This is a genomic window from Mycoplasma sp. 1573, assembly GCF_053851775.1.
On the sequence record NZ_JBSQBG010000001.1, the window covers coordinates 115,344 to 173,014 of the forward strand.

Consider the following 57,671-nt stretch of genomic DNA (forward strand, 5'->3'; position numbering starts at 1 on the left):
CTTAAATCTTAATACTGCTTTTTTAACGGTTTCTGTGTCTTGAGAAGGGACAATTTTGTACCATGAACCATCATTTCATTTTAGTATTTTTACTTTTACATTTGTTTCATCGAAAATATATACAGGAATAAATTCATAAAACAAGTCTAAGAACGACTTGGCGTTTGTTATGTCTATCTCATCTGAATTTTCTTTTGCTAAACTAGATAAAACCGATCCAAACTTTCTTCTCGTTATTGACGGTTTAAGTCTTATATTTTTGTAATTTTGAATTTTTATTGCAGCAGAAGGAGTGGTACTCGAGCCATATAGGTATAACCCAGCAAACACACTTGTTATAAATTTAGAAGGCAAAGTTGTAAACTCATAAACGTGTTTTATTAGTTTAATCAAATGGGAATCTTCATATGTTTGTGATTTAAGGTGTTCATTAACCGCAAACAAAGTATGCTCGCTTGAAACGTCACTTATAGACAAACCAAGTTTATTTCTTCACATTTGTATGTTACCGTCAAGTATATTTCTTACGGTTACATTATTACCACCATAAACCTCTTTAATTAAATTGTTAATTGGTAGATTAGCACTTTCTTGAGTATTACTATATATTTTATTGGCTCTTGATTTAATTGATGAAACAAATGAATAATATGAATTTAGTATGTCGTTCATTGCACTTGCTTCTTGTGCAAAAGTACTGTTATAATCAAATTTCGACAAGTCTGGAGTAAAAGCATAAGTTGATCTTAGTTCAGAATATTTTGGTAAGAATTCGCTAACAAAAATATTTTTAGCGTCAGTCATTTCTGATTTAGTAAAAATGTCGTTTGCTCCTGCTTCCAAAATATATTTAATTCCTAATTGGTTTTCTGCATCAATAAGGAATGCTTTTAATTTATCAAATAGCCCAGTTGAATTGTTGTTAGCAAGTGTGTGTAATTTTTGATTTACATTGTTTGCTAATTGAGCAGGAAGATCTCCCAGTTGTCATCAATAATCTCTACTTTGTTTAAATCAAGTACTGAAATCATGATTTTCTGATAGACCTAATGTTAAGTAATTATCAATATTAAATGCCTTGTTAGAATGTTGAGAAGCTTGTGATACTAATGAAATCATTTGAGTATAAATATCATTTCCCGCATAGCTTCTAATTATTGTATCTAAGAAATCGTTCTTAGCTTCGTTGGCGTTCTTTATTACATTATCTAAACAACTCTTTATAAAGTCATAAGCATTAACAATAGCTACCGAATAAGTTTCGAGTGCTGTATGAATTCTCTTATTAACTTCATCAATAGGGTTTGAGTCGGCTGGTATTTCCTGATTTAACAAATCTAAAGTTTTAGCGTCAAAATCAGAATATAAAATCTGTGAAAAATCAGCATATTTTGTTTGCTCGCTATTGTCAATTTGTTCTTGAATTTTATTTTTTAATAAAGTGATTTTTTCTTTAACTTTATCAATATCAGATTTTCTTTGTTCAATAAGCTCACTTATTGCTGTATTTAGTGCTTCAACTGATTCCTTTTTCTGTTGTGTTGTTCCAGATTGTAAGTTTTGATTTGCATTTTGAACAACAGCACGCAATGCACTATATTTCGCTTTTGTATCAGAACTATCTTCATATGATTTGATACCAATATTTTCATATGATAGATACTCGTTTGCTTTGTTGATTGCTAATTTTAAAGCAACTGTGTTTTCAAACACAAAAGGAATCGATTTTTCTGTTTCTGTTGCATTGTTCAAGTATGTATTGTAAAGATCGTCATAATCAGCAGCACTACTATTATTTGTATCTATTGAATCTAATTTGCTTCTAAATTCAGTGAATAGAGACTCTAAATATGCTTTTTCTGATTGACTTAACACTCTATCAGCATCAACTTGCGCCCTAATGATTTGGTATTTATTTAAAAGATTTAATTTAGCGCTTTCACTTGCAAGCTCTTTTGTTTTTTGATTGATAGAAGCAACGTCTGTTGAAACATATAAATCAATAGCATCTTCTAATAGATTACTTAGTTTTGTTTTACTACTCATTACCTCTGGATAGTTAGCTTGTACACTATAGTAGATGGTATTTGAGGCCTTAACTTGTTTTGCTAGTTTTAATAAACTTTCGAATGCATCTTCCAATTCTTGTAGTTTTTTATTGACTGCAATGTTACCACTTTCAGCCTTCAATTGACTTAATTCTGTTGATTCAATATTTTGCTTATTAATTGCACTTAAAGAACGTGAGATGTATTTATAAAGTGTTGCAAAATCAGTCTTGAATGAATTTTGCTCTACTTTAGATGTTTTAAATGACTCAATATTTTTATTATTTGCCATTCTCGCACTGTGTAAGTCTTGAATAGCTTGTAGACTTGTTTTTAAATTATTGATTTGAGTAACAATTTTTTGTGAGTCTTTGTCATCTTCGTACCGCTCGCTAGCCTTAGGTGAATTTGTTCACAATTTTGAAAGCAATAATTCAATATCAGTTGCATACCCACTATACGTGTTTTCAGGTGCTTTTCAATCAGTAATTTGGTCTGAAACTATCTTAAGCTGTTGCATTAACTCCAAGGCTTTTTGAGCTCTTGCCTTTATTGCTGGTAAAAGCACCGAATTTTGTGTTCCGTCTGTTGCAAGTGAGTCGTTTTGAATATTATCTAATCATTTGTTAACTTGTGAAAGTTTTGTAGTTCCTGGTGTACCTGAGAATTCATAATATTTGACTCCGTTATCTTCGTTTGGTTGACCGTTAAGAACTAATTTTGCTTGTTTGATTAAATCTTCAATTTCTAAAGCTAATTCTAAATTATTTCTTGTTTCAATAATTTGTTGTTTTAGGGAATTTAACGTGTCAATGTTCATATCTTGTGGCACGTAATTATTTTGTGCTTTTTCAACAAGACTTTCCAATTCTCTTTTTAGATTTAGTGCACTCAATTGTGTTGTATCTTTAGCATTTTCTAGTGTATTTTTAGCTTTTTGTACTTCTTTTGATAAATCAATAACTTTGTCTTGATTGTCTTTTAATTCTTCAATAAAATCTTGTAATTTCTTTAGCTCATCAATAGATTTTGCGTCATTGTTTTTTTGTAACAAATTGTCTAGTTGTTCTTCTAATTTTTGCTTTGTGTCAGGATCTACTTCTGTTGCATTTGAGCTTAAATCATCGTTAAGTTGTTTTTTGATTCCACTAGTTTGATCTTGAATAGCATTGAAGTTATCAGTTTTTCACTTATCAGCTTCTTTTGAAAAATCATATGCTTTTTTCAATTCTTCATATTTTTCTGGACTATCGTTGTAATCTAAGTCTCTAGTTGGATAAGACTTGGTTAAAGCAGTAGCAAGACTTGACAATGATTGTTGTTTGCTTTCTTTTTCACTTGCATCCTGAATAGCATCTCATTCTTTTAATTGTTGAGCAACATTTGATTGCAATGAAGAAAGCTTTTCGCTGTCCGAAATCTGTTGTTTATATTGATTTATTTGTTCTTCAGTCAAGTTAGCGTTTGTTAATTTATTTTTAAGATCTTCTGTAAAGGCAAGAATTTTTGCCTTTGTTGTGTCTATAGCATTTTTGGCTGGATTTTCGACATTATCTGTATTGAAGTTGTCTGAATTCGCTAAAGCTTCTAGTTTTGTTAGACGGTTATTTAGCTTATCTCTTTCAAAAGCATTCAACATTTCAGTTTTTAAGTTTGCTAAAGTTTCTAAATCTGTATTTGGGTCTAGTTTAGCTGCTTCATATTTAGCTTTTGCCGCATCATAAAGTGGGAAAGTATCATTTTCATTTCCGCTCACTTGTTTTAAGGCTTCAATTGCAGCATCTGTTTTGTTAACAACATTTGTGTCAATATCATCAACAGCTTGTTGTCAGTTTGTATCTATTTTATTTTTAGCAGCTAGAATTTCAGCAATTTTGGCATCCAGTTCTTTTTTCTTGTTGTCTAATTCAGTGCTTGACAGGAAGTTAGAATCAACATAACTAGAATATTCAGCTGATAACGATTCAACCTCTGCTACTAAGTCTTCGTAAATTACTTTCTTTTTGTCATCTTTAGTAAAGATGCTATTTAAATTATCAAGTGACTCACTTAGACTTAATTTAGACTTTGCTACCTCGAAAGCAGTTTTAATATTTTTTTCTTTTTCTTGTGAGCTTTCCACTGTGTCATTTGCTAATAGAAGATTATCACTAACCACATTTTCTAACTCACTAAAAATGTTGTCATATTTACTATTTTTGTTTGAAGCAACTCAGTCTAAAGCATCTGCTGTGGTTTTGTTTAATGAGTCTATTGCTTTTATTTTGTCTAAAGCATCTTCAAGAGAAGTTGTTGAATTTGAGTTAACTAGGCTTCCATATCAAGTATTGGTAATATTATTTTTAGCATTTTCATATTGTTTTGCAACTTCAGAATCAGAGTCAGTAGTTTTATTTGCAATCCCTTGATTATATTTAGTAATTTTATCTTTTAATAAAGCGTTGTTTGTTTCGGTCTCACGATTTTTCAATGCATCGATTTCACTCTGTAAAACACGAAGATCAGGAACTAAATCAGAGTTGATTTTGCTTACCAATGAACGAGCTTCTTCGATTTGTGCGCTATTTAGTTGTTTTGCACCATTAACGAAATCTTTAGCATCGGCATCTGATGTTACTTTTTGTTCTTCAGTCTGCAGCTTCTTAATTTCTTCTTCAATTGAATAAGTTAGAGACACAGCATCTTTTACTTTGTATATTTCTTGTAATAGACTTGCTTTATCTTCATCTGACAATTGTTTTTGTTCACTTAGTTTCTTTAAGTCAGCAGCTTTTTGAACTATTGTTTGGTATCCTGGTTGAGATTTTAATTCATCAGTGTTGTAATATTTGTCCAACTCTTGTTGAATCAAGTCTAGACCGTTTGTCAAGTCAGCACTTTGACCTGAGTCTTTTAGTGAGTTTAAAGCTGATTGTAATTGTTTTTTGAGTGATTCAATATCTTCTTTTTTAGCATTTTCATCAGCAAACAATTGTTCAGATTGTTCTTGTAATTTTTTGATGTTAGCTATTTGGTCTTTTAATTGCTCTTTTTTAAGTGGGTCTTTAGAAATGTTTTCAATTAAATCATTAATTTCTTTATTTGTAGCGTCAATGTCGTTCAAAGAATCAATGTTTTGACGATAGTTTTGAATTGATTTATTTAGCTCATCAAGTTTTTTAGTTAGATCGTCAGAAGGTTCTTGGTATCAAGATTGATAATTTAATTTGTTATATTCGTCAAGATACTTATCCAACATATCTAATTGTTTTTTAACTGCATTAGATGGTTTTCAAATTAAATCATTAGCACGGTTATATGTGATACGAGCATATTTATCCGCATCATCATATGTTTCTTTTAGTTCAATAGTTTTGTAGATAACTGAAGCTTGAGCGAGCTCTTTCAATCTTCTTATTAATGCATCTTTATAAATTTGAGCAGTATCAGTTGTGTCGTCTGCAATTGATTTTGTATATTCCTCTTCGATGAAATCTTCGATTTGTTTTGCTAATTCATCAGTATTTGGTTTGTTGTAAATCAATGCCAAGAATTGTGCAATTTTTGCATCAATACCGTTTAGCGATTCAATTAAAGTTTGGCGATATTTTTCTTCTAAAGAAGCACTTAATGTCTTAGCATCTCCAGAGCTTAAATTTTTGTTATTGAAAACTGAATCAATTTGTAAATAAATTTCTTTTAGTTTAGCTTTCAAAACATCTTTGTCATCATTAAATCAAGAAACGTTCGAATATTGTGAAATTTTGTTGTTTAAGTCTTCAATACTTTCTTTGGTATTTTTAGCAAAAAGTTGTGCTGAAACAACAGCCGCCACATCGCTGGCAACTTTACTTATTTTTTTATCAAGACTTTCAACAGTTAGATTTGCATTAACCGACTGTGTTAATTCTTGTTTTAGTAAGTTGTATTTTGCACTATCAATCAAATCTTCGTTAAAACTATCACTTAGTGATTTGTGAATGTTAGCTATTTTTTGTTCTAATAGTACTAAGTTTGAAAACTGACTTGTGTAATTTGCTTTTGACTCTATAACTTCATTGTAATTGTTGTTTTCAATAAAGTTTTTGTAGCTATCAGAATTTTTGATGTTTTCTGCGTAAGGTTTCAAGACTGAAATTTTGCTTTCTTGCGATGAAAGGTAAGAATTTCAGTTATTTTTAATTTCTTCAATGCTTTTTGTTCTATCAATGGCGTGAGTTGCTGCATTTGAAGTTTCAGCAGATAACTTTTCAAAATCATCCACACTTACACAGTTATTTAATTTATCAAGATAATTATTTGCTAAGTCAATTAATTTTTGACTTACTACAGAATTTTCAGTATTCTGAGTAGCAAAAGTCTTTAAAACATTGATGTTTTCATTGATGTTCTCTACGAAATTATCAATTTTGTCTTTGTTACTTGTGTAAAGATTTAAAACATCTTGTACTTTATTTTTTAAGATTGTTAATTCATTGTAACTATATTTTGATTCTAACAATTTAAATTCAATTTGATTAATTAAATCATTAGCTTGATTTTTAAGAACTTTGCTTGGTAATGAATCAATTTCTTGTTTGTATAGCACTAGATAATTAGTGTCATTTGCTCCTAAAACATTATCCAAAAGTTGTGACTGACGGCTGTTTGCGTCAGTTAACATTTCACTAAAATTGTCTAGTAATTTTAGCTTATCTTCTTTTGAAATATTGTTATACTCCGAAACAAATATGTCAATATCAGTACTAAATTGTGGATTGTTAGCATAGTAGTAAGAATAAACGCTTTGTTCTTGGATACGGTTTCTTTGTGAATAAAGAAAACTTTGTAGCTCTATTTGATTGCTTGAACTAAGGCTGTAGTCAATATTGTTTTTTAGTCAATTAATTACATTATTTAAGAAAGTATTTTGGAAATCATTGATTGCTTGAATTTTTTCTTTACGTGTTTTAGTTTCATCTGCTCAACTACTTTCAGCTGTTGTTAATTTTTTATTTAAATCATTTTGTGATTCTTGACTAAAATTTCAAAAATCTTTGTAAGTTTGGAATTGCTCTTTTGAACGAGTGAAAGTTTTATATAAATCGCTTTGATTTTTATCAAAGTCTTGTTTGGTTAGAGCAAGTCCTACAGTTGATGCAGTTATAACAATACCCAAAACAGAACTTAATGCAAGTAGTACTTTGCTTGATTTAGTCATAATATCTCCTTATTTCCTAATTAGTGTAATTTCATTTTTATGTTTATTGTTTCTACGGCCTCAACAAATTTCGGATCCCCTGGATAGTAATCACCATTTAAATAAATAGCTCCGTCTCATCAGGTACCTTTATCTCAGCTACTATCTCAAATAGAACGTAGACGGTCGGCACGTCCAGTAATTGTTTCTGCAGCTCGACGAGCATAAATTTCTGGAATGTATTTAATTAAGCCATTCTCTTTTCCTTCATTTAGCGCTAGTGTTAACGAATTTGCATCAATATTAGTGTTGATTGTTTTTTGTGTCCCATCACTCAATGTAATTGTTTTTTGAGAACGAGTAGAACTTTGCTTAGGTCAAAATGCTCTTCATTCATTTCCCTCTGAACCAAAACCACTACTTTGTTTCGAATATCCTAATTTGAAACTGAAGTTTTCATTTGATGACGTGTCAATGCTTCCACCAACAAATGTATGCAAGTTGTAAATTGCTACTCTTGGTACTTCTGTTTCTGAAACAGTTTGATTTTCTTCTACCATTGGAACCATAATATCGATGTAATATGAGTATTTATATATGCTTCCTTCAACTTCAAATTTAGTTTCCATTGGAGCTCAGTAAATTATTGCATCTCCATTTGGACGCACATATTGTTTGTATTTATATCCTTCTATATTTAATCTAAAGTCATCTTTGAATTTGAACTTAACTTCAAAGTTTTCATTTTGCTTATTGTTAACATCATCTCTGCCTTCTGAAGAACCTAATTTTGAGTATGAAGCGAATGACTTAATTTTTCTCTTTAGTAGATCATAATAAGAATATTTCAAGTAAGCTGCTAAGTAGTTAGATACCGCAGTATATTTGTTTCATCCTGCTTCGTTCATTGTGAATAATGATGCATTTCTCATAGCATCAGGACTTAGAAAGTTTTCTTTAGTTAATGTTGAAACATCGAGTGTTTTAAACGTTGCCATTAGATTTTCAATATCAATTCAGAAAGGTGGCACATCTTTAAATATAGAGTTTTGCTCATAATCGGCTGGTGTATATGAAATTCTTATGTTAAAACTTACTTTCTTTACACTAGTGTCTGATTGTAAAATAACCTTAGCAAAATCTTCCTCACTTTGTTCTTTATAAATTCAAACTTTCACATTTTGTTGATTATATGACTCCATAATTCTATATTCACTCTCATCAAAGAGTTTTAAAACTGGAAAAAAACCAAACAAGTTTGTAAATTCAGTATGTCCGTTGATTTCCTTGTACTGATACACTTTTCCATCTTTTGTAAAGGTATCACTTGCTACAGGAATTTCATTTAGTTTTTGAATAACAGTTTCAGCAAGAGTGTTAGATTGGGCAGGATACAACGAAACTTGTTTACTGATAAAATTTTCTCTTATTGTTTGAAAGAATAAATCCAAATTCGATTTGTCATGCATTCATTTTCACAAGTTGTTTGTCATTTTATAAGCCTTTTCAACGTTATTGACAACACTTGAAATGTTAGTTTGATTTTTGTTTCATGATTGCAACAATGAGTTTTTAATATTAAGCGAAGAAAATGCAATTCCCTTGTACAAAGTTGTAGCATCTAGGAAAAGAGCATTACTTGGAGCATTATCTTCCAAACTATAAAACTTAGCAGTGAATTCTCTTCCTGCAATGTTCTCTAAAAATACACGTAAATCAACCCGGGCATCTATATAGTTTGCAAAAATATTCTTCAATGACACATCTTCGTTTGAAGAAGTTCCATAAACCATGTCGTTGAATTTTTCATGTCTTTTTCAAATATTAGCCACTGTTGTAATTCAACCATTCATTGATTCATTTACTTTATTGCTTGCATCACTTTGATCTTCTTTGACAGTTGCTTTATCAAAAGTAAATTTGTATTTCGAAAATGCAAATGGAGAGTTTTGATAGTTAGCCCATGCAGTTTCTGACGAACTTGTGTCTGAATTTGCAAAAGCAGTAATAAGATTTTCGATTTCTGAATATCTATCGATATTTTTTAGAACTTGAGTAAAGTATGTTGAGTTTGAATCATCTGACAAGTGTGACTTAATTTCATTAGCAAAGTCATTATATTGAGCTAATAAAGGCGGGGTGGTTATAACAAACTTAGATCATAAGTTTTTGATTTGTGCTTCTAGTGCTTTTTGAACAGGCACATAGTTGTTAATAATATTTGAACGGTAATTGGTAAATAAGTCTGTTCCTTTTGCTGTGTGAGTTTCATCCGGTTTTTGTTCTAAATCAAAGCTAAAGCTGTTTAGATATGTGTTGAAACTTTCTAAATCTTGTTCAGTCATATTCATTGATTCCAGAACTTGTGATTTTTGCAAGTTTTGTCAATCTTGAGCAGTATTTGCTGTTCCTGCATTATTAATACTGTCAATGAATTGTTTTAGTCATTTGTGTTCTCAATAGATTCTAGATCATGAACTTTCATACAGTCATGAAAGATTTTGTTGATATTTTGTAGTTTCTTCATTAAAGTTTTCAGAAATAGCATTAAATTTGTCAGTGTCTTGAATTTGAACATTATTCATTGAACTGAATGGATCATTTGAAATGCTATCAAGTGTTTCTATTCCCTGAAGTGTCATAAAGCTGAATAATGATTTTGATTCATCATACAAATTACGTGCTTCTGATTCTTTTGTTTTCTTTAATTTAGCAATTAATCCATCAAATGGATCACTTATTTTATTAATGCTTTCTTCTTTGTTTGAATTTAATAAAGTAATTGCTTGATCAGTTGTCATATTTTGAGTGTTTTCACTCTTAGCAGTAGCAATTGTTTTGGTTGTGTTTGCTTTTGCTTTTTCAATAGCAGTTCCTAATTCTGTAAATAAACCTTGAATTGCTGGAGTTTGTGCATTTACATCTTTTTGGTTGTATCAATTTTGAGCATCAGCAATAATACTTTTTAGTTGGGTTGTAGCATTGATTGCTGTTGTATATGAATAAGGTCCTGAACTCTCAATGTATTTTTGTCTTAGAGAGTTGTAACCTTCTTTATTTTCTAAAGTGCTATCGTTAGCTAACAATGTAAAAATGTTCTCTAGAATGTCTCTAATTGGTGTCTTTTCTTCTTCTGATAATGAATTATTGGTATTTAGCTGATTTAATGCAGTTGCATACGCTGCGATAAGTTTTAATTTTGCAATAGCATTTAAAATTTCAGTGTTTCTTGTTCTTAGGTTTAGATCGACAAAATCTTTAGCATATGTTTCTTTACCTTTTTCGATTAGACCTTTTACAGCAGGATTTACACTAGCATCTCCTTTTAGTACTTTCAATTGTTCAACAATTTTTGGATTGTTTTTAATATCATCATTCGACTCTACACTTGTTATTTCTTCTTGTGCTTTAGCAATGCTGTCAGCAATATCTTTGTATAAACTTAGTACACTAAAAGCATTGTTAGAAGATTTTTTAACATCTAACAATTTATTAATAACATTGTCAAAGTTGTTTTGTTGTGGGACAACAGCAGGATTTACAAAGTTGATTGATTTTGTTTGTTCTAATTGACTGGTGAAGTAATTTACCATAGCAGTTTGCAAGTCTTGATATTTTGCTTCAACATCTTCTGATGATTCCTGTTTCAATGCTGCTTTGGTTTTATCAATCAAGTTTTCGTTTGGTGTGTTGATGATAACGTTTGCAACTTCTTTTCTTGTTTGATAAATCTCATTTAAAGAAACAAACATATCATCTAAATCACTTGCCAAGTCATTAATATTTGATTCCTGTAATTTTTGTCCTGATAGCGCATATTTAGGAACACTTCTTAAAATGGCATCAGCCATGTTGGTTGCATCAATATCAAATTTGTTTGTTTGGTACAAGATTTCGTCTTTAATACTTGATTGCACTGCAATTTTTTCGATTTGCTTGTCAAATAAATTGCTCAATTTGTTCATTTCAAGGGTTATTCTTGTTACTTCTTCATTTGTTGTGTCAGATGCTTCTGACTGTTTAAACAATTGGTCAATGTAGTTTTGAACTTCTTGTTTTTTGGCATCTGGTGTACCAAAATTATTACTTCCTTGTGGGTAAGTAATTGTCGCTAATTTTTCTTTAACTGAAGCATATTTTTGACGCAAGTTGGTTGAACTACGTAATTTATCTAATAGTTCATTAATTTGTTCTGAAAGTTCAAAAACATCTGCTTCTGTTGCACTATCTGAACCATATTTTGTCTTAACTTCTGCTATTTTTTGTTGTAGCTTTTGAACCGCTTCTTGTTCGGCTTGACTTAGATTTTCAGTTCCTGTGTTGGTGATTAAATCACTAGCCTTTTTAACTACTTTAGCTAGTGAACGGGTTTTTTCTAAACACCCAACAAGATCATTTAATTTTGTGTCAACAACTTTTACATCTGCAGTTGTATTAGCATCTGTATTTTCTTGTGAAAGTTGATCAAATAAGGCATCAATAGCATCCTTGTAGTCCTGATCGGTTTCACTTAAGTTAATTGAGTTATCGAAATCTTTTTTAGCAGTATTGATCTTTTGTGCTTCTTGTCTTTTAGCTTGTTCTAATGACAATGAGTCAATTAAAGCGTTTTCAAGATTTTGTTTTTCAGTTTTTAGTTGCTCAGTTGTTGTATTGTCAACAGCTGAAGGAGTGTTATCACGAATCGATTGTTCTAGATAATCAGGAGTAATAGTTACATCGGTAGGTGGATTATCTTTTAGGTCCTTGATTCTGTCGAAGACTTTCTTTTGCGTATCAACTAAAGAAACTAAGTTTTTTAATCTTTCAGTTTCATTAGCGATTTCTTTTTCATCTCCTACTTGAAGACTTTGTACATGGTTATCAATAGAATTTAAATATTCTTGTAATTTTTGTTTTGTTTCTTGTGCTAAAGGACTTTCTGAGTAAGGGCTTTGGCTTAGTTCATCAAGTTTTTGTTGAGCTAATTGTTTTTGGAAATCAAATAAATCATTTTGATATTGATAATTCATTTGATTATAAATATCATCTAGTTGTTGTTGGGTGGTACTATCAGCATCTTTTAGTTGTTGATATTGCTCATATAAAGCATTTAATTTAGGCACTACTACTTCTGAACCATTGACAACGTCTTTTGCCTTGGCGTCGTTTACTAAATCGTTATATTTAGCTTCAATATCACTTTTAGCTTTAGCAAAATCGCTAGTGATTTGATCTTTTTCGCTATTGCGTTTTCTTAATTCTTTAACTGCTTCAACTTTTAAGTTCTTTAATTCAGAAATTGTAATTGGTTCATTGTTTAAGCTTTCACTCAACTTGTTAATTTTTTGTTCAAGTTCATTAGCAGGAGCTGAATAGATAGCCTTATTTTTCTCTGCATCATTGTAAACACTTTTTAGTTGGTTAATTGCGTTTTCAGCTTCTATGTAACTATTTGATTTTGAAAGCTCTTCATTTAGATTATTAATTTTTTCTTGGATTTGTAACGCATTGACACCATCATTAACAAGTGATTCATTGATGGTGTCAGCAAATTTTTGTCAAGCAACTGGATTAGTTTCTTTATCGATTGCGTCTAAACGACTTAAAGCATCGTTAAGTTTATTAGCAAGTTTTTGTTGTCTTGCTAGTTTTTCAGTCATCTCTTGAATTTGTTCCACAGTAGCATCAGGATTTGCTAAAAGTTGTTCTTTCTGATCTAAAAGAGCTTGGATTGAATTATTTACTGAAGCATAAGGTTCTAAGTTTTTGTTGTCTCCAGTATACAAACTTTTTGCAAGATTTGCTGCTTCATTTTTCAATTCTGCCAAAGCAACTTGAATTTGTAAGTTTTTATTTGCTTCATCAATTTGAGCTTGAATTTGGTTGTATTCGCTAGCTTCATTAATATTGTCTTTATTGAAATCAGCACCATTACTGTATGTTTGCAACAGCTCTTGTGCTTTGTTGTACGCTTGTTTTAACTCTGGATAGTTTTCACCATTTTTATTTACAGAAGAAGCTGAGTTATTGTATGTTGATTGCAAAGCTTGCAAAGCAAGTTCTAAATTTGCTGCTTGTGGAGCAGATTTTTGCATTGTCAACATTTGGTTTTTGATTTCTTCACGTTCATCAGTATCTTCAGTTGCTAAATAAGCTGTTTTTAAAGCTTCCAATTTATCTAAGAAAGTTTTTTCGATTGCAGTTGGTTCACTTGAGTAACGAGTTGGCTCAAAAGCATCTTTAATTGCTTGTAGAGTAGGTTTGTAAATACTATTAACATCAAATTGTTTTTTCTTTTCATTGAAATCTTCGATTGCTCTTTGCAATCTTTCGTATGTATCAACAGGATCTGAATTTTGTGGATTGTCAAAATATTCTTTTGCTCTGCTTAGCAATTTTTCAATGTTTTTAATTTCTTCACCTAGTTCAATCTTTAAACTTTCAGGTAGATTTGAAATTGTGTTTTGTGCTACTGGGTAAATAGTGTCAAGTTTGTGGAAATTCTCAGCATTATCATTGATAGCTTTAATTTCTTGGTAGATTTTTTGTAATTGTTCCTCTTTTTGCTCAACACTTAAAGTTTTATCTGAGTCTACACGATCAGCATCGTTTCTTAAAGTGCTAATTTGAGTAAGTAAGATTTCTTTTCCTTTGCTTCATTTTTCACCAAAAACATCCACAACTTTTTCTTTTGTTACATCAGCATAACTTTGAACATCGTCTTTTTTAATTTTTACTCTTTGGTAAATATAAACGTCCTGAGCTCAAGCAATATCTTGTTGTAATTCTTGACGAGTTGAACCATCGTACAGGGTAGCAACTAAAAAGACATCATTTAGTTGTCATTTATCAAGTCAGTTTTGAACATTTTGTTTTTCGGTTTCATCAGCAATTGAATCTTTTAATTTACTCAAGGTTGTGACTCAGCCTTTAAGTTCTTCTTTGTTAATTTGTCTTTCTTCTTCAGTTAGTTCAGCTAATGCCTTTTCATTTTCACTAATTGTGTGGCTTTGTGCAAGATATTTAGATAATTTATCTTTAAGGTTTTGAATTCTAGTTTGATTTTCTGAATCCAATTTTGTATATTTTAAATTTTGATAAGAAACTTTTACTTGTTTTTCAAGTACTTCTAATTGATTAATTAATTGTTCATTATAAGAAATTGATGTGGCTAATGAATTGTATAAATCTGATAGTTTTTTAACGAATTCACCTAGATTTTCAACATTTTGAGTTAGTAATTCATTGTTAATGTATTTATCAAAATCATCACTACTAATTGAGTGATTGTCTTTTGCATTTGTAAGTAATTGTTTTAATTTTTGGCTGTAACGGTTAGCAGTTGAAATCAAGAAACTATCGTCTAGCATCTTGATATATGTTTCCACATTCACAGAACTTGTGTCAACTGAAGTAATTAATTTTTCAACTTGTGAGCTAAAAATTCCGTAGTTATCTTTGTTTTCTTGATAGCTGTTTTGTAAAGTTTGAGCTGATTTTTTGAGTTCTTCATCTGTTAAGAAGTTGGCACTAATTTTTGAAAATTCCGTATTAATAAAATCACTAACATCGCTTTGAGCACTTAAATTATTTGCTGGAACTAAAGCGTAAGAATTTAGGATTGCTTCTTTGAAATCGGAAACTTCTTTGATAAATTTATCTTTTGAATCTTTTTGTAGTTGTGAAGCATTAATTTCGTCAATTAGAGAGTTTAATTTTGTGTTGATACTTTCTAGATTTGTTGCGCTTAAAGACTGCATTGATTCATCAATGTTAGTTGCTGCTGTATTTAAAACATTAGCAAAAATGCTATTTAAGGTTTGTAAATAATCTTTAGTTAAGTTTTCGGCATTTAAGTTTGTTCTAATTGTGTCGATAGCTGAAAAAACATTTGCTTTGTCAGTTGAATTTTTTAAGAATGAATTGTCATAAATGTTGTTTTCAATTAGGTGATAAAATTCTTTTTCAAGATCTCAAGTTGACTTGTTACTACTATTCACCATTCCATCAAAGTTTGAATAAAATTTAGTGAAATCAAATGAGTCACTATCAGCCTTAACTTTTTCGTAAAGTGGTTTAACAAGTACTTTTAGCTCTTTATCTTTGATTAAGTTACTTAGGTTATTTAGAGCAGCATCAACTTGGTCTGTTGTGGCATTAGTGTCTTTTACCACTGACTCAAATTGAGCTTTTGCAACTTTATCAACTAATTCATTTTTCAACTGATACATTGTGTTTATATCAGAATTCTTTTGCTTAATTAATTCTTCAGCTCTTTTTACAAGATCATTAATGTTGTCAACATTATTTGCATCTAGATTTTTGTTATCTGCTAATTGTTTTTTTGTGTCAACTACTTGTTGTTGTAATGCTTGATAAATATTTTTATCTTTTACGAAGTTTTCATTTTTTGAATCTAACTCATGAACAAGAGCTAAGGCAGTTGCAAGTCCTGCAGCCGCTGCTAGAGTTGTTCCAAGAAAAATTGAAGCATTTAATTTTTTGTTATTTCTTTTAGCCATAAATCTCCTTTGTGTTTTAGTATTTATGATTTCTAGTTATTTTTGAAGAATCCAAAAATTCCATTAACTCTTTGTGCCTTAGTTAAAAGTAAACCATTTGCATCTGTGTTATTGAAACGAATAAAATCTGCTAGATATGCTATTTCTACGCACAAAATTAAAAGTAAAAGTAGTGTTAGTATGATAGCGATTGCTAGTCAAATTTTTTGTCCTTTGGTCATCGCTTTTTTTTCTTTTTTTGCTTTAGCTGGTTTTTGTTCGACAGCTTGCATGTTATCTGTTGAGTTCATATTTACTCCTTGGAAAATAAATGTTTGAAAATCTATTGTTAAAACATTTTGAAAATAAAAATATTTTTAAAAGTATACTACAAATTTATAAAATTTGTTAGAGGACTTAGATAAAAAAAAAAAAAAAAAACATTTTTACTCAAAGAAAGACTGAAAAATTGCTTTTTTTGTTTGCGAAAATGTCAAAAAATTATTGAAAAAACTAGCAGTTGTCATTTTTTTGTGCTGTTGTATAATTTAAATAATTATTTAAGGCGGTAAAAAATGTTAGATTTAAAATGATTATTAAATAATGAAAATATAGCAAAAGAGGGACTGAAAAAGAGAGGTTTCAATGTTGAAGTTGTTGATAATTTGATAACTTTGACAAAACAAAGAAATGCAGCAACACATGTTGTTGAAAATCTTCAGTCTCAACGCAATAATTTGAGTGAAGAAATAGGTATCAAAAAAAGAAATAAACAAGATGCTTCTGAGTTGATTCAAAAAGTAAATGAAATTAAAGAAGAAATTGAAAAACACAACGTTGAACTAGAAAAATTGAACCAAGATGTACTAAACTTAGCAAGTCAAATTCCTAATGTCCCACACGAAAGTGTTCCTGTTGGGGCTGATGAAAATGACAACGTAGTTATCAATGAACATGCGAGCTTAGGAAGAGGTTTGGTTAAAGGTGTAAAACCTCACTACGAAATTGCTAAAGATTTAGATATTGTTGATTTTGAAAGAGCAGTCAAACTGGCAGAATCAAGATTTGTCACATACAAAAAAGATGGGGCAAAATTAGTTCGTGCACTAGCATCGTTCATGCTTGACACACACATTGCGAATGGGTATGAAGAAATTATGCCAGCACACTTGGTTAACTCAAAAATGCTTTTTGGAACCGGACAATTACCTAAATTCAAAGAAGACCTATACAAATTGGAAAATGAGGATTTATGACTTATTCCAACAGCAGAAGTTCCAGTTACAAACTATTACAATAGTGAAATTTTAGATTTAAGCAAAACCAAAAAATTTGTAGCATACACTAAGTGTTTTCGTTCTGAAGCGGGGAGTGGCGGAAAAGATACTCGTGGTTTAATTCGCCAACATGAATTTCACAAGGTTGAACTGGTAAAACTTTCGAACAATGAAAATGTAATGCAAGACTTTTTTGAAACAGTTGAAGATGCAAAAAGAATTTTGGAGCTTTTAGAAATTCCTTATCGTGAATTAAGTTTATGTACAGGAGACATTGGGTTCAGTAGTGCTAAAACTACTGACTTAGAACTTTGAATTCCTAGTGAACAAAGATATCGCGAAACATCATCAATATCTGTTTTCTTTGATTTTCAAGCTCGTAGAGCAATGATGAGATATCGTGACCTGGAAGGCAAAATTCAATATGCCAACACAATTAATGGAAGTGGATTAGCAATCGACAGAGTAGTTGCTGCAATATTAGAAAACTACCAAAATGAAGATGGAAGCATAACAGTTCCTAAAGTATTGGTACCATACATGAAAAAAGAGGTAATTAAATAATGGCTGTAGAATTATTGATTTTAACTTTTGTCATCATTATTTTATTGATGGCAATTGGGGCAGCAATATATGCGTTTATAAAATTAAAAAAATGAAAAGATTCAAATAAGGAAACAAGGGAAATAATTGAAAAAACGAATAAATTAAATGATGAAACAAATAAATTGTTACAAGAATTTAGAAGTGATTTCAAATTACTTGAAAACGATCTTGTCACTCTTAAAGCTGACTTTAAAAACAATGTAGAAAACATTGAAAAAGAAATAAAGAATTTCAAAGAAGAATTAAATCCAAAAATTGAAAACTTTATTAATAATTACGACAAAAAGTTTTCAAGCGCTGTTGAGTCGTGAGAAACAAAAGCACAAGCAAATCATGATGCATTAGATAAGATTTTAAAAGAAGGTGTTAACAACAATACAAATATCACAAATAAGTTTGTATTGGACTTCAGTGAAGCATTAAACATTAAATTTGAAGGTTTAGACGTAAAAATCGACACAAAACTTACTGAAATTGAAGATGCTTTCAAAAAACGTTTTGAAAACGAAATGACTGCTAAATTGAAAGAACATTTTGCAAATGTAACAAACACAATGAGCGAGCTTTCTAAAAACTTAACCAAATTTGAAACAGTGCAAGATTCTGTTAAAAATGTAGAAAAAATATTTAGCAATGTAAAATCGTTTGGGGCATTTGGTGAAAAATTTGCTCAAGATTTAATTGAAGAGTCATTTGGAAAAACTGATTCTTTAGTAGAAATACAAAAACAATTTGTTGTTAGTGATTCAGAAACAAATGAAGAAAAAACTTACAAGCCTGATTTTTCAATCAAAGTTTTTGATGTGAACGGTGAATCAAGAAACTTGTTTTTAGATGCTAAGTTCCCGCTACAAAAATGAAAAGATTTAACAAGTGCTTTGGAAGAAGGGAATAAAAGCAAGGTTGAAACTGCAAGTAAAAATTTAACAAGTGCAATCAAAAACAATATTAAAGACATTAAAAGATATGTTGATCAAATTGAAACATCTATAGATTTTGCTATTATGTTCTTACCTTCTGAAGGTTTATATGCTTGATTTACCACAAATAACATTTTAGTAAGTTTAGCAAGAGAAAATAATATTGTGGTTTGTGGACCAACAACTTTAGTTGCTATCATTAATACAATTAAAACAATTAACGAAGTTGCTGCTTACTCATACAACTCGTTAGAACTTGTAAAGCAAGCTAAAACTTTGAAAAAGAGTGTTACAGCACTTCTAACTGACATCGAAGACGCAAAAAAATGGGGTCAAAGATCAGTAGACACACTTACAAAAGCAGTGGGTAAAAGTTCTACTGTATTTAAAAACATCGAAAATGTTGGTAAATTTGAAAAGTTTTTACCGGGTGTTGAGATACCAAACAGCTCACACGTATTAGTATCTCCCTCTGGAATTGATGAAGTCGGCACAGACGAAGAATAAGTTGTTAAATTTTGATTTTTAAACAAGGCGAAGGTCTTGTTTTTTTTGTTTTTTTTGTTGCTGTTAGTTACAAGTTATAAAAAAAATACCAGTCCGCAGACTGATATTCTCGCTAGCATATATTAATCAATTTTAATTTTAACTGCTGGTCCCATTGTTGCTGAAACTGTTAGGTTTAGCATGTATGTCCCTTTAACTGCAGCTGGTTTTAATCTTTTGATTGTTTGGATTAAAGTTTGAGCATTTTCTACAAGGTGTTCTGTAGACATTGATTTTTTACCGATAAGTGAGTGAATAATTCCACCTTTTTCAGCACGGTAGTTTGCTTTCCCTTTTTTGATTTCTTCAACAGCTTTTCCTGGTGTTACAGTAACTGTTCCTGTTTTAGGGTTAGGCATTAGACCTTTAGGTCCAAGTTTTTTTCCGTATTTTCCTAAAACAACCATCATTTTAGGGTCGGCAACAATGATGTCAAAGTCATATTTGTCTTGATTTAAAACTTCAGCTAATTCTGCTCCTGAATAAACAAAATCTGCTCCCACTTCTTTAGCTTGTTGTTGAGCTGTTGCATCATCTGTAGCAACTAAAACTCTTACAACTTTTCCTGTTCCATGTGGTAACACAACTGCTCCACGTAGTTGTTGATCTGCTTTACGAGTATCAATGTTTAATTTGATTGCTAAATCGATTGAAGCATCAAATTTTGCATATGAAGATTTTTTAGCTAATTCAATAGCTTCTTCTAGTGAATAAACAGCATTTTTATCTACTAATGCACGTGCTTTAGCTAGATTCTTAGAAACTTTTTTCATTAGTTGCATCCTTCACTTTCATCGTATCCTTCAACAACAATACCCATGTTTTTAGCAGTACCAACAATTGTTCTCATTGCTGATTTTAGGCAATCTGTATTTAGGTCAGGAAGTTTGTATTCTGCGATAGCCTTTAGTTGGTCAACTGAAATAGTTGCAACTTTTGTAGTTCTTGAATTTGAAGAACCAGATTTGATTTTTGCAGCTTCTTTTAATTTGTATGATGCAGGTGATGTATATGTTTTAAAGTCAAATGATTTGTCTTTGTAAACTCAAATTTTAACTGGAACTGGCTCACTTCCACGGTCTCTTGTAGCGTCGTTGAATTGTTTTGTAAATTCAGGCATAACAATTCCTAATCCAGCTAAAGCAGGACCTGGTTTAGCTTGACCAGCATTGAATTGCAATTTAGCAATTCTAACTAATTCCTTAGCCATTGTATGTTTCCTTTCGAAATATGTGGTGCAAATGATTTACATAGAAATCTCCCACTTGCTAGAGGCAATTAAAAATTGCATTAATATTTTATCACAAAAAATACTTTAAAATAGGACAATATTTTCTAATCAAAAAACACTCAAAAATAAAGCTTTTTCATTAAAATTGTTTTATTACTAAACTTGGAGTAAATAATGGCTAAAAAACAAAATTCTAAATCTAGAAATACTAAATCAAAAAAACCAAAAACTTTAGTTTCACTACTAACAGCTTTAATCGTGCTAGCAGCTGGTGGTGGGGGAGTGGGATACTACTTTGCAAATCAAAAAGAAAAAGTAGTTTTAAATACATCAGTGAGCTTAGAAAAAACTTCTGACTTGCGTCTTATGAGCTGAAATGTTCTAAATTTCGGTGGTTCTAACACTGCCTATAACTCAAACAAAATGATCAACATAGCAACTACTATTTTGAGTTCGCAGGCTGACGTTGTTGGATTGGAAGAGATTAACTGAGGACAGGAAACAAGTGTTAAAAACTTGGTGAAACTTCTTAACCAAAACAATCAAGAAGAAACTTGACAATATGTTATCAGTCCACTCAATGTAGCTTCATATCGCAAAGAATTCGAAAATTCTAGAGAACAGATTGCTGTTTTATATCGTAAAGATAAAGTTAAGGTTCTTAATTCAGGATTTAAAGGTAAAGAAATTTATGCAAGACCACTTTACTATGTGCAATTTGAATCTGTAACAAAATCAGATTACAAGTTTGTTTCAATTTTTGGTCATTTTGATGCTCCTGATGTTAATACGAAAAACGGCGAGACAAAATCAAATGAATATTCTGGACAAGGTAACCAAGAAATAAAAGAAGCTAAGGCCTTAGCACAAATTCTGGTTGAACTCAAGACACAATACAACTGCGACATTATTTTCGGTGGTGACACAAACATTAAGGCAAAAAACAATTCGGCAATTGAAAGTGAAAAATATGCTCTAGGTTATGTTGATTTTGAAACTAATCTTGAATATTACAAAACATCTCTTTCAAACAAAGTTAAAGCTTATTCTGAGCCTTATGACAAATGAGCGATTATTGACACCGGAACAAAAAATGTTTATTATGGACAAAACTACCCATACAAAATAGATATTATTAGTGCTTTTAAAGAAGATGCAAGCGGGCATAGTTTATGAAATAGACAGGAAAGTGTTCAGAATTATAAAAGATATAAAAACGATAAACCAAATCCAACTGATCTAGAATTAATCCGTGATGTTAGTGACCATGCTCCTATCTTAGTAGATATCAAGTTTAACTAATCCCTTAAAAACAATAGCCAAGCATAGCTTGGTTTTATTTTAAGCAAAAGAAATGGAAACAAAAAGACATAATTTTTGTTTTCTTTTTTTATAAAAGCACAAAAAATTATTACCTTTGAGTTAATTTTTTTTGTAATTATTGAGATTTTTATATATAATTGCCATATATCAAAGGAGAAAAATGTCAGCGAAAATTAAAAAAATCTTGGCTTTTTCATCGTTTGTTTCGGTTGTTTCAATTACACCTTTAATTCCTTTGAGTTGTAATCAGCTCAAAAGTGAAAAAAGTACTCATAATGACACAAAAAATGAAGAAAATAACAATCAGGAAGAGTTCAAAAATGCAAAGATGGATGAACTTCTTTCATTAGTTTATGATCCAATTGAAAATGACAAAACTCAAGATGAAGCCAACTTGCAAAAAGCTTCTTTTCTTGCAAGAATGCAAGAACTAGAAGTGGACAACTTTTATATTAAAAATGTGCGTGAAGCGATGCTTTATTTTAACGGACAAACTTTTTACTATATAAAAGGAGAAGATATTTCTTATCAAAACATTAGCTCCACATTGGTGAGAATTCCTGACATTAAAACAAGTCAAGAATTTTTCTATCAACTTTTACGAGAAAACTGATATTTAGCGCTCAAATGAAGAAGTGATTTCACTTTTGTTGGTGACTTACATCAAGCTCCAAGTTTTGCATACAACAATCCGCAAGATTTTGCTGTGGTTTATCCTAATGAAGCCCTTCAAATTACTGGTGTTTCTAACAAATTGGTAGATTTGAAATACCAATACAACAAAGATAAAAATAGTTATTGAATCATGCTTAAATTCAGTGACGATACGTATCAAGCAATGTATGTCTATCGCAATACTGGAGCAATTATGTTGGAACCAAGAATATACAAATTTAAAAAAGATGATAAAGATGCAGAAATTTCAATGGATGATGCTTTTGATGTTGTTGTAAATTTAACAAAAAACGATTCAATCAAAGACATCGATATAGTTCCTTATGACATTAAGAGGTTAAACAATGTTTAAAAAATGAAAACTATTTTTACCTGTTTCACTGAGTATTTTAACGCCGCTAAGTCTTGTGTCTTGTGTTACAACTGAACAAGAAAATCCAGTTATTAAAAATAATCTTAATCTTGATGTTAAAGCTTTTTTGAATCAAAATGCTGTCCAAAGCGTCTTAGATGAAGTTTATAAAAAAGATTTTTGGGATGAACAAAGTCAGGAAGAATTAGACAAGCAAAAGCAAGAATATATTGATTCACAATTGTTAGAAAAAAATATCAAGAAACTTGATAAAGAAATGGAAAAAATTTATGCTAATTATTCTTTTGCTCGTTTGCAAACAAATGCAGCAATAGTTTCAATTAGAAAAATTGATTTTTGACGACCTAATCGATACAATCCTTTGATATTTACAAAATACAGTGATCAATGAGATGAGTTCAAAAGACAAAACTGACTGTATCTTCTTTATCGTGTAAATTGCTTTACTGCTGTTGGTTATCAGTTTGCTAAAACATCAGACAGCACTAATTTCAGAGCAACTTATCGCAATTCGCTTCCCATCACTTGACAAATGAATTCAAACCAGATAATTGATTATGCTAGTGAAAAGTTTCCGCTTAAAAGTGGACTATGGAGTGACCAACCTACTCCTAAAGAAGGTGATAATTATCAGTTTTCGACGCAACTGTTTTTATTCAAATATCCTAATGACACTTTTTTAAAGTTAAATATTGTTAAAGAGCAAAAATGAACAAATAACACACCTTCAAGACTGAAAACTGTAACTTTTGCTCCCGATAATGCTTTCAGAAGTTTTCAAAGAACATTCAACAAAGAGGTAAAAGACTACTCAGCTTCTGAAGTTTTACCATACATTATTGATATTTCAAGAGACTTGGTAGCAAAAAATGATTTTATTAGCTTAGACATTCCTGATTCAGGATGAAATCCAGATTTTGAGTTAGCAAAAGTAGAAGATAAATTTGGATCATATGTTTCATGAATATTTGCAGATTTTATAGTTCAAGGAGACAAAAATGACTAATATCAATTTAAAAACAAACTTTTTAAAGTTCTTACTTTACTACTTGATAAATAAGAAATCGACATTGTTGATGCCGATTTTGGGTTTTGCATTAACTCTTGGACTAAGTTTTATGTGTCTTGCAGCCAACAATTTGTATCAATTGCAAATGTTTATGATCGCACCGATTGTTTTATCTTTAGTCAACACAGTTGTGTTTTCTAATCTTTTAGCTATTAATATTTTTAAAAGTATTGAAACAGACGGAATGGAATTAATTGTCACTTCGAAACCAGTAAGTAGACATAGTATGGTAAATGTAAAAATTTTAATTTTCTTTGCCTTTAGTTTATTAAACGCCTTGTTAGTGTTACTTGCATTTGTTATAGGATTAAGTCCTGTTGCAAGTCAATACACTACTTACTATAAATACTTAGTGGGTGGTTCATTTGTCACAAGTCTTTTCGGATTTTGCTTCTTTGGTTTAATAACAGCACTGATTTGTACACGTTCTTCAAGAAGACTGGCTTCAACATTGGCTTCTACTGTTTTTGTACCGTTATTTTTACTAGGAACATTCAGTTCTTACTTTGCTGAGCCTGCTATTAAATCAATGGCTAAGCAATTAAATAATAATTACAACGATTTAAATGTATATTCTTTTGCAACTAACAAAAACGATGACAGTTTTTACATTGTTGATAGACAACCAAGAGACATTAAAGGAGGTATAAAACCTTCTAATGAGTCAACTTATTCAACATCTCCAGAACAAAAATTGAATACTTTATTCAATCAAGTGAAAGATAATGCTGCAATCGCTCAAAGTCTTGCCTGATTAAATATTCCTTACCAAATGTCGACGATGATGACACAAAATGGAACGGATTTAATTAATACATTACAAAACAATAAGTCCAAATTTTTAGATAACATCATTAACTATTCAAACAACAATGATTTGAAATATAGTTATCAACTAATTAATAGTCAACAAATGAGTCAAGAGCAAAAAAACATTGTGTCACTAGTTCCTACAGCACCACTAATCAATGACGACATTGACTACGCTCAACAAAAATGACCTACTAATGAAATTATTTACGCTTGAGAAAAAGCTGATACTAATGAAAAATTAGCACAAGATAGTTTTGGATTTTCAAATATCGAAAACTTTGTTGGAAAGCTTAAATGAAACATTATTTCTTCTCTCTTACATAGTTCTATTTATCAAAACGAATTCAAAAACGATTTCAAAAATGATTTCAATAAGCAATTAACCGTTGATGAATTTAATGACAAAATTTATCAATTGATGAATAAATATTTAGAATTAAACCAAATTGCAAAATGATTCGATTCTTCTGTTTTAAATCATGAAAAACAAATTTATCTATATGTGGTAGCATACTATAATCTGTTTTATAACTTCAACCAAAGTTCTTTATACAAATCAGTCGTTTTAAATTACAACACTCAGGATAACGAAACAAAACCACAGCAATATAAATTCAAAGTTTATATGAATGAATACGAGACAAGAAATTATTTTGTTGGAGGATATAGCTCATTTATGCCTATCCTGACTGTCTTACAACCAGAAAATGATAGTGATAAAACCAATCAAAAAGTTGCTCGTTACCAACTAACAAAAGACTCAAATATGAATCTTTTTTCACACATAAATAATGTATATTTAATTCAAAGAAAAGCAAATATAGTTCCTGCGTCCGCAGTAATTCCTGTGTGAGTGATATTAATTGTTTTCTTAACATTAATTACTATTTGAGCGCAACGTAGAAAGGATTTTAGATAATGGAAAAAATTATTGAAGTTAAATCACTTTCAAAAAGTTATGACAAGCAAAATTTCGCTATTAAAGAATTGAACTTTGATATTTTGCCTGGTAAATTTCACGTTTTTATTGGTTCAAACGGTTCTGGAAAAACAACAACTATTAAATCAATTGTTGGCGCTTATGCTAACTATGAAGGACAAATTCTTATTGGCGGACTGAAAAATACACAAGCCGAAGCAAAAGCTAAAATTGCTTACATGCCGGAAAACCCAAACTTCCCTAAGGAATTGAATTTAACAAAATACATTTATTCTTTTGGTTTATTGAGTGGTTTGAGTAAAAATGAAGCAAAAAAACGTACTGAAGAAATTATTGAAAAACTAAACATTAAGTCATTTGCAAACAAAAAACCAATCAATTTTTCGAGTGGCGAAAAAAGAAAAGCACTGCTTGCTCAATGTTTGATTAGTCAACCGCAATTGATGATAATGGATGAACCTGCCGCTAACTTGGATCCAGAATCTCGTCGTGAGTTATTTAATATTCTTAATGGTTTCGTTGCCCAGAATCGTTCAATCTTTATTTCTACACATGAACTTCATGAAGTTAATCGTTTCACTAATTATGTAACCATTATTGACAAGGGAAATATTGTTTACTCAGGCAATTTTAATCCTTTAGACGATTTGGAAAAATTCTATTTCAGTCAAGTGGAAAGCTATTATGCTAAGAAATAAAAAATTCTTTATACTTTCTTTGCTTTCTTTATTGTCTTTAACTACCATTTCGTTTGCTAGTGTGTCTTGTTCAATCAAGTTTGTTGATGAAAATCCTATTCCTGCACCAATCAAAAAAGTTGATGAAAATAGTAACGTTAACATTGATAGTTTCTTGAAAAATTTCGTATTTGCTAATAAGGGTGATGCTGAAATCAACACTTTTAAAGAAAGTCAAAAAGTTAGTCAGGAATGAATTAGTGATTTAAATAAAAAAATTACTGAATATCAGTCTCTTTTCAGTGAAAACACTGAAGCAAATAACTTGAAAATGAGTAATTTGGAAACTGAAATTTCTCAACTTTTAAGTGACAAATGATACTGATACTTAACACATTTAAATCATTTCGATTTTGCATTCTCAGGTGTTGATAGTCAATTTGAGCAAATTCCTAAGTTATATAACTTTAAGCCTTCAGTGGAATATTCAAGCGCACAAAAAGACATCATACAAAATCCTTCTAAATATGTGAGTCTGACTTATCGTTCAAAATGACCTGAAGTGGAAAGTATTGTTCCAATTGAAAATGTTGATTCTGATGCCAGCGGAGTTTTTGCAGCAAAAATTAATCAAAACTTCTTTATAAGACTTTGACTGACCGAAAAAAATGGACAACCTTCAGTCGAAGTTCCATTCTTTATTTATCGTTTTAGTGAAGATAAACAAATCTTGTATACTCAGTTTCAACATTTCTATCACCAGTTTATATACCACACCAACACTTTAGGCGACGTTGCTCCAAAATTATTTGGCCAATGAGAGCAATTTGTAAAACAAAATGGTTTTTGATTGAATTATCATATTTCAAAATGAAATGATAGTGTCGGACCAAATAAAAATGTAACCGACTTACCAGTAGGACAATAACACGGATTTTCCGTGTTTTTTTTCATTCCACACTCACTACAAGAGGCTTTTGTAACTATATTTTGGTAAAATTATAAATATTAATATATTTATTTAATGGTTAAAGGATAAAAGATGACAATAAAAAAATTATATGATTCACTCCAACAACATGATGGTAAACACTTTGCAGTTAAAGCATGGGTGGCAACAAATAGAGGAAATAAAAAAATAAGATTTATCGAAATTAATGATGGAAGCACAGTGCAAAACTTACAAGTTGTACTAAACGAACAAAATGTTAATCTAGATGAAGTTGAATCAACAAGAAGTGGGGCTGCTATTGAGGTAAGTGGAACATTAGTTCTAACACCACAAGCAAAACAACCTGTCGAACTTAAAGCTGATTCTTTTAAATTGCTTGCTAACGTTGATGAAGACTATCCAATTCAAAAGAAAGAAACAACATTAGATTTTTTAAGAGAAGTTCCACACTTAAGACACAGAACAAATCTACTTAAAACTGTTATGTTAATCCGTTCAACACTAGCTCAAGAAGTACACGATTACTTTAGAAATCATGACTTCGTTTATGTAAATAGTCCCATTATCACTTCGAATGATGGAGAAGGTGCTGGGGAACTTTTTGTTGTTGACGACGAGAATGAAGACATGTTTTTCAAGCAAAAAGCAACACTGGGAGTAACTGGACAATTGCATGCTGAATCTTATGCCCTAGGGTATAAGAATGTTTATACGTTCGCTCCTACATTTAGAGCTGAAATGTCGCACACATCACGTCATGCCGCTGAATTCTGAATGATTGAACCTGAATGTGCTTTCTATGATTTAAATAAAATCATTGATCTTGCTGACGATTTATTAAAAACAGTTATCAAAAAAACAATTGCAAAACATCCTGCTGAGTTTGAATTCTTAACTAAAAATGTTAAAGCTGATCTTCTTGACACATTGAATAAATTCATTAATACTAAATTAACAAAACTTGAATATCGTGAAGCTTTAAAAATTCTTGAACAAAACAAAGAAAAATTTGAAGAGCAAAACTTTGCTTTCGGTACTGACTTAGCTTCAGAGCATGAAAAATTTCTTTCTTCAGAAATTATTGGTGGGCCTGTGGCAGTTATAAACTACCCAAAACAAATCAAAGCATTTTACATGTATCAAAACCCAGACAACGAAACAGTGGCTGCTTTTGACTTGCTAGTTCCAGGAATTGGTGAATTAGTTGGTGGATCACAAAGGGAAACAAATTACAACAAATTGTTAAATAGAATGAATGAACTAAATATGAATATTGAACCATTGCAATGATATTTAGATTTGCGTAGATTCGGTGATGCTCAATCTGCAGGTTTTGGAATTGGTTTCGAAAGATTAGTAATGTATGTAACTGGAATGTCTAATATTCGTGATGTTATCCCTTACCCAAGAACAACTGGAAACTTGAAGATGTAGGTTTTATGTTAGAAATAATTATTCCTATTTACAACCCAGACAATTCAGTTCATGAAATCTTGAAACAAGTTTATAAACAAAATTCGCAGAACTTTTCAGTTTCAATCGTTATTGATAAACCAACAGATGAACACTTGGTAGCGATTAATGAAGCTCTAAAAAACTTTGATGCAAACAAAATAAAGTTAGTTATTAACTCAAAGCATCAACCTTTAAATTCAGTCATTTATGAAGCTTTAAAACAAAGTGATAAACCTTATTCTTACATTTTGTTTTCAAACACTGAATTGGATGAAGACTTCGTTACAAGAGTAACAAAGGCAATTAAGAAATCACAACAAGCAGACATCATTGAATTCAAAGCGGTTTATCGAGGTCTAGTACGCCATGATGCGCCCACAAAACCATTTGAAGAAAAAACTATTAATTTAAAGGAGAATTGAGAACCATTGATAGTTACTTCTCCTGTTGTCTTCAATAAAGTTTTTTCTAACAAACTTGCATTAAGTATCTATGAAAACAATAAAACATTAAAATCTACAAACAAACAATACTCAATCGATATTACAGTTAACGCTTTTTTAAAAGCAGCAACATATTTTTACACATCAAGCATTGAAGTTAGAGATTGAAACTACCAACTTGCTAACTTGAATGTTAAATCAATCAATCTTGAATGAAAACAAATTTTGAACCAAACAAAAGAAGCAAGTGATGATTTAAAAGATGCTTTGAACTTGCTATACATTATTCACTATCAACTTTTTTTAGCAGGATACATTGGTTTCATAAAACAATGAAAAATGTTCATCGTTCTAGGAAAAACATTGAAAACACAAAACATTAAAGATGTGCTAGCAAAAGAGTTGGCTGCTATTTATGGTTCAAATCCTGACTTAACACAAAATCGTTACTTTGCTTGATACAAATGATCTGCTTTAATCGATCCTAAACTTGTTGACGAAAAATACTGATCTGATATTTTTCACAAAATTTACTAATGGCACAAAATGAAATAGTAACAACCAATAAAAAAGTTGGTTTTTGAATTAGATTCACCATAACATTCTCAGATCTATTTGTTTTCTTAATCTTCTTATTCGCAATAACTTTCGCAATGATAAGTCCAGACAAAAACAATGTTAGTTTTAGACAAAATTACTTGTATTACGTTTGACTAAGTTTAATAATAATCTTTATTTTTAGCTGATGAATATTAATTCCATTCCTAACTAAAGGTCAAACAGTGATAATGTGAATTTTCAGAGTCAAAATCATTCCAAAAAAGAAAAAACAAAATCTTTTTCTTGCTTTACTGTCAAGACAATCATTCGGAGCAATTTTTTGAATAATCATAATGTTGGCTTGAATGATTTTAATAAGTCCAGAAAGTTTTGAACAAGTAGCATTCCAAAGAAAACATTTAACTGAACTACCACCAATAACTAGAGCCTTCGTCACCTTTCCTTTATCACTAACATCATTAGCATTATTGATTGAAGTTATGTTCATCCTTTCGGTTGCTAAACCTAACAAAATAGGATGAAATGACTCACTATCGCAAACATACACAGTTTACAAAAACAAATACACTACTGAAAGAATTAGTAGTTGAGATCAAAAGTCTGTAAAGCCAAAAAGCAGACCCTTACCTGACATAGACATTCAATTTTAAGACTAGGAGGTTTTGAATGAGTACAGAACATCTCGATTTGACTATGCTTAATGAAAAGCAGCTAGAAGCAGTAAAACACACCCAAGGACCACTGAGATTAATTGCTGGGGCAGGTAGTGGTAAAACTAAAGTTTTAACTACCAAAGTAGCCTACTTAATTAAAGAAAAAGAAATTGTTCCGTCAAAAATTTTGGCCGTTACTTTTACTAAAAAGGCAGCAGATGAAATGCTGGATAGAGTTGTGCGGATTATCGGCTCGAGTGAAGAACATCCACACGTTTCTACTTTCCATAGTTTATGTGCCAAAATTTTAAGAAGTGATATCCATGTAATGGGTATACCGAATGATTTTAAGATAATTGATGACCCTGAGCAAAGGCAAATTTTAAAATTAGTCTATGACAAACTCGATATAACTAATGAAGATTACACTTATGATTCTGTGCTTTCTTATATTTCTAAAGAAAAAGTCTCACTAAGAAAACCAAAACATAGTCTTGAAAATGCAGAAGATAAAAATGATTTAAGACCAACAATTTATAAAGAATACGTTGAATATCTAAAGAGAAGTAAAGCTTTAGATTTTGATGATTTGCTAGTCTATGTACATGATCTATTCCATAATCCTAAATATGAAGCTACTCGTCACAAATGAGAATCTAAATTTGATTATGTCTTAGTTGATGAGTTCCAGGATACAAGTCACGTTCAGTATGGTATTGTAAAAGTTTTAGCTAAAAAAGGTGACATTACAATAGTTGGAGATCCTGACCAAACTATTTATTCTTGAAGAAATGCTGATATTAATATCATTATTAACTTCGAAAAGGATTTTCCAAACGTTACAACTATATTGTTAGAAAAAAATTATCGTTCAACTAAAAAAATTCTTAATGCTGCTAATAACTTAATTTCATACAACTCATTAAGAATTAAGAAAAAACTTTACACCGACAATGAAGAAGGTGAAGGCATTGAATTCAATTGTGGTTTCAGTGATGAAGATGAAGCGCGTTGAATATCAATGAAAATCAATGAACTAAAGAAAAACCGTGTGCAACTTAAGAATATTGCTATCATTTATCGTGCAAATTCTTACTCACGTGCAATTGAAGGTTCTTTAATCAATGACAACACTAATCACTATGTTGTTGGTACACAAAGATTCTATGAACGTGAAGAGGTTAAAGATGCCCTAGCCTACCTTCAACTAATTTATGCTCCTGATGATTTATCTTTACAAAGAGTTATTAACAAGCCTGCTAGAGCGGTTGGTAAGGAAACAGTACGTAAACTTTATGATTTTTCACTGCAAAAAGATGTTTTAATGTTTACGGCTATTGAAGAACATATTAAAGAAATTTACGAAACACTGAAAATTAATATGAAAACAATGAAAGGTCTTGCTGATGTTGTTAATAAAGTTAGATGAGCAAGAACTCAAATTTTTAAACACAAACAAAAACCTACACTAATTCTTAGAAAATTAATGTACGACGAATTAAAATACTTTGAATCGTTAAAGGTACAACCTGAAACACTGGAAGCAAAAGAAGAAAACTTCAATGCTTTAATTAATGCTATTGACGCATGAGAAGAACAAAACAAAAACAAAGAATTAACCGACTACTTACAAGAAGTTGTTATTTTAGGTAATGAAAAGCCTGGTGGAGATCCTTTAAGTTCTGTTGCTTTAATGACAGTACACAATGCTAAAGGATTAGAATTTGACTACGTTTTTGTTGCTGGTTTAGCTGAAGGAGTCTTTCCTAATGCGCGTGCTCTTAATGTTAAAAACAATGACTCCACAAAGAAAAAAGGTTTATTGTTTAATAAACTATCTTCAGAACAGATTGAAGCACTAGAAGAAGAAAGACGTCTGGCTTATGTTGCTTTTACACGAGCTAAAAAGAAATTGTTCTTAAGCTTTTCAGCAGCAAGAAATGGACAAGAAAGTCGTTTTATTAGTGAAGCGGGTGTAAAAGGTGGAAAAAGAGGTATTCATATTGCCTCAATGTTTGCGAAAAGTGAAACCGAAGATACAAATAATCTTATTGAAGGTGACTCAATCATTCACTCTAAATTTGGAGAAGGAAAAGTTCTTCAAGTGCAAGGTGATGTAATACATGTTAAATTCCAAGGTGACGGAATTAAAACACTAAACAAAACTCACCCATCTATCCGCAAAAAAGAAGATTAATCATGAATTTTGGTTATTTAATTGTGGTACTAATTATTTGTTTGGCAGCACTTGAAATTATCATTTACTTTTGTTATTACAAGTTTATTGTCAACAATAATGCCACTGTTTCTTTTACATTTGACTTTGAAGAAAACAGGGTAAAACTTTTAGCTTCAGAAGTTAATAAGAAAAATAAAACTAGAATTTTTCATAATAAAAACTTAACCCGCGGATATTGAATATCATTTGAGGATTTTAGTAAAAGTTTTGTTACAGAGAGTGCTCGCTTATGTGTGAATTCACTTGCAAACTTTTTAGACAACAACAAAAATATTGATATTGTTTTAAATCTTAAAAATGTCACAGACAAAGAAAAATATCAATGTCGTTTAATGATTGAAAAGTTAGCAACAAAATCAAAAACTGTAGGTGTTATTGCTTGAAAAAAAGTTTCTAAAAGCCACAAAACTAATATTTTCTTTTTACGTAAGCCATTTGAGTTTATGGAAATGAACAAATCGCTCAATTTTGTTGTTTTGCTAGGCGAGCACCAGTACTCACAAAGAGCGAATGTACTGAACTCAATATACAAAAGACTGGCTAAATTTCACAACATAAACTATGTTTTTTATAGACAATATAATGCAATTGTACTAAGTGTTGTTCCTAAAAGTCAAGTAGTTAGCAAAAAGGTACACAAGTATTTTGTTGCTAAAATGCAAGATTTAGTAAATCAAAAGAAGTGTCAAACAGTTATTTTTGTTGATGCACACTTTGACTGCAGTCTATTGAGTGGTCAAATTCTATTGGACTACTTAACTCTATTAGGAGCAAAGCACGACAATTTTTATCAAGTAAAAGTGCAAGATTTTGACGAAAATGTTATTTATGAATTTACTTCAGCTTACAAGAAAACGCAAGCCCTTGTTGAAAAGAAACTAATAATAGAAGATCAACATTTAGTTATAGACACACAAAATCAAATTGTTGCAATGAAAATTGATTCTGAGTTGCAAAGTTTAGATAACTACAGTAGTTTAATTCTTAATACATCATCATTAAAGACAAATTACTACAATAATATTTTTCCACTTGATGAGGACAATTTTGACAAAGTTAAGTTCGTTTCCTCCAAAGATAGTGAATATGTTTTTTTAAGGGATAGTACAATTCCTTTAATAGAACCTACAAAACAGAAACTAATTTGCTTTTTAGAAAGTGAAGAATTATCAGAACAAGTCATTAAAAGAATGAATGAATTTAAACAACGTAACATTGAAACGTATTGAGGTTTTGTTGAAATTAACACAACTTTTTACTCAATGATCAGTAACTATCCAACTGAATATGTTTTCATTTCTAAGAAAATGACTAACATGTTTAATGACAATAACATTTTTCTAAAATTCATGAGCTTTTTGGAATATGCTAAGAAACGTAACATTAAGGTTGTAATTGAGGATTTTAATAAAGACAAATTTTTAGCAAAAATACTAAAAGTGAACAAGGACGTTTTGCTAACAGAAAGGATAACTAATGACTAAAATAGGAGTAGTATTAGACTCGTATTCGGGGTACACAAAAGACGAATTAAAAGAATATGGTTTTGAATTTTTACCACTTCAAATAAATATTAACAATAATAATTATTTAGAGGGTATAGAGATTGACAAGGTTGAAGTTCTTTTGAAATTAAGAGAAAAAAAAGAAGCCAAAACTTCACTTCCGCCTTTCTTATATATGGAAAATTTGATGAAAGAATTAGACTCTAAGTATGATAAAGTTGTAATTCTTCCTATTAATAGTAACTTATCAAGTGAATGTGGTTATCTTCAAACGATTGCTGCCGATATTAACAAATCAAAATTTATTATTTTTGACAATAATTTTAATGGCGAGCAATATTTATGAATGGCACAAAGAGCAAAAAGCATGCTTGAAAATGGCAAATCAGATGCTGAAGTTATTAAGTTTTTAAAAGAATATAACGAAAGCTCGTTAAATTTCATTGTTCCTGCTTCATTAGATCCATTTATTAAAGGTGGAAGATTAAAGGGAGCTAAAAAGATTTTAATGACTTCTCTAAAGCTGGTTCCTTTACTTAAAAATCAAGATGGAGTTACTGTTGATGGAGTAAAGAAAACTCACAAATCGGCTGTTGTAAAAGTAGTAGAAAAACTAATTGAATTCATTGGTGGTGAAAAAAATATTCAATTTTATGATTTTTGAATATTGCAAACCGGGGACGGACAATTAATAGATTTTGCTAATGAAACATTAGCTAAGTATTCAATTGTGCCTGTTTTCACTCGTTTAGCTTCTTCTTCAACAATGATTCACGCTGGAATAGACTCAATTTCAATAGGAGTTTCGAAAAAATTATAATGTTTTATGAACACAACGAATTTGAAGAATACCAGCTAGAAATTGATGGACATACAGTTAACTATCAGGTTTCTGGCAAAAAGAATGGTATACCAGTAATTTTTGTTCACGGTGGTCCAGGTGGCGGCACTAGTCGTGATGATTGCAAATATTTTGATCCTAAATATTATCGTGTCATTCTTTTTGATCAGCGTGGTTGTGGTAAAAGTTTACCAGCAGCTAAAATAGAAAACAACACAACTCAAGATTTAATAAATGACATGGAACAAATTAGACAGCATTTGCAAATTGAAAAATGAATTCTGTTTGGTGGTTCTTGAGGTACAACCTTGAGTCTTTTATATGCTCAGACTCATCCTGATAAAGTAATAGAAATGGTGTTAAGGGGAATATTTTTAGGTCGTCAAAGTGATTTAGAGTGATTGTATGGTGCAAATGGAGCAAGTAATTTCTTTCCTCGTGATTATGAAATTTTTACTCGTTTTGCCGAAACAACCGATGTAAAAACTCTAATTAGTTTCTACTATGAAAAAATCAAACTTCCTGACATGCGTAAATCTTTCGTAGCTGCAAAAAAATGAGCAGATTGAGAAAATGGTCTTGTTACTCTAGTTCCAGAAAGAAGAGACATCGCTAGAGTTCGGGATACAATAAATTTTTCACTAATGGAAACTCATTATTTTGCTAACAATTGCTTTATAGAAGAAAACCAAATTTTAAAAAATATGCACCGAATTAGACTGATACCAACAACTATTGTTCATGGAAGATATGATGTTGATTGTCGTCTTTCTGGAGCTTATGAATTAGCAAAACAATTGAAATTTGTAGACCTACAAATAATTGAACAAGCAGGACACTCTTCTGGGGAAAAACCTATTGCTAAAGCACTTTTGGAAATAATGGACAAATTAAAGAAAAAGATAATTTATTAACACTCGTTTTGAGTGTTTTTGTTTTGTTTTTTTAAACAAAAAAAGCACAAAGGGCTTTCTCTGTGCTTTCTATTTTTTGATATCTAGAAAAATATATAAAAGAATTCTTTGAATTCTAGTTTTTGTATAGCGTCTACTTGTGCAAGCATCAACAAAAGCATCGAAATCAGTAATATTTGAGTGTTTTTTGAGTAAATTTTCAATGCCTTCACTTACTAATTTATGTTCAGCAAGTATTTTTGGATCTGTGTCTATTATTTTTTGTCTGATTGAGCTAAAATGATTTTTCAATCTGTCTGGTTCTTCATAAAAAACAACAGGAGTGTATTTTTTATAATCTTCGTTTTTATCAAAAATCATCTCTCTTATTTTTGAAGCACTGGCAAAATTTTCTTTCGTTTCTAAAGAATGAAAACCTATGGTCCTTTTCATACAAAATGCTTCGATTTTATAGTTATTTTCTACTATCTGTTTAACGTACTCTAAACCTAAAATATCGTTGGGTAGCACAAAGTTTTCTCCATTTATTTCTTTTAACGCTTCAGCAGATGCCCTTACAAATGAATAACCTTGTTTGAGTCAAAATTTAACGTTTGTATTATATTGTTCTTTGTTGTTTTTTAAAGTTCTGGCAGCTTTATAAAATGATTCAATATTATCTGTTTCGCTACCAAAAAACAATTTGTCAATGTTATTCTGAGCTATTAATTTTACTGCTCCATGAGCAAAAATGTGTGCTGCTTGGGTTGAAGAATCAAAGTCTAGAGCAATAACTTTACTAGCACCATATTTTAATGCGTATGTCTTTCTTTGTTCAAAATCCATAACATTAAAATCGCCTCTTTGTGTATAGTTGGAACTCAATATTATAACTATTTCATCATTAGGAAATAGTTCTTTAGCTTTTTTTAATTGATAAATGTGGCCATTATGAAAGGGGTTGTATTCTGCAATTATTGCTACTGCCATTAACTAAATTCCTCCACTGAGAATAGGAGAGTGTCTTGATTTACATCACTAAATTTTTTACTATGGTGACTAATTATTTTTTGGTTATTTTTACTTTCAATCGAAAGCAAAATTCTTAAAGATTTGCGAGCAAAAATATTTTTTTCAAAGCTAAATTCAAGAAGTTTGTTTCCTTGATGAACAAAAGAGTTGGGAATTTGTTTAAAAATTGTGTATTTATTCAAATCACCTTTAAACAAAATTTGCATTTTTATTGTGAAATTATCATTTTTTATCGTTATTTCGTTTGTTACATTATTGAACGATTCCACCATTCCTGATATTGGGCTGTTTATTTTGTTGCCAAATTTAGATAAACTAAACTCTCAAGTGTTTGCATTCAATTGAGCAACTTTACCCGCAACTGGAGAAGAAATGAAAAATTCTGTTTTTCTTTCTTTGTTGTCAAAATTTAGCTCAATTACTTCTTTATTTTCAATGTCATAAACTCCAGTCATGACTTGGGTTTCGCTATAGTTGGATTTTTCTAAATTGTATTTTTGTGTGTCTTTTTTAGTGTTAGACGTGTTATTTATTCAAAATTCTTGAGTCGGTATCGAGTCTTCAAGATTAATGGGTTGTTTTTGTTTGGAATTTCTTGATTCGAAGATGATTGATACATCCATTGACTTACAATTACCCATTCCTGGTGTAAAAGGCTTTGTTTTCAAAGCAAAGAAGTAAAATCCTATTGCTATTAATAAACCAATTAGTAACGCAAAGATAAATATAAATGCAATTCCTGTTTGATTCTGTGTTCTAGCTGCTATATTGATATATTCAAAGAAGCCATAATTACTTGTTTCTGCACTCAAGCCAATTCTAGCTATTATTAATTGCATTATTGGTGAAATCAAATAGAAAATAGCAATGTACATTAGTGGGCTTGACATTAAAACAATTAGTGTTATTGTGTATTCTGTACCTATGAAAAATGAACCAAGAACTGAAGCAATTACAACTTGAGTTGTGAAAATTATTTGATCTTTGTCGGCTAATAAAATCATTACGATTCCTAAAAATGGAATAACGAATAATGAATTTAATAAAGTGGCTACATTGAACTTACCGAACATTAAATTGAATGCTTGCTGAGTGCTAGGATCAATAAAATACACTGAATTTGACTGGTTTTTTCATCAGGCAGATGAATTGTGATTGAACTGATTTATATTAAATAAAAATGAATTATCTAAAGTTGTTATTAACTCTTTTTTATTTAAATTGCTATTCAACATATTGAACAATTGTTCTTTTGTTGTTGCAAAATCTAAATTGGAATTAAGTAATGTTTTGTATGTTTCAATGTTTTTAGTAGAGGAATCAATAACTTGTTGTGGCTGATTGTTAATTATTACTCATACTTGTTGATTGAGATCAAAATTAACTGTAGTGAAATCACTCACAAGTGATTTATTCATTCCGAACGGTATCAAAATTTGCTCTAATAATCCCACAACAAAAGAAGCTGATGTTTTTGTGCTAAACCTATTATTCTTTAGCGATGAAAGACTTGTTGCAAAAAAACCCATAAATAATAGGTGAATAAAAATTAGAACAAAAACAAGCATTGGAGCAAAATACATTACAACACGATTGAAATTTATGTACTTAAAGGTTTTGTGCTTTTCGGTTTTGTTTAAACAAAATCCAATTAAGTAACCTGTCAAAATAGCGTCAATAAAATTAAAAGAAAATCCTTTTATTTCACTAATTCCTAAAAAATTATTAATATAAGACGAATTTATGTTTTTGTATCACAATACTTGATAAATTCCGTCTGTTGATGTTTTATGTATAAAAAGCGTTTGACTAAAACAAAATACAACTCATATTATTATTGAGCTAAATGTTGCTAAGACAAACTTTTTGGAATAATACATTGCAATACTGATTGTTATTGTTAAAGGAAACAATTCTAAAAGAAATTTAGATAAAGTTTCCAACACTTTAATTCATTCTGGAACAAACGAATAATTGATTTTAATTAAATAATTTTCTTTTGTAATGACAAAAATGGCATAAAAAATAGAAAACACTGACAAATATGCAAAAGGCAGTAACAAAAGTCTTAAAATGCTACCCATTTTTGTTGAACGAAGGTAAAAGAATTTCTTCCATTTACTACTTTCAATATTTATTAATTGTGTTTTAGAGCTTTTAATTCAATTCATGTCCTAAATTATAAAAAAATAACTATATTTTTACTCAATGTCAATAACTCTTAGTTACAAACATTTTTTTGACAGTATTTTTTTATAAAAAATATCTTTACACAAGATTCTTTTTGAGTTTTGTAAGTTAAAAACAGAGTATATAAATATTATTAAATAAATAAAACAAGAAAACAAATAAGATCAAAAAAAATCAAAAAACTAAACTTAAAATAAACATTAAATAATTTAAAATTTATTTATTATGTGAGATACAATAACGGCAATTAGTTCAGGAAAAATTAATCAAGCTGTTTCTATTATTAGAATTTGCGGTCCTGAAGCAATAAATATTATTAAAAAAATTTTTAGAGGTAAAGAAGGTAAAAATAAGGAAATAACTTTTGGATCAATATTTGATGGCAATCAAAAAATAGATGAAGTTTTAGTAGCATGATTTCCTGGAACACAAAACTATATAGGCGAAGATACTGTGGAAATTAATGCTCATGGTGGAGTTGTGGTTTCAAATATGATTTTGGAATTAATTTTAAGACATGGTGCAAGAATTGCGGATCCTGGTGAATTTAGTAGAAGAGCATATTTAAATGGCAAAATCGACTTAATTAAAGCAGAGGCTATAAATGATTTGATTCATGCAAAAAGCGAAAAACAAGTTAAAATGAGTGTTAATAAGTTTGATAATAGGCTTTCAAACAAAATAACTGCTTTTTTGAATGAAATCGAGTATTTAATTGGAAATTGTGAAGTTAATATTGACTACCCAGAAATAACAGATATTGAAGTTTTAACAAATGAAACTCTTTTACCAAAAATTAAATCTTTAATCAAAGGTATAGACGAATTAATAAAAGTTAGCTCTGATGCACAGAAAGTTTATGAAGGGATAAAAGTTGCTATTGTAGGAAGACCGAATGCCGGGAAATCTTCATTGCTTAATTGTTTATTACAAGAAGAAAAAGCGATAGTAACTGAGATAGCAGGAACTACTCGGGATGCGATTGAGGCACAATTTCAATTAGACGGAGTTTTGTTTAATCTTATTGACACTGCGGGTATTAGAGACACTGAAGACATAGTGGAAAAAATTGGTATTCAAAAAGCAAAGCAAACCATTGAAAAAAGTGATCTTGTTATTCACGTTGTTGACCAAAAAGAAAAATGAAATGAAATTGACGAACAAATTAAACAACTTGCCAAAGAGAAAATTTATTTACAAGCCTTAAATAAAACAGATTTAATAACAACTAATAAAATATCTCACGAACCTAATCAAGCTCTTATTTCGGCTAAAAACAACGAAATAGAGTCGCTTTTGGATTTAATCAAGCAGCAATTTGCGAACATTGATTTCAATAACCCTGATCTAATCTATAATACACGTCAACTTTCGTTGATTAAAAGCGCTAAAAATAATCTTTCTGACGCTTTAGATGCTCTTGAACAAGGTTTTGGTACTGAAGTTATTGTTGTTGATTTGACTGAAGCATGAAAAGCGGTTTCAAGCATTATTGGAAAAGGCAAAGAAAGTGATTTGCTTGACTCAATATTTTCAAACTTTTGCTTAGGTAAATAATGTATAAAATAAACGAAATACTCACAAATATACACACAACAGAGTTCAGTTATGAAGGTTTAGGTGTGTATCGGACAGAAAATTATGCTATTTTTGTTTTCGGGATGCTAGAAGACGAAGTGGCGGACATTCAAATTACTAAAGCTAATTCTCGTTTTGCTTTTGCTTCAGTAGTTAGATTAATAAAAGCTAATCCTAAAAGAATAGAAATTAACAATAAAAATCTAGTTACAAGTGGTGTAGCACCGCTTGCAATTTTAGATTACCAAGATCAATTAAATTTCAAGCAATCAATAGTTGAATATCTATTCAAAAGACAGTTAGATTTTACTGATATCAATAAAATTCAGGCAAGTGATAAAGAGTGAAACTATAGAAATAAAATAGTTGTATTTGTTAAAGATTTTGAGTTAGGTTTTTATAAAAAGAATAGCCATGAATTCATAAAACAAACATCATTTGATTTAGCAAGTGAACCAATAAATAAATTTTTGCAATATTTAAATCCGCTAATTAAAAAATATAAATTAACAAATATTAGTAGAATTGTTGCACGAAGTTCAGATATAGACAATTTTCTACAAATCGTCTTTGTCAATAAAATAAAGAAAGAATTGCCACAAGATTTCATACAAAAAATTACGAATGACTGGCTAAATGTTGTTTCAATCGTTAGCAGCATAGAAGACACAAAAAACAAAGACAATCTTGTTGGAACCGATCTAAAAACACTGATAGGAACTGATTTTTTGACACAAAAGTTAGAAAATTTCGAATTCAATATATACCCACACTCATTCTTTCAAGTAAATACTCAACAAGCTGTTTTGATGTATAAAAAAATGATTGATAAACTCAATCTACAAGAAGGTGACAAAGTTATTGACATGTATTGTGGTGTTGGAACAATAACTTCATTTATATCTAAAAAAGTCAATAGAGTTTATGGTATCGAAAATATTAAACAAGCGATCGTTAATGCTAACGAAGCTATGAAAACAAACAAACTAAACAACATTGAATTTATTCTGGGCGACGCTTCAAAAGTAATCAATAATCTTAAATTATCAGATTTCAATGTAATCACACTTGATCCACCACGAGCTGGATTAAGTCAGGAAGTTATAGACTATATAATAAAAGCAAACCCCTCAAAAATTGGATACATCAGTTGTAATGTTCATACATTAGTGAGAGATTTGGTTAAATTGAAAGATTATTATGATATTGAGTTTGCACAACCTTTCGATATGTTTCCGCAAACTCACCACATTGAAATCGTTGTCACACTATCTAAAAAAATAACTCAATAAACCAAGGAAAGGATTTATTCTTTTTTATCTTGGTTTATTATTATTTTTTTTTTTTTTTTTTGATTTACTTACTTGACTATCAAGGAAAGCAAAAAAACGATCAATATATGCTTCGTCCAAGAAATTGCAAGCAAAAGAAATTAAAATTTTTGCTTTTTCTTGTCTGTTAAGATCTAATTTTCATATTTTTGTTTTGTTAACAAAACTCAATACTCTATAGGCATAAATTGAAATTGACGAATATACTCGTCTATACAAACCAAAATTTAGATTGATTTTTTCTCAATTTGTGCAATAACGTGCTCATTTACTAAATTTATGCTCTATCTTTTTCAAATATTCATCTTTAACAAATAAAGATAAATATTTTCTGAAATCCATATTCAATATTTCATTTTTATCGAAACACTTATAAATTTGTCCGTTTTTTATTAAATATCTAATTTGAAGTAAAATAGGAATCCAAAGAAGAAGACTAACAATATAAAAAGGTAAAAAGATACAAGCAAAATTAAAGCAACTTACATTACCTATGAAAATCATTTTTTTCAATTGCTCATGAAAAACAATCATTAATATAGATGAGACAAACAAAAGAACAGTATTAAAAATTACAAGACTTATAGCGGAAATATACTCACTCTTCGAAATTCATTTGTTTTTTCGAAAAAATTTACTGATAAGTAACAATAAAGGTACAAAAAGCAAAATACAACCAAAAACAGCAAGTTCTATACAAAAGATCTCTGGCAAAAGATTTCGTTTTGAACTTAAAGTTAAATCATAATTCATGTTTTTCATATAATCTCTTTCTTGTGTGATTGGGTATAAACTATACATTTGAAATATTAGAGTAACAAAAAAAAAAAAAAAACTTAACATCTAGAATGTTAAAGAGACATTTATTAATCACTAATGTATATCATTTAATAAATGTCGATTTAAAAGTATTGAAATACTCGAAAAGTGATTAATATCAAAATGTTGCAATAAAATATAACTCTATCATGTAGCCTTGGTTAAGTCTCAGTTGTAGATATATTTAAAAAATGTAAATACTCATTTGTGAATAATTAATAATAATAAAGTAATAATGAAAGAAAACATAAAACAAAAATGTTGTAACCAAAAAATACAAGCATATTCAAATAACTAAGTTTCAGTGATTTTTTATGTTTACAAAATAAAATAAAAACACGCGTAACAAGCTAACAAAAACAACAACAACAAAAAAAAAAAAAAACGGAATTACAACAAAATTTATTGATACAAAAAACCTGATTTAATATTTATTTTGTGCTTCTTACAAAGTAAAATTGCAAAATGCATAAAGGCAATTGCCCTAATAGACATTAACATATAAAAAAAGCGAGATAGGAATTATTAGTTCTGCCCGCTTTATTTAAGTTGTTAATTAACCAAGATTATCAATTTTGGTATTATTCTTTATTGTTCTCACATATCAACCTTTGATACTATCATTAACTTTTTGTAGACCCATCAATCTAAGTTCGAACTGTGATTTATTTATTAAATCATTTACATTGAAAATCTCTCCAGTTTTTATGTTTTTAATAACTAAATTCTTACCACCATAACCTTCTTCTGAATAATTACCGTACTGTTTGGTTTCATCTATAACAACCCATCTAACTTTGTCTAGATAATTCTTACTTATTTTATTCAAGTTTTGTATTTCATTTCTAATTTCACTTACTAAACTATTTATTTCATAGAATTTTTGAAATTCACTTACAACATCTTTAATATCAAGTCCAAAAGAAATGGTAGAAAGTGCTAGTGATCCTATTTTTGTTCCTATTTGCGCAATTTCAATGTTAGATAAAGAAGCTAAGTTGCTAATTTTTTCAAAAATAGATTTGTTTAAAACATTTCCAAACATTAAGGATGCTGCTCCATTTTTAAGCGACGAACTTTGTTCTTCAGCCAATTTGATAATGTTATTAATATTGTTCATTCTCTTGCTCACGGCAATGTCGATACCAAGAGAAATTGCACCGCAAATCCCTGCAAACCATCCTGCAGTAGTAGCAACAGCTGCTAGCGGGGGAAATAAAAAAGAACCAACAAAGGATGCGACGGAGATTCCGGCAGCAACAGCTGCGGCTGTTTTAATAGCGATTGAGGCTTTAATTAAACCTTGATTCAAATTGCTCAAAGCATCTTTTTGAGAAACCAAATATTTTAATTTTGTGTTTATTTCAATAAGCTTTAAATGTATGTCTTTAGAATTTTGACCTATATCACTGCTATCGAAATTTATTGAATACCCTTTTTCTTTATCTATAATTACGGAATCTTTTACTTGCAAATCTTTCGATGGTTTTCAAGTAGAAGCATTGTTTATATTAGAGAGCATGGAATCTATTGATTTTTTTACTTTGCTAAGCATATTTTTTTCTTCCGAAGCCGAAATAGTTTGAATTTCTATACCTTCATTAGAAAGTATGCTTTTTACATGTGAAACAATTTTTGACAAACTTTTATTTGTTATTTTTTTTGTTGCTTCTTTGTTCATTTAGTACATCAGTTATATAGCTGTCACTTTTAATTTTTTCAATAAATCTTGTAATTTTATCATCTTGTTTAACTAAATTGATATCTTCTTTGTTATTGATAGCATTATTAGTAATTGTTACTGCAGATATAGGATCTTGTATAAGTGGATTAATTTGTAATGGGGTTGCTACCGCATTTAAAATATCGAGCTTTTTCATATATTCTTCCTTCTTGTGTAATAATTTTGCATCAATATTATATTTAATTTCAGAAGGTAAAATTACAAGTTTTTTGAAATTTTAAAGGACGAAAAAAACAAAAAAATTAAAAGACTTTTTAAGTAAAAAAAACAAGTAAAAAGACTGAATTATTGGCATTTTTTTGAGTTTTAAGTAAAAGAAAATAACCTTAAAATTTTACCCATAACACTTATAATGGGTGAAATTTAGAAATGAAATAAAAACACATAAACATTAATATTTACCAAAAGTTAAACTTTAAAATAAACATATTTAAAAACAATTTTACAATTCAAAATTCAGTCTTTTTAAAACACATTTATCAGTTATCTTATTTTTACTTATACACGAAAATTGTTTAGTACAAAAATCATTATATGCTTAATAATTCTTACAAATTGGGTTGATTTTTACATATAAGAGACAGTTTGTTACGCAAAAAACAATAAAAATAAATTTATTAATTTAAAATTTAAATATCTAAAAAACTCTTTAACTTTTGTTTTTTAAAGAGTGAAAGTGACAAAATTATGAAAACAAGACTGACAAAAAAATTAGATTTTTATAAGACTGCCTCAAAAAGTAATAACATCATTTTCTCACACTCATCAGCCGTCAATCTCCTTAAAAATGAAGATCCAGTTCGTGTATTTGAAATTACTGTTCCGCAAGGTTACAATGTTATTCACATTACAAAAAAATATAAAAATGTCAAAGTTCATTATGTAAAAAAAGAAATTTTCGATTTTGGAATCATCGAAAAAGAGATTTCTGATAATGTGAAAATTAAGTTTTATAACTGAGAGAGAACATTTTGTGATTTAGTTAAAGCAAAATTTAAAAATGGAAGTACTTTTTTTACTTCAATAATTGAAGACTACTTTATGAGTACAAAATTCGATTCCAATCTTTTGCATAAAACAGCGAAATTTTTAAAAATCGAAAGTACACTCAGTGAATTAACCAGACTATGAATTTATTAGGGATAACATATGGAAAAACTATTTAATTTTTTAAACGAGAATAACTTCGTTAATTCTAATGATTTAAAAAGCTTGAATATAAGCCAACGAAAAATTAGATATTTAGAAAAAAAAGGTATTGTAGAAAGAATTAAAAAAGGTATTTACAAAGAAAAAGATTTACCTTTTAGTGTTTATAAAGAAATTTCACTGAACAATAACATTATTTTTTCTCACGCTACCGCGCTTAGTTTTCATGATTTATCACTAAGAGAACCTTTAAGATATGACATTACAGTCATGCAAGGCTATAATGCAAAACATATAATCAAAAAGCACGGAAATGTTGACGTTCATTATGTAAAAAAAGAGATTTTTGAATTAGGTATGTCAACAAAAAAAACCATTTTTGGTGATGCGGTTCCTTGTTATGATGTTGAAAGAACTATTTGCGATGTAATTAAATGACAAAAAAATATTGATCCTGAGATTTTTGCTCGTGCTATTTCAAAGTATTTTCAGAACAAAAATAAAAATTTAACCAAACTTCTGACATATGCAGAGAAAATGAATATTTTAAACAAAGTAAAGAGAGTATTAACATTTTTAAATGTATAACGAAAGTTCTGTTAAAGATAGGCTAAAAAATCTTGCAAAAAAGTTCAACCTTAGAAACGACGAGTTATTTTATATTTTTTTCATAGAAAGGTTCCTTGAAAGATTAGCTAAAAGTTCTCATAAAAAGAAATTTGTTATTAAAGGTGGGTTAATAATATCTTCAATAACTGGTATAGATAGAAGAACAACGAAAGACTTGGATGCAACAGTTATTGGAAAAAAACTAGGACTTAAAGAATTGGAAGTAATGCTATTAGAGATACTGAAAATTAGCTTAAATGATAGTGTAAAAATTGAGTTGGAAGAAATAAAGAAAACCAAATTTCATAACATTTTTCTTGGATACGAAGTTAAATTAAAATTCACCTTAGGAAAAATAACTAATAAAATAGTCTTTGATATAGTAATTAATGATGTTTTACTTGAAAGAGCGATAGATTTTGAATATAAAAGCATAATAGAAAACAAAGCAATTACTATTAATTCATACACAGTAGAAATGATTTTGGCTGAAAAACTCCAAACACTTTTATATCATGGAATTTTTAATACAAGAATGAAAGATTTTTACGATCTGCATATTTTGTGAAAATTAAAAGAAGAGGAAATAGATTTGAAAAAGTTATTTTTAACTCTCAAAGATGTTTGTATAAAAAGGCAAAAAGCTAACTTGCTTGATTCATGACAAATTATTTTAGAAGAGATTGAAACCAATGATGACATTCACTCTAAGTGAAATTTGTATAAGGACTTATATAGCTTTACTAAGAATTTAGAGTTTAAACAAATAATTGAGGAAATTAAAACCCTGCTGCAAAAAACCACATGTAAACAATAAGCAAGAATTAAAAACACCCCAGTGTTTCTGGAGTGTAGAGGTGCAATTTATGTAACACCCGAAAACCAGGGTGTTTTTTGTTTGATAAGTAAATCTATTTATTAAAATTTTGCAAGTTTAAAACAGCACTAGCATTGCGAATTGAGTTTTCCAAATCTAAAACAAGGCTTTTGAATTCTTGCTCACTCAAATTGGAGTCTTTTAGTCCTTTCTCAGCTCTTTCAATACTTAATTGTAATTTTGACAAAAACTCTACAGGGAAATTGTTTGTTGTGTTAAGTTTTGCAAGATATTTTTCCTGGATCTCCTGAGCTTGTAAGAGCAGTTTTTCTATTTTAGTTTGTTTTTCTTTTTTATTTTTAGAAGAAATAGAAATAATTGAAACAGTGGTTATTATTGGAACAACAACTATCAATGCTCCTACAGCAAATAAAACTCAGAAGAATTTTCAATTAAATTTTTTAGCTTTTTTGCTCATTCGTTCAACTTAATTCTTTGGAGATGGTATTTGAATTTATTTGAATATAAGCCCCAATGTTTCTTGAATATTCGATGGTTCAAAAAACTAAAGGTACAACAATTTTGTTATTTGCTTCAATCTTTATGTCGCCATTAATGTAGAAAGACACACTTCGCGAGAACGATGTTTTAAATGAGCTAACAAAAGCATTAGCTTTTTCTTCCATGTTTTGAATTCCATTAATTCTCTCGACGACATCTTGCAAGGTTTCATTTTTTAAATCAAATACAGCACTAAATTTGAATGAATTTGCCTTTTCATCACTAATAAAAGTTGGTTCACTTTGTTCAAAGCCTTTTAGCTCAATATCAAAAAATTTATTATTTGCCCCGACCGTGAAAATCACTGAATTTGTTGAATCATTAATTCTTAAATTAAATATGTCATAGTCCATTTTTGGGTCGGCAAGTTTTACATCAAAATATTCATTTAACGTTTTATTGTCGAATTTTTTTGTTTTACTGAATTGTGCAACAAAATCTTTTGCTGAAATCTGACCTACATTTTCTTTAGGTGTGATATCTACATAAAAAGTTTTGATTTCTTTTTCATCATAAATTTTATTTTTGTATGAATAAAGTCTCCATTCATTGCCGTTTGCTCTTAAAACTATTGCTGATGTACCAACTGCAATAATGCAAATTCCCAAAGTTCCTCAAAGAATAAATTTGCGATATCTTTTGAAAAAACTTTCTTTCTTTTCAAAACCTAATTCAGGCTCATTGTTTCTTTTAAACATTTAACCCACCTTCTTCATCATCAAACGGATTTAAAGAAAACTCCTGTCCGCTACTGTTTGAATTAGACTCTTCACTTTGTTCATTAAATATATTGTGTGTTTCTGTTTCTTGACTCTGAATCTTAGCGAACTCTTCGTTTTGAATTTCAATCTCATTTTGATCTTCAACTAAAATATCTTCAGTCTTATCCGTGTCAAAATATGCATTTTGTTGTTCGATTAGATCACTATTTTCAGTCTTTGTTGTGTCTATTTTCTTTTCTTTTTCTTTTAGAGTTTTAAAGTAGTTATTGATTGCTTCTCTGGCTTTTGTGATAAAAATGTCTTTGTTTACTTTTCATTCAATCTCATGAATTAAAACAATTGGATAATTTTTTGATTCTAAGAATTTTAGTTGATCATAGAATTTCAAATAAGCCTTTTCATTCCCACCGTATGAGTAATTGTCGATAACAAAACCTTGAATTATTCTATTTGTGTCATTATCAACAATAGCTAAATCTATTTTTTTTGTTCCAATTGAATAATCTAAATATAGTTGCAATGTAGGTCACTCACGAACTAGTGGATTCAGTGTTTTATATACTTCATTTAATAAATCCAAATTAACATCAATAACCGAAGTTTGAGTTCAATCTTCTTTTTTATCCATTTCAATGTAATTTTTCTTTTTTGCTTCACTTAAGTCTAAAAATCTCAATCATTCACGCAAGGTAATCAAGTCTTTAGATGAGTATTCATTTAACTTAATGTCATCAGCATAAATAGATTTAATAACAATCATTTTTTCTTTAGCTCTTGATATTGCAACGTTCAAGGCGTTTTTTCCGCCAGGACGAGCAACATAAGTTGATGAAAGGTTTGTGTTAGCATCATAAACAACACTAATAATTACTAAGTCTGCTTCATCACCCTGGATATTTTCAATGTTTTTTAAACTCAAACGCTCATCTTGTAAAGCTCTTTCTAGCTCTGGAAAATCAGAGAAAATTTTGTTAAAGATGTACTCTTGTTGCTTAACGTTGAAAACAAGCAGAATAATTTTTTTGTATTTATCTAGATTTTCCCTTACTTTTTGAATAGCGATATTTGCTTCTTTTTGGTTCAGTGAGTTGTCTCAAAATCCATCAGTTTGAATAACTTCAATTGTTTGTTCATCATTATCAATTTTGTAATCATCAACAACATCCAATTTTGAATCATAGAAAATTTTCGAACTAAAGGTCATCAAAGAAGCTCTTTTTGAACGATAGTTTTTGTCTAAAAGAATTTTGAAAACTCCTCTAGCAATAGCGTAATCTAATAAACTTTCAATACTTCCTAAATCTTCATCATCTTCAACTGTGTATGAAGCACTAAATCATTTGGTGGGTTGCATTTGTTTGTCATCTCCTGCAAACACCTTACGTTTTGCAAGATAAAGAATTGGCAATCCTTTTTCAAGAAAAATTTGACTAGACTCATCCAAAATAGCATAGTCGATTTCGTTTTTGGTTCACATTGACAAATCAGTATCAGGAGTTGCAACAATAACCGGGAATAACTTTTTGATCATGTTTTTGTGCTTGTGGAAAAACTTGTAAGGTTTTAAGTTAGCACTTCTTACACTTAAAGCAAAATCACGATATTCTTTTTCTTCTTCTTTTGTAAAGTTAGACATTTTAGCAACGATTTTTTCAATTAACATTTTTGCTAAAACTTTCGATGTGTTAACTTCAAGAGTTTTGTTACGCAACTGAATTTTGTAGAAGAAATCAATCTTTTTCAACGCATCAATATCAACACTTTGAATGTTTTTTACTACACGATTAATATTAATTTTAAGTAAGTTAGGATTTGAAGCTAAAACCATAGCAGCATCCTTAATGTTTTTTGGATACATATTAATCAGTGAAAGCAGTTTATTTTGCTTCTTATTATTGTTTACTTCATATAGTTTTTTAACAATTTCATTGTAATCAGTGGTGTCAGATTTGAAGCTGTAATTTAGATAAGGGTCTAATTTTTTAAGATCCTCTAAGGTTTGTTCGTTAATCTCGGCATTAGCCATCCCTGAATATACATTAACTACTTTTTCATAATCTGGAATTGAACGAATTTCTTTTGCATAGTCAACATATCTTTTTTCTTCCTGAGTAAGAATTTCAATGTATGGCTCACTTGCATTTGAGTTAAAGTTCTCAATTTTGTTTAAAAAGTCGTTTAAAGGATCATAAAATTGATCAAGTTTCATATTTTTGTCATTTAGCAAGAAAATACAAAAAATAGACAATTCTTTAAGTCTTGTTCTCAACACTTCAAGGGCTGCTCTTTTTTGACTGACAACTAAAGCGCTTCTGTCACGAGCTAGAATATTAGCAATGATGTTTGTGATGGTTTGACTTTTCCCTGTACCTGGAGGACCTCAAATTATTGTATCTTGGTATAGAGCACTAACGGTTGCACAGTCTTGTGAAAAGTTTGTTTTCTGAATTTTGTAAAACTTGAAGTTTTTATTAAAAATAACATCATCGATTTTTTCACGATATTCGTTTTTGTTAAATTTAGTTGCCAAGATTTCGTCAAGCTCATCGTTTTCAATAATTTTCTTCATTTGGTTTCATAAGTAACCACTTGACACATTGAAAAATCCTAGAATCAATCCTTCATGGAAAACAATGTTACGATCTAATTCATCAACAGAAATTTTTGGAATAGTATCTTTAAATTTTTCAGGAATTTTGAAAACTTTATTTCAAGAATTTCTGAAATCGTTGTAAACATCATAAATGGTTTTCTTAGTAAAATCGTACGAACTTGTGTCTAACGAATATCCAAATTGTTGCAAGAAAGCAACAAGTTTTGAGTTAATTTTAATTTCCGAAGCACTCTTTAAATAAACTTGTGAGTTTTTAATTTCAATTGTTACTTCTTTGAAGAACAAGGGTGCAAAAATGTCTTTTTTCTCAGTTCTTACTCCAACAAAGAAAAATCCAACATGCAAAGGTCAGATGTTTGTTTCAATATTGATGTCTTGTGCTTTTTTAAGGATTTTTTTTCACTTAGTAATTGATTTTTGATAACGATTTTCTAAATTGACAACTAACTCTTTTTTAGCAAATTCAAAATCACCATTCAGTAATGAATTGGCATTTTCAGGTAAGGGAATATTAAATTCTTTGAACGAGTCAGTAATTTCTTCAATTGTTTGTGCATTTTGAACTTTACGAATTAAATCTTTGTGCCCGAACTCATTAAATAAAATTTCAAAATCAGCTCTTGAACAAATCTTTTCGAAAGTTTTTTCACCATTCATTTTGAAGATATCAAAAAATCTTTCATTGTCAACCTGACAATAAAGTGAAGAGTCGTTATTGTTGATGTCTAAAAGGTTTGTAAGCAAAAAATCGTAATTGTGTTTATTTGACATTTTCAACCCTTTCCATAATTAATTTTTTAATATAAGCAGCGTTATTCCCGGTAACTAAACTTATAGAGGATGATGTTGCTACAACACCTGAAATTCCATCTAATTTTTTTATTTTTTCAATATCTATATCTTGGCGAACTTTAAAACCAATCTTAATCTTTTTGTTTGATGTTTCGACATTTAAAATATTCTTCTCACCACCCAAAAACAAAATAAGATCATTAATTGAAAAATCTATTTTTTCAGTAGTTGACAAGCGATCTTTAACTTCTTGTTGACGATATTTCTTTCATTTGAGTTTTATTAAACCTAGCGTGCAAATAATTAATGTGTAATATTTAATTTTATTTTTATTCATACTTAACCCCAAAGTGCTTAAATATAAGAAATTATAACAATTTAACGCTTGGGCTTCATTTTAAATATTAATATTTAATTTAAATCAAGTTTTGGTCTCTATCTATGTGTGCTTTTGAATGCTTTCAAATGTAATATAATATAAAATATTATTTACAAAGGATTTTTATGAAAAAAATAATTAGTGGAATAAAGCCGACAGGAGAGCTTACTTTAGGTAATTACATTGGAGCTTTAAAAAATTTTATAGACTTGCAAAACGATTATCAAACTTATTATTTTGTTGCTGATTTACATGCCTTAACAATGGGTGATAGCAACGCCAAAGAATTAGCAAAAAGCCGTCAAGAAGTTGTTGCTTTATACTTGGCTTGTGGTTTAGATCCAAATAAATCAGTAATTTTTTACCAAAGTGATATTCTAGAGCATGCCATGATTCAGTGACTGCTATGTACTGAAACGTCACTGGGTGAGTTAAACAGAATGACTCAATTTAAAGATAAAGCTCAAAAAGCAGTCAAATTAAGTAATGGGACTGAAACAATTCCAACTGGATTGCTGATGTATCCAACTTTAATGGCTGGAGACATTCTTCTTTATAATGTTGATGCCGTTCCTGTTGGTGAAGATCAAACTCAACACATCGAACTAACAAGAACACTTGCTAAAAGAATTAATAACAAATACAAAACTAATCTTAAGATTCCTGATGCCTTCGTTCCTAAAGTGGGGTCAAGAGTTAAGGATTTACAAGATCCAACTAAGAAAATGTCGAAGAGTGAAAAAAGCTCAAAAGGAACAATTTACTTACTTGAAGATCCGGAACAAGCCTACAAAAAAGTTCTCAAAGCAGTGACAGATTCAGAAAACAAAGTTTATGCTTCAGAACAAAAACCTGGAGTGACAAATCTACTAAATATTTATGCAAGTTTAAAATCAATAACTCTACAAGAAGCAGAAGAATTCTTTAAGGACAAAAACTATAAAGAATTCAAAGAAGCGGTTGCTCTAGAAGTTAAAAATTTACTAACAAAAATCCAAAATAATTTCCAACAAGCACTACGTGATGTAGAAAAAGTAACGCAAGAAGGAGCACAAAAAGCTCGTCCTGTAGCACAAGAAACACTTAATGAATTAATGACAAAAATGGGGTTCTAAAATGAATGACAAAAATGATTACAAATCAAAATTAAATCACACCACCAGCCACTTATTAGCAGCTGCAATTTTGAAACTATACCCTAACACAAAACTAGCAATCGGACCTTCAATTGAAGATGGTTTTTATTATGATTTCGATTTCGAACAACCACTAGTTGAAGAGGATTTAACTAAGATTGAAAAGTTAATGCAAGAATTAGCAAAACAAGACTATGAAATGGTTGAAGTAAGTAAAGATGAATATGATCTTTCAAATCAACCATACAAGCAAGAATTGTTTAATGAATTCAGTAAAAAGAAACGTAAAATCACTTTTTATGCACTGAAAAACACCAAAACAAATGAAACCTTGTTTGTTGACTTGTGTGCTGGAGGCCATGTTCATTCAACAAAGGAGATTAAACACTTTAAGCTTCTTTCACTAGCAGGCGCTTACTGAAGAGGGGACTCAAAAAACAAAATGCTGACTCGTGTGTATGGAACAAGTTGACCTACAAAAAACGAACTAATGCAATACCTTGAAATTCTTAAAGAAAGAAAAGAAAGAGACCACCGTAAAATAGGAAAAGAATTAAATATTTTCACACTAAATCCACTATGCGGTCAAGGTTTTCCAATCTGACTTGAAGATGGAATGAAAATCCACAATGCAATTCGTGATTATGTTTTAAAACTAGACAAACTTTATGGTTTTAGAGAAGTTTTAACCCCGCACTTTGGCGAAAAGAAATTGTATGAAATTTCAGGACACTGAGCTCACTATAAAGACACAATGTTCAAACCTATTAAGATGGATAATGAACAATTAATTGGACGTCCAATGACTTGCCCACACCACATTATGCTTTTTAATATGACAAGACGTTCATATCGTGACCTACCTATGCGTTATAGTGAACAATCACGTTTATATCGTTATGAAAAAAGTGGGGCTTTAACTGGTCTTGAGAGAGTTAGAGGAATGGATTTAACTGAAGGACACATTTTTGTTCGTCCTGATCAAATCAAAGACGAGTTTAAACATTTATACAAAATGATTTTACAAGCACTAAAAGATTTCAATATAGAAGTTGATCACATCTCACTAAGTTTAAGAGATCCTAAAAACAAGAAAAAATTCTTTGATAACGACGAAATGTGAAACAAAGCTGAAGATGATTTACGTGAAGTTTTGCAAGAGTTGAATGTTGAATATAAAGAATTTGAAGGAGAAGCTGCATTTTATGGACCAAAAGTTGATATTCAAATTAAAACAGCTCTTGGAAGAATCATTACTATGTCGACTCTTCAATTAGACTTCTTACTACCAAACCGTTTTGAAATGCAATATGTCGACGAAAATCAAAATTTAGTTACTCCTGTTTTAATTCACAGAGGATTAATTGGTACTTACGAAAGATTTGTGGCTATTCTTTTAGAACAAACTAAAGGAGTTTTACCTTTCTGATTAAGTCCAAAACAAGTGGTTATTGTCCCTATTAGTGATGACCAAATGGATTATGCTCGTGAAGTTTATGAATTATTATTATTGAACGATTTTAATGTTGAACTAGATGCAAGAAACGAAAGAATGCAAAAGAAAATTCGTGAAGCACAAATGTCAAAAGCAAAATATGTTGCTATTTTAGGACAAAACGAAAAAGAACAAAAAACTGTCAGCCTGCGTGCTTATGGTTCACAAGAAACTACAACTTACTCACAAGAAGAATTGCTAAATCACTTGACCAAATTAAAAAGAGAATTAAAATAAAATGTCTAAAAAAATTGAATCTTATCGTGTAGCCAAAATTTTAGGCCTTTCTTACCATGCGAGAATTGCTCTTTTTGGTATGGTATTCATTGTTATACCTGCCATTATTATGTATTTTGTTTTAGGTAAAGATGTTCCTACTGTTTACGAAGCTTATTCAAAAAACTTTACTTGATGACATCTAACACTAATTACTCTAGGAACCTGAGTATTATTGATGTTTCTTGCCTTTTTATTTATTAAAGTATTTCGTTGATTCGGATTTGAAGCGTATAACTTTTTTGTTCCCCTTTCATTAGTTATGCTCTCATTTACAGTCACAAGCGGGCTAAATGACTTATGATTTGTCCGTTTACTAGTTGTTGCTGTCTTATTTTTAACAATTCCACCAGTGGTTTTACTAAATAGAAAATTAGCAACTAAACAACTTAAAGCAAAGAAACAATACGATGAAGAACAAAGAAGAAAAAATCGTTCTTTATTAGATTAAAAATTTTTATCAAAATACTTTTTATTGTGCTACAATATATTCATAGCGACCAAAGCGAAGGTGTCCACCTGAACCCATTCCGAACTCAGCAGTTAAGCCCTTCAGCGCCGACGATACCTCCAAGGGAAAATAGGGCGTCGCTTTTTTTTATTATCTTTTTTTACTTAAACTTAAGGCAACCTTTTTAATGGGCTGCTTTTTAATTTAATTTATAATTAAATTGATAAAACATTTAAGAAGAAAGAACTAAGGAAAGACAAAATGAAAAAAACCAAAAAGACAAAGCTTTTAGCTTTGGCAGGACTTGTTGCAAGTACTGCAATTATTGCTACGCCTTTTATAGTTTTAGAAGTAAATAAAACTAAGAAAATTGACCCCGAAACAGGAATAAATAATCAGCCAGTAAGTATTAAATTCCTACCAGCTTTAAGCACTAATACAGGAGCAATAAATAAAGCACAAATACTTGCCAAAGATCTACAAAACAGTCTTGTTTTAAACAACTCATCTTCAACTAAGAATTTGACAGACGCAATCAGCGAAGGAAAAAGATTTTTCTGAAATAAAGAAAAGCAAGCAGTTTATTTTGCTAATAAAGAATTGCTAGTTAATGAGCTAAATGACAATAATATTGTTCTTAGTATAAACAGCGAAAAAACTAGTTTATTAACTGATGAAATTGATTTAGCTAATCACTTTTTACCAATTATCGACGTTGATGGTGTTAAACAAATCAATCATGAAATTAAAGCGAAAATTACCGATGATAACAACATAACATTTCTATTTAAAGTTGCGGTTTTAGATGGTAACGGAGAATATAATTTTTCAAAAACTTCAGTTTCTAACGTTATTGAAGCACAAAATCTTGTGAGTCAGTTGCCAAGTGATATCAAAGCAACTTCACCACTTTTAAGTGAAGAAAACCGTAGTGCTGAATCTGTTTTAGTAAAGAAAACACAAATTCGTGAAGTAAGCAAAAAAGATCTTAAAAAAGCAGCACTAGACACACAAAAATACACTCAAGAATTTGAAAAAATCCTGACTGATGCAAATGAGAAATTGAAACTAGCACTAAACAATCCAACAATTTTAAATAAAGTTTTTGCTGAAGGTATAAGCTTATATTTCAACACAACTAATCGAACAGTATTTTGATCTCCTAACGATCAATATTTTGCTTCAAATTCAAATGCTCCGATGTTTACGTTAGACTCAGCTATTAGTGACAAATTAATCTTAGTTAATGATGAAGCACCGGTAAGTAGTTTTAATTTACCAAATGTTAAATTGAATTACTCAATTGATACCGAAACTGAAACAATAACTATTAAATATAAAGAAGCATATGTTTACAAAACCTTGCAAACACCTTTAGTCAGCCAAAAAACATACCAAACTTCGATTCAAATACCAGGGCTTGTTCATGAAAAAACCCCATTGACTGAAGAGCAAATTTTTAAACAAAGTGAAGCATGAACTAACTTTGTTAACTGATATTCAAATACTGAAAACTTCAATCTTCAAATCAACGATCCTGACAATAAATTAGAATCAAGATTGAAACAAAAAAGACACTTGTTGTTCAATGATTCAAACAACACAATTTCTTGATCTACAAAACTTAATCCAACTGAACAAACTAGAGAAAAGAATAAAACTTTCTCTTTTGTAACTCCACTATTAGACAATGTAGTCTTAAGAAATGCTAATGACGAAAATAGTGATTTGATGGATTACACCTATGATCGAGAGACAAGAAAATTAGTTCTAAAATTCTACCCTTATATTAAAGACGGAGATAAAAAATACAAGGCAGAGCTTGAACAACCAATTGAAGCAAGTGTGGTCTTGCCACAAGTTCATGAAGAGCCAGTTACACCACCTTCACAACAAGACTTTAAACAAAGTCAAGAATGAAATGATTTCAAAACTTGATATCAAAATCTAGAAAACTTCAAAGTGAAAGTTCAAGATAAAGACAAAAAGCTTGAAACAAGACTAACAAAAGGAAATCTATTCTTTAACGATTCTAAAGACACAAGTGGTAAAAATAGTATTTCATGATCAACAAGTGTGTCACCCTCACAAGCAACAAGAACTAAGAATAAATCATTTGTTTTTGAAACTACATTCCCAGAAAACACTGTACTAAGAAATCCAAATGACGAAACAAAAGATAGTCTTACATTCAGCTATGATAAATCTAATAAGACTGTATCAATTACTTTCTACCCATACATTTCACACGAAAATAAACTATACAAAGCAGAGCTTGAACAACCAATTACAATT

Annotated in this window: 38 protein-coding genes and 1 rRNA gene (2 of these 39 cut by a window edge); 25 read left to right on the forward strand and 14 right to left on the reverse strand. The window is 29.9% G+C overall.

What is annotated here, in order from left to right:
• The 3 genes in view from ACWXVT_RS00490 to ACWXVT_RS00500 are tightly spaced (at most 32 nt apart) and all read right to left on the reverse strand, a layout consistent with a single transcriptional unit that may run on beyond the window.
• On the reverse strand, positions 1-7,227 hold the 5' portion of the coding sequence (locus ACWXVT_RS00490; protein WP_455967646.1) for a hypothetical protein. Its footprint begins 1,215 nt before the window's first position; the window shows 7,227 of its 8,442 coding nt (coding positions 1-7,227); its start codon is at positions 7,225-7,227; its stop codon lies off the left edge, out of view.
• Between the two features lie 20 nt (positions 7,228-7,247).
• Positions 7,248-15,710: a hypothetical protein gene (locus ACWXVT_RS00495; RefSeq protein WP_455967647.1), complete on the reverse strand. Its 8,463-nt coding sequence runs from the start codon at positions 15,708-15,710 to the stop codon at positions 7,248-7,250.
• Positions 15,711-15,742: 32 nt separating this feature from the next.
• Entirely contained in the window at positions 15,743-16,000 is a 258-nt protein-coding gene (locus tag ACWXVT_RS00500; protein ID WP_438341511.1) for a hypothetical protein, read from the reverse strand.
• 264 nt (positions 16,001-16,264) lie between these two features.
• Between ACWXVT_RS00500 and serS the strand changes: the two genes are divergently transcribed.
• A complete protein-coding gene (gene serS, locus ACWXVT_RS00505; protein ID WP_455967648.1) occupies positions 16,265-17,530 on the forward strand; it encodes a serine--tRNA ligase in 1,266 nt (421 codons plus the stop codon).
• Positions 17,530-18,999 (forward strand): DNA recombination protein RmuC, encoded by a 1,470-nt coding sequence (locus ACWXVT_RS00510; RefSeq protein WP_455967649.1) that lies wholly within the window; start codon positions 17,530-17,532, stop codon positions 18,997-18,999. The genes serS and ACWXVT_RS00510 overlap by 1 nt, the downstream gene beginning before the upstream one ends.
• Before the next feature lie 122 nt (positions 19,000-19,121).
• Here ACWXVT_RS00510 and rplA read toward each other — a convergent pair whose 3' ends face one another.
• Entirely contained in the window at positions 19,122-19,811 is a 690-nt protein-coding gene (gene rplA, locus ACWXVT_RS00515; RefSeq protein WP_455967650.1) for a 50S ribosomal protein L1, read from the reverse strand.
• A complete protein-coding gene (gene rplK, locus ACWXVT_RS00520; RefSeq protein ID WP_455967651.1) occupies positions 19,811-20,248 on the reverse strand; it encodes a 50S ribosomal protein L11 in 438 nt (145 codons plus the stop codon). The genes rplA and rplK overlap by 1 nt, the downstream gene beginning before the upstream one ends.
• 195 nt (positions 20,249-20,443) lie before the next feature.
• Here rplK and ACWXVT_RS00525 point away from each other — a divergent pair, with 195 nt between their 5' ends.
• From ACWXVT_RS00525 to pip, 13 genes are all read left to right on the forward strand, one after another.
• Complete coding sequence (locus ACWXVT_RS00525) at positions 20,444-21,571, forward strand: MnuA family membrane nuclease (protein ID WP_455967652.1); 1,128 nt, start codon at positions 20,444-20,446, stop codon at positions 21,569-21,571.
• 181 nt (positions 21,572-21,752) lie between these two features.
• Entirely contained in the window at positions 21,753-22,619 is an 867-nt protein-coding gene (locus tag ACWXVT_RS00530; protein ID WP_438341505.1) for a hypothetical protein, read from the forward strand.
• A complete protein-coding gene (locus tag ACWXVT_RS00535; RefSeq protein WP_438341504.1) occupies positions 22,612-23,646 on the forward strand; it encodes an aromatic motif membrane protein in 1,035 nt (344 codons plus the stop codon). Before ACWXVT_RS00530 ends, ACWXVT_RS00535 begins: the two co-directional genes overlap by 8 nt.
• Positions 23,639-25,441, forward strand: coding sequence for a hypothetical protein (locus ACWXVT_RS00540; protein ID WP_455967653.1), 1,803 nt, complete (start codon positions 23,639-23,641; stop codon positions 25,439-25,441). Before ACWXVT_RS00535 ends, ACWXVT_RS00540 begins: the two co-directional genes overlap by 8 nt.
• Entirely contained in the window at positions 25,441-26,160 is a 720-nt protein-coding gene (locus tag ACWXVT_RS00545) for an ABC transporter ATP-binding protein (RefSeq protein ID WP_455967654.1), read from the forward strand. Before ACWXVT_RS00540 ends, ACWXVT_RS00545 begins: the two co-directional genes overlap by 1 nt.
• Entirely contained in the window at positions 26,147-27,067 is a 921-nt protein-coding gene (locus ACWXVT_RS00550; RefSeq protein WP_455967655.1) for an aromatic motif membrane protein, read from the forward strand. Before ACWXVT_RS00545 ends, ACWXVT_RS00550 begins: the two co-directional genes overlap by 14 nt.
• Positions 27,068-27,181: 114 nt before the next feature.
• Positions 27,182-28,525 (forward strand): asparagine--tRNA ligase, encoded by a 1,344-nt coding sequence (gene asnS, locus ACWXVT_RS00555; protein WP_455967656.1) that lies wholly within the window; start codon positions 27,182-27,184, stop codon positions 28,523-28,525.
• A 5-nt stretch (positions 28,526-28,530) separates the two neighbouring features.
• Positions 28,531-29,526, forward strand: coding sequence for a glycosyltransferase family A protein (locus tag ACWXVT_RS00560; protein ID WP_455967657.1), 996 nt, complete (start codon positions 28,531-28,533; stop codon positions 29,524-29,526).
• A complete protein-coding gene (locus tag ACWXVT_RS00565) occupies positions 29,526-30,200 on the forward strand; it encodes an RDD family protein (protein WP_455967658.1) in 675 nt (224 codons plus the stop codon). The genes ACWXVT_RS00560 and ACWXVT_RS00565 overlap by 1 nt, the downstream gene beginning before the upstream one ends.
• 16 nt (positions 30,201-30,216) lie before the next feature.
• The gene (locus tag ACWXVT_RS00570) at positions 30,217-32,400 is read left to right on the forward strand and encodes an ATP-dependent helicase (RefSeq protein ID WP_455967659.1); all 2,184 of its coding nucleotides are present in this window, start codon (positions 30,217-30,219) and stop codon (positions 32,398-32,400) included.
• A 2-nt stretch (positions 32,401-32,402) separates the two neighbouring features.
• Entirely contained in the window at positions 32,403-33,926 is a 1,524-nt protein-coding gene (locus ACWXVT_RS00575; protein ID WP_455967660.1) for a hypothetical protein, read from the forward strand.
• Complete coding sequence (locus ACWXVT_RS00580; RefSeq protein WP_438341495.1) at positions 33,919-34,767, forward strand: DegV family protein; 849 nt, start codon at positions 33,919-33,921, stop codon at positions 34,765-34,767. Before ACWXVT_RS00575 ends, ACWXVT_RS00580 begins: the two co-directional genes overlap by 8 nt.
• Positions 34,767-35,702, forward strand: a complete 936-nt coding sequence (pip, locus tag ACWXVT_RS00585) for a prolyl aminopeptidase (protein WP_455967661.1) — start codon at positions 34,767-34,769, stop codon at positions 35,700-35,702. The genes ACWXVT_RS00580 and pip overlap by 1 nt, the downstream gene beginning before the upstream one ends.
• Before the next feature lie 69 nt (positions 35,703-35,771).
• On the opposite strand, the gene ACWXVT_RS00590 is transcribed toward pip, so the two are convergent.
• Positions 35,772-36,671: a nucleotidyltransferase gene (locus ACWXVT_RS00590; protein ID WP_438341493.1), complete on the reverse strand. Its 900-nt coding sequence runs from the start codon at positions 36,669-36,671 to the stop codon at positions 35,772-35,774.
• Positions 36,671-38,884, reverse strand: coding sequence for a hypothetical protein (locus ACWXVT_RS00595; RefSeq protein ID WP_455967662.1), 2,214 nt, complete (start codon positions 38,882-38,884; stop codon positions 36,671-36,673). The genes ACWXVT_RS00590 and ACWXVT_RS00595 overlap by 1 nt, the downstream gene beginning before the upstream one ends.
• A gap of 244 nt (positions 38,885-39,128) precedes the next feature.
• On the opposite strand from ACWXVT_RS00595, the gene mnmE reads away from it, so the two are divergent.
• Positions 39,129-40,460, forward strand: coding sequence for a tRNA uridine-5-carboxymethylaminomethyl(34) synthesis GTPase MnmE (mnmE, locus tag ACWXVT_RS00600; RefSeq protein WP_438341491.1), 1,332 nt, complete (start codon positions 39,129-39,131; stop codon positions 40,458-40,460).
• On the forward strand, positions 40,460-41,773 hold the full coding sequence (gene rlmD, locus ACWXVT_RS00605) for a 23S rRNA (uracil(1939)-C(5))-methyltransferase RlmD (RefSeq protein WP_455967663.1): 1,314 nt from the start codon (positions 40,460-40,462) through the stop codon (positions 41,771-41,773). Before mnmE ends, rlmD begins: the two co-directional genes overlap by 1 nt.
• 24 nt (positions 41,774-41,797) lie before the next feature.
• Here the strand turns inward: rlmD and ACWXVT_RS00610 are convergent, their stop codons facing one another.
• The 3 genes from ACWXVT_RS00610 to ACWXVT_RS00620 all read right to left on the reverse strand — a co-directional run bounded on the left by ACWXVT_RS00610 (position 41,798) and on the right by ACWXVT_RS00620 (position 44,511).
• Positions 41,798-42,574 carry a hypothetical protein gene (locus tag ACWXVT_RS00610; RefSeq protein ID WP_455967664.1) on the reverse strand — a complete coding sequence of 259 codons (777 nt, stop codon included), beginning with the start codon at positions 42,572-42,574 and terminating at the stop codon, positions 41,798-41,800.
• Between the two features lie 613 nt (positions 42,575-43,187).
• Positions 43,188-44,312: a hypothetical protein gene (locus tag ACWXVT_RS00615; protein ID WP_455967665.1), complete on the reverse strand. Its 1,125-nt coding sequence runs from the start codon at positions 44,310-44,312 to the stop codon at positions 43,188-43,190.
• Positions 44,278-44,511, reverse strand: coding sequence for a hypothetical protein (locus ACWXVT_RS00620; protein ID WP_455967666.1), 234 nt, complete (start codon positions 44,509-44,511; stop codon positions 44,278-44,280). Before ACWXVT_RS00620 ends, ACWXVT_RS00615 begins: the two co-directional genes overlap by 35 nt.
• Positions 44,512-45,062: 551 nt before the next feature.
• On the opposite strand from ACWXVT_RS00620, the gene ACWXVT_RS00625 reads away from it, so the two are divergent.
• The 3 genes from ACWXVT_RS00625 to ACWXVT_RS00635 are packed head-to-tail and all read left to right on the forward strand — an operon-like array spanning position 45,063 to position 46,950.
• A complete protein-coding gene (locus tag ACWXVT_RS00625) occupies positions 45,063-45,515 on the forward strand; it encodes a type IV toxin-antitoxin system AbiEi family antitoxin domain-containing protein (protein ID WP_438341487.1) in 453 nt (150 codons plus the stop codon).
• Between the two features lie 9 nt (positions 45,516-45,524).
• Positions 45,525-46,112 carry a type IV toxin-antitoxin system AbiEi family antitoxin domain-containing protein gene (locus ACWXVT_RS00630; protein ID WP_455967667.1) on the forward strand — a complete coding sequence of 196 codons (588 nt, stop codon included), beginning with the start codon at positions 45,525-45,527 and terminating at the stop codon, positions 46,110-46,112.
• On the forward strand, positions 46,105-46,950 hold the full coding sequence (locus ACWXVT_RS00635; protein WP_455967668.1) for a nucleotidyl transferase AbiEii/AbiGii toxin family protein: 846 nt from the start codon (positions 46,105-46,107) through the stop codon (positions 46,948-46,950). The genes ACWXVT_RS00630 and ACWXVT_RS00635 overlap by 8 nt, the downstream gene beginning before the upstream one ends.
• 94 nt (positions 46,951-47,044) lie before the next feature.
• Here the strand turns inward: ACWXVT_RS00635 and ACWXVT_RS00640 are convergent, their stop codons facing one another.
• The 4 genes from ACWXVT_RS00640 to ACWXVT_RS00655 are packed head-to-tail and all read right to left on the reverse strand — an operon-like array spanning position 47,045 to position 51,976.
• Positions 47,045-47,428, reverse strand: coding sequence for a hypothetical protein (locus tag ACWXVT_RS00640; RefSeq protein ID WP_438341484.1), 384 nt, complete (start codon positions 47,426-47,428; stop codon positions 47,045-47,047).
• The gene (locus ACWXVT_RS00645) at positions 47,412-48,209 is read right to left on the reverse strand and encodes a hypothetical protein (RefSeq protein WP_438341483.1); all 798 of its coding nucleotides are present in this window, start codon (positions 48,207-48,209) and stop codon (positions 47,412-47,414) included. Before ACWXVT_RS00645 ends, ACWXVT_RS00640 begins: the two co-directional genes overlap by 17 nt.
• A complete protein-coding gene (locus ACWXVT_RS00650) occupies positions 48,202-51,618 on the reverse strand; it encodes an AAA domain-containing protein (protein WP_438341482.1) in 3,417 nt (1,138 codons plus the stop codon). Before ACWXVT_RS00650 ends, ACWXVT_RS00645 begins: the two co-directional genes overlap by 8 nt.
• A complete protein-coding gene (locus ACWXVT_RS00655) occupies positions 51,608-51,976 on the reverse strand; it encodes a hypothetical protein (protein WP_438341481.1) in 369 nt (122 codons plus the stop codon). The genes ACWXVT_RS00650 and ACWXVT_RS00655 overlap by 11 nt, the downstream gene beginning before the upstream one ends.
• A 167-nt stretch (positions 51,977-52,143) precedes the next feature.
• Here ACWXVT_RS00655 and trpS point away from each other — a divergent pair, with 167 nt between their 5' ends.
• The 5 genes from trpS to ACWXVT_RS00680 all read left to right on the forward strand — a co-directional run.
• On the forward strand, positions 52,144-53,133 hold the full coding sequence (gene trpS, locus ACWXVT_RS00660; protein ID WP_438341480.1) for a tryptophan--tRNA ligase: 990 nt from the start codon (positions 52,144-52,146) through the stop codon (positions 53,131-53,133).
• A gap of 1 nt (position 53,134) precedes the next feature.
• Entirely contained in the window at positions 53,135-54,886 is a 1,752-nt protein-coding gene (thrS, locus tag ACWXVT_RS00665) for a threonine--tRNA ligase (RefSeq protein ID WP_455967669.1), read from the forward strand.
• Between the two features lies 1 nt (position 54,887).
• Positions 54,888-55,376, forward strand: a complete 489-nt coding sequence (locus ACWXVT_RS00670; protein WP_455967670.1) for a hypothetical protein — start codon at positions 54,888-54,890, stop codon at positions 55,374-55,376.
• A gap of 41 nt (positions 55,377-55,417) precedes the next feature.
• Positions 55,418-55,522, forward strand: a 5S ribosomal RNA gene (rrf, locus tag ACWXVT_RS00675).
• A gap of 115 nt (positions 55,523-55,637) precedes the next feature.
• A protein-coding gene (locus tag ACWXVT_RS00680; protein ID WP_455967671.1) for a hypothetical protein crosses the window boundary here: on the forward strand, positions 55,638-57,671 show its 5' portion. The gene runs 1,959 nt beyond the window's last position; 2,034 of the gene's 3,993 nt are visible here — the first part of the coding sequence; the start codon lies at positions 55,638-55,640; its stop codon lies off the right edge, out of view.